The organism is Paracraurococcus ruber (genome assembly GCF_004353985.1).
GTDB lineage: Bacteria > Pseudomonadota > Alphaproteobacteria > Acetobacterales > Acetobacteraceae > Paracraurococcus > Paracraurococcus ruber.
In genome coordinates, this window is record NZ_SMOA01000008.1 from 1 (window position 1) to 56,232 (window position 56,232).

General features: G+C 71.6%; 50 protein-coding genes. 26 read left to right on the forward strand and 24 right to left on the reverse strand.

The window, feature by feature from the left end; all coding sequences use genetic code 11:
- Nucleotides 1-1,453: flavin monoamine oxidase family protein (locus tag E2C05_RS03505; RefSeq protein WP_158291922.1), on the forward strand; the 1,453-nt coding region annotated here is incomplete at its 5' end.
- A gap of 52 nt (nt 1,454-1,505) precedes the next feature.
- Here the strand turns inward: E2C05_RS03505 and E2C05_RS03510 are convergent.
- The 4 genes from E2C05_RS03510 to E2C05_RS03525 all read right to left on the reverse strand — a co-directional run bounded on the left by E2C05_RS03510 (nt 1,506) and on the right by E2C05_RS03525 (nt 7,501).
- Nucleotides 1,506-4,577 (reverse strand): efflux RND transporter permease subunit, encoded by a 3,072-nt coding sequence (locus tag E2C05_RS03510; protein WP_158291923.1) that lies wholly within the window; start codon nt 4,575-4,577, stop codon nt 1,506-1,508.
- 89 nt (nt 4,578-4,666) lie between these two features.
- Entirely contained in the window at nt 4,667-5,767 is a 1,101-nt protein-coding gene (locus E2C05_RS03515) for an efflux RND transporter periplasmic adaptor subunit (protein WP_133218219.1), read from the reverse strand.
- 73 nt (nt 5,768-5,840) lie between these two features.
- Nucleotides 5,841-6,470, reverse strand: coding sequence for a TetR/AcrR family transcriptional regulator (locus E2C05_RS03520; RefSeq protein WP_133218220.1), 630 nt, complete (start codon nt 6,468-6,470; stop codon nt 5,841-5,843).
- 68 nt (nt 6,471-6,538) lie between these two features.
- Nucleotides 6,539-7,501 carry a tripartite tricarboxylate transporter substrate-binding protein gene (locus E2C05_RS03525; protein WP_133218221.1) on the reverse strand — a complete coding sequence of 321 codons (963 nt, stop codon included), beginning with the start codon at nt 7,499-7,501 and terminating at the stop codon, nt 6,539-6,541.
- A gap of 121 nt (nt 7,502-7,622) precedes the next feature.
- Between E2C05_RS03525 and E2C05_RS03530 the strand changes: the two genes are divergently transcribed.
- Both E2C05_RS03530 and E2C05_RS03535 read left to right on the forward strand, forming a co-directional pair.
- Nucleotides 7,623-8,507: a TauD/TfdA dioxygenase family protein gene (locus E2C05_RS03530; protein WP_133218222.1), complete on the forward strand. Its 885-nt coding sequence runs from the start codon at nt 7,623-7,625 to the stop codon at nt 8,505-8,507.
- A gap of 51 nt (nt 8,508-8,558) precedes the next feature.
- The gene (locus E2C05_RS03535; RefSeq protein WP_133218223.1) at nt 8,559-9,188 is read left to right on the forward strand and encodes a hypothetical protein; all 630 of its coding nucleotides are present in this window, start codon (nt 8,559-8,561) and stop codon (nt 9,186-9,188) included.
- Nucleotides 9,189-9,337: 149 nt separating this feature from the next.
- Here E2C05_RS03535 and E2C05_RS03540 read toward each other — a convergent pair whose 3' ends face one another.
- A complete protein-coding gene (locus E2C05_RS03540) occupies nt 9,338-10,303 on the reverse strand; it encodes a tripartite tricarboxylate transporter substrate binding protein (protein ID WP_133218224.1) in 966 nt (321 codons plus the stop codon).
- A gap of 118 nt (nt 10,304-10,421) precedes the next feature.
- Here E2C05_RS03540 and E2C05_RS03545 point away from each other — a divergent pair, with 118 nt between their 5' ends.
- Entirely contained in the window at nt 10,422-11,189 is a 768-nt protein-coding gene (locus tag E2C05_RS03545) for an enoyl-CoA hydratase (RefSeq protein WP_133218225.1), read from the forward strand.
- Between the two features lie 63 nt (nt 11,190-11,252).
- Nucleotides 11,253-12,266, forward strand: a complete 1,014-nt coding sequence (locus tag E2C05_RS03550) for an NAD(P)H-dependent flavin oxidoreductase (RefSeq protein ID WP_133218226.1) — start codon at nt 11,253-11,255, stop codon at nt 12,264-12,266.
- 387 nt (nt 12,267-12,653) lie between these two features.
- Here the strand turns inward: E2C05_RS03550 and E2C05_RS03555 are convergent, their stop codons facing one another.
- From E2C05_RS03555 to E2C05_RS03565, 3 genes are all read right to left on the reverse strand, one after another.
- Complete coding sequence (locus tag E2C05_RS03555) at nt 12,654-14,003, reverse strand: cytochrome P450 (RefSeq protein ID WP_133218227.1); 1,350 nt, start codon at nt 14,001-14,003, stop codon at nt 12,654-12,656.
- Nucleotides 14,004-14,103: 100 nt separating this feature from the next.
- Nucleotides 14,104-14,910, reverse strand: coding sequence for a DUF6065 family protein (locus E2C05_RS03560; protein ID WP_133218228.1), 807 nt, complete (start codon nt 14,908-14,910; stop codon nt 14,104-14,106).
- A gap of 84 nt (nt 14,911-14,994) precedes the next feature.
- Nucleotides 14,995-15,174, reverse strand: a complete 180-nt coding sequence (locus E2C05_RS03565) for a hypothetical protein (protein ID WP_133218229.1) — start codon at nt 15,172-15,174, stop codon at nt 14,995-14,997.
- A 309-nt stretch (nt 15,175-15,483) separates the two neighbouring features.
- On the opposite strand from E2C05_RS03565, the gene E2C05_RS03570 reads away from it, so the two are divergent.
- Nucleotides 15,484-15,783 (forward strand): hypothetical protein, encoded by a 300-nt coding sequence (locus E2C05_RS03570; protein ID WP_133218230.1) that lies wholly within the window; start codon nt 15,484-15,486, stop codon nt 15,781-15,783.
- A 272-nt stretch (nt 15,784-16,055) separates the two neighbouring features.
- On the forward strand, nt 16,056-18,056 hold the full coding sequence (locus E2C05_RS03575) for a BTAD domain-containing putative transcriptional regulator (protein ID WP_133218231.1): 2,001 nt from the start codon (nt 16,056-16,058) through the stop codon (nt 18,054-18,056).
- 714 nt (nt 18,057-18,770) lie between these two features.
- Here the strand turns inward: E2C05_RS03575 and E2C05_RS03580 are convergent.
- The 4 genes from E2C05_RS03580 to E2C05_RS03595 all read right to left on the reverse strand — a co-directional run bounded on the left by E2C05_RS03580 (nt 18,771) and on the right by E2C05_RS03595 (nt 22,290).
- On the reverse strand, nt 18,771-19,055 hold the full coding sequence (locus tag E2C05_RS03580) for a hypothetical protein (protein ID WP_192912411.1): 285 nt from the start codon (nt 19,053-19,055) through the stop codon (nt 18,771-18,773).
- Between the two features lie 64 nt (nt 19,056-19,119).
- Complete coding sequence (locus E2C05_RS03585; RefSeq protein ID WP_133218232.1) at nt 19,120-20,001, reverse strand: polyphosphate kinase 2 family protein; 882 nt, start codon at nt 19,999-20,001, stop codon at nt 19,120-19,122.
- 58 nt (nt 20,002-20,059) lie between these two features.
- Complete coding sequence (locus E2C05_RS03590) at nt 20,060-21,304, reverse strand: MFS transporter (RefSeq protein ID WP_133218233.1); 1,245 nt, start codon at nt 21,302-21,304, stop codon at nt 20,060-20,062.
- A 101-nt stretch (nt 21,305-21,405) separates the two neighbouring features.
- Nucleotides 21,406-22,290 (reverse strand): endonuclease/exonuclease/phosphatase family protein, encoded by an 885-nt coding sequence (locus E2C05_RS03595; protein ID WP_133218234.1) that lies wholly within the window; start codon nt 22,288-22,290, stop codon nt 21,406-21,408.
- 453 nt (nt 22,291-22,743) lie between these two features.
- Between E2C05_RS03595 and E2C05_RS35090 the strand changes: the two genes are divergently transcribed.
- Nucleotides 22,744-23,370 (forward strand): hypothetical protein, encoded by a 627-nt coding sequence (locus E2C05_RS35090; protein WP_133218235.1) that lies wholly within the window; start codon nt 22,744-22,746, stop codon nt 23,368-23,370.
- A gap of 24 nt (nt 23,371-23,394) precedes the next feature.
- On the opposite strand, the gene E2C05_RS03605 is transcribed toward E2C05_RS35090, so the two are convergent.
- Both E2C05_RS03605 and E2C05_RS03610 read right to left on the reverse strand, forming a co-directional pair.
- Nucleotides 23,395-24,630: a cytochrome P450 gene (locus E2C05_RS03605; protein ID WP_133218236.1), complete on the reverse strand. Its 1,236-nt coding sequence runs from the start codon at nt 24,628-24,630 to the stop codon at nt 23,395-23,397.
- A 168-nt stretch (nt 24,631-24,798) separates the two neighbouring features.
- Entirely contained in the window at nt 24,799-25,689 is an 891-nt protein-coding gene (locus E2C05_RS03610) for an alpha/beta fold hydrolase (protein WP_133218237.1), read from the reverse strand.
- 171 nt (nt 25,690-25,860) lie between these two features.
- Between E2C05_RS03610 and E2C05_RS03615 the strand changes: the two genes are divergently transcribed.
- The 11 genes from E2C05_RS03615 (at nt 25,861) to E2C05_RS03665 (ending at nt 35,831) form a co-directional block, all read left to right on the forward strand.
- Complete coding sequence (locus tag E2C05_RS03615; RefSeq protein ID WP_133218238.1) at nt 25,861-26,331, forward strand: SUF system Fe-S cluster assembly regulator; 471 nt, start codon at nt 25,861-25,863, stop codon at nt 26,329-26,331.
- Nucleotides 26,332-26,340: 9 nt separating this feature from the next.
- Nucleotides 26,341-27,840 carry a Fe-S cluster assembly protein SufB gene (sufB, locus tag E2C05_RS03620; RefSeq protein ID WP_133218239.1) on the forward strand — a complete coding sequence of 500 codons (1,500 nt, stop codon included), beginning with the start codon at nt 26,341-26,343 and terminating at the stop codon, nt 27,838-27,840.
- 118 nt (nt 27,841-27,958) lie between these two features.
- Nucleotides 27,959-28,705, forward strand: a complete 747-nt coding sequence (sufC, locus tag E2C05_RS03625; RefSeq protein WP_133218240.1) for a Fe-S cluster assembly ATPase SufC — start codon at nt 27,959-27,961, stop codon at nt 28,703-28,705.
- Nucleotides 28,702-29,988, forward strand: a complete 1,287-nt coding sequence (gene sufD, locus E2C05_RS03630; RefSeq protein WP_133218241.1) for a Fe-S cluster assembly protein SufD — start codon at nt 28,702-28,704, stop codon at nt 29,986-29,988. Before sufC ends, sufD begins: the two co-directional genes overlap by 4 nt.
- On the forward strand, nt 29,985-31,214 hold the full coding sequence (locus tag E2C05_RS03635) for an aminotransferase class V-fold PLP-dependent enzyme (RefSeq protein WP_133218242.1): 1,230 nt from the start codon (nt 29,985-29,987) through the stop codon (nt 31,212-31,214). Before sufD ends, E2C05_RS03635 begins: the two co-directional genes overlap by 4 nt.
- Before the next feature lie 90 nt (nt 31,215-31,304).
- Nucleotides 31,305-31,769, forward strand: a complete 465-nt coding sequence (gene sufU / locus E2C05_RS03640) for a Fe-S cluster assembly sulfur transfer protein SufU (protein ID WP_133218243.1) — start codon at nt 31,305-31,307, stop codon at nt 31,767-31,769.
- Entirely contained in the window at nt 31,762-32,142 is a 381-nt protein-coding gene (locus E2C05_RS03645) for an SUF system Fe-S cluster assembly protein (RefSeq protein ID WP_133218244.1), read from the forward strand. Before sufU ends, E2C05_RS03645 begins: the two co-directional genes overlap by 8 nt.
- 13 nt (nt 32,143-32,155) lie before the next feature.
- A complete protein-coding gene (locus tag E2C05_RS03650) occupies nt 32,156-32,527 on the forward strand; it encodes a HesB/IscA family protein (protein ID WP_133218245.1) in 372 nt (123 codons plus the stop codon).
- 101 nt (nt 32,528-32,628) lie between these two features.
- Nucleotides 32,629-33,234, forward strand: coding sequence for an acyloxyacyl hydrolase (locus E2C05_RS03655; RefSeq protein ID WP_158291924.1), 606 nt, complete (start codon nt 32,629-32,631; stop codon nt 33,232-33,234).
- A gap of 215 nt (nt 33,235-33,449) precedes the next feature.
- On the forward strand, nt 33,450-34,592 hold the full coding sequence (locus E2C05_RS03660; protein WP_158291925.1) for a polysaccharide pyruvyl transferase family protein: 1,143 nt from the start codon (nt 33,450-33,452) through the stop codon (nt 34,590-34,592).
- A 381-nt stretch (nt 34,593-34,973) separates the two neighbouring features.
- Entirely contained in the window at nt 34,974-35,831 is an 858-nt protein-coding gene (locus E2C05_RS03665) for a glycosyltransferase family 2 protein (protein WP_158291926.1), read from the forward strand.
- A gap of 147 nt (nt 35,832-35,978) precedes the next feature.
- Here the strand turns inward: E2C05_RS03665 and E2C05_RS03670 are convergent, their stop codons facing one another.
- From E2C05_RS03670 to E2C05_RS03705, 8 genes are all read right to left on the reverse strand, one after another.
- Entirely contained in the window at nt 35,979-36,989 is a 1,011-nt protein-coding gene (locus tag E2C05_RS03670) for a KpsF/GutQ family sugar-phosphate isomerase (protein ID WP_133218249.1), read from the reverse strand.
- Entirely contained in the window at nt 36,986-37,726 is a 741-nt protein-coding gene (locus E2C05_RS03675; RefSeq protein ID WP_133218250.1) for a 3-deoxy-manno-octulosonate cytidylyltransferase, read from the reverse strand. Before E2C05_RS03675 ends, E2C05_RS03670 begins: the two co-directional genes overlap by 4 nt.
- Entirely contained in the window at nt 37,723-38,583 is an 861-nt protein-coding gene (gene kdsA, locus E2C05_RS03680) for a 3-deoxy-8-phosphooctulonate synthase (protein ID WP_133218251.1), read from the reverse strand. The genes E2C05_RS03675 and kdsA overlap by 4 nt, the downstream gene beginning before the upstream one ends.
- A 156-nt stretch (nt 38,584-38,739) precedes the next feature.
- Entirely contained in the window at nt 38,740-39,192 is a 453-nt protein-coding gene (locus E2C05_RS03685; RefSeq protein ID WP_133218252.1) for a DoxX family protein, read from the reverse strand.
- A gap of 275 nt (nt 39,193-39,467) precedes the next feature.
- Complete coding sequence (locus E2C05_RS03690; protein WP_133218253.1) at nt 39,468-41,006, reverse strand: SpoVR family protein; 1,539 nt, start codon at nt 41,004-41,006, stop codon at nt 39,468-39,470.
- Between the two features lie 43 nt (nt 41,007-41,049).
- Nucleotides 41,050-42,357, reverse strand: coding sequence for a YeaH/YhbH family protein (locus E2C05_RS03695; protein ID WP_133218254.1), 1,308 nt, complete (start codon nt 42,355-42,357; stop codon nt 41,050-41,052).
- 128 nt (nt 42,358-42,485) lie between these two features.
- Complete coding sequence (locus E2C05_RS03700) at nt 42,486-44,465, reverse strand: PrkA family serine protein kinase (RefSeq protein ID WP_456306471.1); 1,980 nt, start codon at nt 44,463-44,465, stop codon at nt 42,486-42,488.
- Between the two features lie 727 nt (nt 44,466-45,192).
- Nucleotides 45,193-45,984, reverse strand: coding sequence for an SDR family NAD(P)-dependent oxidoreductase (locus E2C05_RS03705; RefSeq protein WP_133218256.1), 792 nt, complete (start codon nt 45,982-45,984; stop codon nt 45,193-45,195).
- 121 nt (nt 45,985-46,105) lie between these two features.
- On the opposite strand from E2C05_RS03705, the gene E2C05_RS03710 reads away from it, so the two are divergent.
- Complete coding sequence (locus E2C05_RS03710) at nt 46,106-46,873, forward strand: tyrosine-protein phosphatase (protein ID WP_158291927.1); 768 nt, start codon at nt 46,106-46,108, stop codon at nt 46,871-46,873.
- A gap of 60 nt (nt 46,874-46,933) precedes the next feature.
- On the opposite strand, the gene E2C05_RS03715 is transcribed toward E2C05_RS03710, so the two are convergent.
- On the reverse strand, nt 46,934-47,677 hold the full coding sequence (locus tag E2C05_RS03715) for an SDR family NAD(P)-dependent oxidoreductase (RefSeq protein ID WP_200305282.1): 744 nt from the start codon (nt 47,675-47,677) through the stop codon (nt 46,934-46,936).
- A gap of 128 nt (nt 47,678-47,805) precedes the next feature.
- Between E2C05_RS03715 and E2C05_RS03720 the strand changes: the two genes are divergently transcribed.
- The 6 genes from E2C05_RS03720 to E2C05_RS03745 all read left to right on the forward strand — a co-directional run bounded on the left by E2C05_RS03720 (nt 47,806) and on the right by E2C05_RS03745 (nt 54,469).
- The gene (locus E2C05_RS03720; RefSeq protein ID WP_133218259.1) at nt 47,806-48,573 is read left to right on the forward strand and encodes an SDR family NAD(P)-dependent oxidoreductase; all 768 of its coding nucleotides are present in this window, start codon (nt 47,806-47,808) and stop codon (nt 48,571-48,573) included.
- A gap of 139 nt (nt 48,574-48,712) precedes the next feature.
- On the forward strand, nt 48,713-50,026 hold the full coding sequence (gene hisD, locus E2C05_RS03725) for a histidinol dehydrogenase (RefSeq protein ID WP_133218260.1): 1,314 nt from the start codon (nt 48,713-48,715) through the stop codon (nt 50,024-50,026).
- Nucleotides 50,026-51,255, forward strand: a complete 1,230-nt coding sequence (locus tag E2C05_RS03730) for an amidohydrolase family protein (protein ID WP_133218261.1) — start codon at nt 50,026-50,028, stop codon at nt 51,253-51,255. Before hisD ends, E2C05_RS03730 begins: the two co-directional genes overlap by 1 nt.
- Before the next feature lie 71 nt (nt 51,256-51,326).
- A complete protein-coding gene (locus E2C05_RS03735; protein ID WP_133218262.1) occupies nt 51,327-52,478 on the forward strand; it encodes a Gfo/Idh/MocA family protein in 1,152 nt (383 codons plus the stop codon).
- Nucleotides 52,475-53,347: an isocitrate lyase/PEP mutase family protein gene (locus tag E2C05_RS03740; RefSeq protein WP_133218263.1), complete on the forward strand. Its 873-nt coding sequence runs from the start codon at nt 52,475-52,477 to the stop codon at nt 53,345-53,347. Before E2C05_RS03735 ends, E2C05_RS03740 begins: the two co-directional genes overlap by 4 nt.
- 21 nt (nt 53,348-53,368) lie before the next feature.
- Nucleotides 53,369-54,469, forward strand: coding sequence for an alpha-hydroxy acid oxidase (locus E2C05_RS03745; RefSeq protein WP_133218264.1), 1,101 nt, complete (start codon nt 53,369-53,371; stop codon nt 54,467-54,469).
- A 57-nt stretch (nt 54,470-54,526) separates the two neighbouring features.
- Here the strand turns inward: E2C05_RS03745 and E2C05_RS03750 are convergent, their stop codons facing one another.
- A complete protein-coding gene (locus E2C05_RS03750; RefSeq protein WP_200305741.1) occupies nt 54,527-56,158 on the reverse strand; it encodes a gamma-glutamyltransferase family protein in 1,632 nt (543 codons plus the stop codon).
- Between the last annotated feature and the right edge of the window lie 74 nt (nt 56,159-56,232).

Sequence of the window (56,232 nt, forward strand, 5' to 3'; positions counted from 1 at the left end):
GCTGGGCGGGCTGCCGGCAACCCCCGCCGCGGCCGCCCCGCCCGCCCTGCCGCGCGACGGACGCCGGGTCCTGGTCCTGGGCGGCGGCATCGCCGGGCTGGTCGCCGCCTGGGAGATGCGGCGGGCGGGCTGGCAGGTGCGGGTGCTGGAAGCCGCCCCGCAGGCCGGCGGCCGCTGCCTGACGCTGCGCGCCGGCGACACCGTGCGGGAGGCCGGCGGGCCGGCGCAGCCGGTGCCCTGGCCGGTGGCGCCGCATCTGTATCTCAACCCGGGCCCGGCCCGCATCCCGCACCATCACCGCGGCATCCTCGGCTACTGCAAGGCGCTGGGCGTGCCGCTGGAGGTGCTGGTGAACGAGAACCGCGCCGCGCTGGTGGCGGCGCCGGGCGGGGCGGTGCCGCTGCGCCGGCTGCAGGCCGACCTGCGCGGGCTGGTGACGGAATGGGCGGTGAAGGGGCTGGGCGCCGGCGGGCTGGCCATGCCGGTGTCGGAGGAGGATCTGGTCCGGCTGAAGGGCGCGCTGCGCTACTGGGGCGGGCTGGATGCGGACCTGCGCTACCGCGGCAACAGCCGGGCCGGCTGGGCGGAGCCGCCGGGCGCTGGACTGGCGCCGCCCGTGCCGAACCTGCCGCTGGACCCGCGGGCGCTGATGCGGCCTGAGGTCTGGATGGCCGCCAGCTTCGCCGAGGGCATCGACTACCAGGCGACCATGCTGCAGCCGGTGGGCGGCATGGACCGCATCGCCATGGCCTTCGCGCGGGTCCTGGGCGATGCGCTGGTGACGGGCGCCGAGGTGCTGTCGCTGCGGCGGGTGGAGGGCGGCGCGCGCGTCGCCTGGCGCGGCGCGGACGGCGCGGTGCGGGAGGAGGTGGCGCCGCGCGTGCTGGTGACCTTGCCGGCCCCGGTGCTCGCCCGGCTGGACACGGATTTCCCGGCCGACCGGAAGGCAGCGCTGGCGTCGCTGCGCTATGCCCATGCCTGCAAGCTGGGCTTCTACGCGGCGCGGCGCTTCTGGGAGGAGGATGCAGCGATCTATGGCGGCATCTCCTGGACGTCGGGGGATGCGACGCAGGTCTGGTATCCCTCGCACGGCCTGCATGGCGAAGGCGGGGTGCTGGTCGGCGCCTATATCTTCGACGGGCCGGCGGCGGAGCGGTTCGAGGCGGCGGCGCCGGAGGCCCGTGCCGCGGCCATGGCGGCGGATGGCGAGGCGTTGCATCCGGGCTATGCGCAGGCGGTCTCGGCGCCGGTATCGGTCGCCTGGGGGCGGATGCCGCGCGCCCTGGGCGCCTGGGCGGAGTGGACCCGTGCGCAGCGCGGCCTGGAGTATCCGCTGCTGCGCGCGCCCGAAGGCCCCTATGTCTTCGCCGGCGAGCACCTCTCCTGGCTGACAGGCTGGCAGGAAGGCGCGGTGCTATCGGCATGGTCGGCGCTGGCTGACTTGCAGGCATAGATGAGGGGGGGCAAGGGGGGGGATACTTTCTTCCCCCCCCCCACCTGCTGCCTCACTCGGCCGGCATCGGCAATGCGTTCGGCACGGCGTGCTTCTTCGGGTGCCTCAGCGCCAGCGCGTACAGCGCCGGCACCACCAGCAGGGTCGCCAGCGTCCCCAGCGTCAGCCCGCCGATCATCGCCACCGCCATGGGCCCCCAGAACACCGAGAGCGTCAGCGGCACGAAGGCCAGCACCGCGGCGAGGGCGGTCAGCACCACCGGCCGGGCGCGGCGCACGGTGCTCTCGATGATGGCGCGGCGCAGCGTCTCGCCCTGGTCCAGATCCTGCCGCACCTGGTCCACCAGGATGACGGTGTTGCGCATGATCATCCCGGCCAGGGCGATGACGCCGAGCAGGGCGACGAAGCCGAAGGGGCTGTCGGTGAGGAGGAGCGCCGCGGCGGCGCCGGGGATGCCCAGCGGCGCGGTGGCCAGCACCAGGCCGACGCGGCCGAAATGGCGCAGCTGCCACATCAGCAGCAGCAGCATGACGCCCACCATCAGCGGGAACAGGCCATAGAGCGCCTTGTTCGCCTTGGCGCTTTCCTCGGTGGCGCCGCCGGTGACGATGCGGATCTCGGGCGGCAGGGTGGCGCGGATGGCGTCGATGCGCGGCAGCGCGGCCATCGTGACATCGGGGCCCTGCAGCCCGTCCAGCACATCGGCGCGGACGGTCAGGAACAGCTCCCGGTTGCGGCGCCAGAGGATGGGTTCCTCCATCACCGGCTCCAGCCGCGCCAGCTGGGTCAGCGGCACCGCGCCGGCCGGCGTGCTGATGGACAGGTCGCCAAGGCTGGCGAGGGAGAGGCGCTCGGCGGCCGGGGTGCGCAGCACCACGTCCACCATGCGGTTGCCCTCGCGCAGCTGGGTCGCGGTGCTGCCGGAAAGCAGGCCCTGCAGCGACTGCGCGACGGAAGCGGGCGAAAGCCCGAGCTGCGCCAGGCGGTCCTGGTCGAGGGCGATGCGGATGCCCGGCGCCCGTTCCCCCCAGGCCAGCTGCACGTCGCGCGTGCCGGGCGTGGCGCGGAGCGCGGCCGTCACGTCCTCGGCGACGCGGCGCAGCGCGTCGGGGTCCTGGCCATGGATGCGGAACTGGACGGGGAAGCCGACCGGCGGGCCAAATTCCAGGCGGGAGACGCGGATGCGCGCTTCCGGCACCGACCCGTCCGCGGCCAGGCGGCGCAGCTTGGCCAGCAGCCTCTCCCGCGCCGCCAGGTCGGTGGTCTGGATGACCAGCTTGGCGAAGGATTCGTTCGGCAGGTCGGGGTTGAGCGCCAGGAAGAAGCGCGGGGCGCCGGCGCCGAGATAGGTGGTGAAGGTGCCGGCATCGGGGTCGCCGGCCAGCGCGGCCTCGACTCGCTCGGCGGCGGCGCGGGTCGCCGGCAGGCCGGCGCCCTGGCGCAGGGTGATGTCCACCAGCAATTCGAGGCGGGCGGAGGTCGGGAAGAACTGCTTGCGGGTGGCCGCCATGCCGGCGAAGCCGGCGACCAGCACGGCCAGCGCGCCGAGCAGGACGACGGCGCGGTGGTCCACCGCCCAGCCGACGACGCGGCGCAGGGCGCGGTAGGCGCGGCTGTCATAGCTGTCGTGCTGCGCCGCGCCGGGCTTCGGCGCCGGCAGCAGCCTGACGCCGAGATAGGGCGTGAACAGCACGGCGACGAGCCAGGAGGCGATGAGCGCCACGCCCACCACCCAGAAGATGCCGCCGGCATATTCGCCGGCGGTGGAGGCGGCGAAGCCCACGGGCAGGAATCCCGCCACCGTCACCAGCGTGCCGAACAGCATGGGGAAGGCGGTGGAGGACCAGGCGAAGGTCGCGGCCCGCACCCGGTCCCAGCCCTGGTCGAGCTTCACCGCCATGGCCTCGATCGCGATGATGGCGTCGTCCACCAGCAGGCCGAGCGAGAGGATCAGCGCGCCGAGGGTGATCCGTTCCAGCTCCATCCCGAGCGAGAGCATCACCAGGAAGACGATGGCGAGGGTCAGCGGGACCGACAGCGCGACGATGATGCCGGCGCGGAACCCCAGCGAGAGGAAGGAGACCAGCATCACCACGCCGAGCGCGGCGGCGAATTTCACCAGGAATTCGCCGACGCTTTCCTCCACCACCGCGGGCTGGTCGGCGATCTTTTCCAGGCGCAGCCCGACGGGCAGCTCGCGGCCCAATTGCGCGACGGCCACATCCACGTCGTGGCCGAGCGCGAGGACATCCGTGCCGGCACGCTTGGCGACCGCCACCAGCACGGCGGGCCTGCCCTCGTGCCGGATCTGGCTGCTGGGCGGGTCGGCCAGGCCGCGGCTGATCTGCGCGATGTCGCCCAGGCGCAGCGTGCGGCCGTTGCTCTCGATGGGCACGGCGCGGATGGCGGCCAGGCCATCGAAGCCGGTCTCCGTGCGGAGATAGACGCGGGACGATCCGGTCTCCGCGACGCCGGCCGGGGTCACGGCGTTCTGCCGCGCCAGCGCATCAAGGATGGCGGCGGGCTGCACGCCCAGCGTCGCCAGCCGGCTGTGCGAGACATCGACGAAGACGCGCTGCGCCTCCTCCCCGAAGATCGCCACCTTGCCGGCGGCGGGCAGGCCCAGCAGGCGCAGGCGGATGCGCTCGGCCTGGCGGACCAGCTCGGCATTGTCGGCGCCGGTCAGCGCCAGGACGATGGCATAGACATCGGAGTATTCGTCGTCGAAGAAGGGGCCCTGCACGCCGGCCGGCAGCAGCTGGCGGATGTCGCCGACCTTCTTGCGCACCTGGTACCACTGTTCCGGCACCGCCTTCGGCGGCGTGGTGTCGCGCAGCGTGACCGTCATGGCGACGGAGCCCGGGCGGCTGAAGGTCTGGACGTAGTCGAGCCAGGGCAGGTCCTGCAGCCTGCTCTCGATGCGGTCGGCGACCTGGGTCTGCATCTCCTCGGCGGTCGCGCCCGGCCAGGCGGCGGAGACCGTCATGACCTTGATGGTGAAGCCCGGATCCTCCGCGCGGCCGAGCCGGAGATAGGCGGCGGCGCCCGCGGCACCCAGCAGCAGGATCAGGAAGAGCGTGAGGGCACCGTTGCGGACGCCCCAGTCGGACAGGTTGAACGACATCGCGTGTCTCCTTGCTGGCGGCGCCGATCCGGATCGCCACGCCTCGCCCGGCCGGGCCGGCGCGGCGGTCATCGGGACCGCGCGACCGGTCAGCGCAGCGTGGCGGCGGCGCGGGTGCCGGCGATGCGGACGCGGCTGGCGGGGTCGAGCAGCTGCGGGCCGAGGGCGACGACCTGGTCGCCTTCGGCCAGGGCGCCGCGCAGCGTCGCCGTGACCTCGCCCAGGGAGACCACCTCCACCGGCACGGCCGTCACGCGGTCGCGCTGCAGCTTCCAGACCATCGGCCCCTGGCCGCGGTCATGCAGGGCGGAGAGGGGGAGGGTGGCGAGGATGGCGGCGGTCGCCTCGGCGCGGATGGTGCCGGTCATGCCCATGGCGACCCAGTCGGGCGCGCCGGGCAGGGAGAAGCGGGCGGTGTAGGTGCGCAGCGCGCCATCGGCCTGCGGCGCCAGCTCGCGCAGCCGCGCCGGCAGGGTCTCGCCCGGGCGGGCCCAGAAGCCGGCCAGCACCCGCGCCTCCGCCAGTTGCGCGACGGCGGCTTCCGGCACCTGCACGACCAGCTCCCGCTCCTCCGGATTGGCGATGCGCAGCACCGGCGCGCCTTCCGCCACCACCTGCCCGGCCTCGGCCAGCAGGGCGGTCACGACGCCGTCGCCGGGCGCGGCCAGCTGGGCATAGCCCAGGCGGCGGCGGGCCAGGTCCAGGCTGGCGCGGGCGCTGGCGACCTTCTCGGCGGCGCTGCGGGCGGCGGCCACGCGCTGGTCGTCATAGGCGACGGAGACATGGCCGGCGGCCAGCAGGGTGCGGGACCGCGCCGCATCGGCGCCGGCCTGGCGGGATTGCGCCTCGGCGGCGGAGAGGTCGGCCTCGGCGGCGCGGACCGCGAGCGCTAGGTCGCTGTCGTCCAGCCGGGCCAGGGGCTCGCCGGCGGTGACCTTCTGCCCGACCTCGACCAGCCGGGCGGTGATGCGGCCGCCGGTCCGGAAGGCGATGTCGGCTTCCCGCCGCGCCTTCACTACGCCGGTGAAGGCGCGCGCCTCGGTGGTCGGGGCCAGCCGGACCTCGGCGACCTGGACGGGCTTCGGCGCTTCGGCCTGCGGCGGGGCCGCGCTCTCGGCCTTGCAGCCGGCCAGGGCGAGGGTGGCTGCGAGGGCGGGGGCGAGACGGACGAAAACGGGGAGGGCACGCATGGCGGTCTCCGGGTGGCCGGAGATCAGTATGAGTGCGATCTGACGAAAGTCAATAATCGTCAGAGCGCACCCTTCACGGCCGGAGGGCGCGCAGCACGAACTCGGTCATGTCCGCGACCTGGGCGCGGAGTTCCTCGACGGTCTGCCCCTTCCGGGCGATGCAGCTGGCGATCAGCGCCGGGTGGTTCCAAGGCACCATCGTATGCAATAGGATTTCCGCTTTCTTGCTGGCATCGCCCGCGGCGAACTCCCCGGCCGCGATGCCGTCCCGGACCACGCGTTCCAGCGCCGCCCGCACGCCGAGGATATGGCGATCGATGACGTCCCAATGCTCGTCCATGGCGGCGCCGACCATGTCGTGCATCCGGCGCTCGTGGAAGAACACCTCGATCTTCAATTCGAACATGCGGCTGAAGATGCGGCGAAGCCGGGCTTCCGCCGTGCCCGGGCCGCCGGCCAGCGACTCGATCTCGGCCAGCATGGCGCCCAGGGTGCGCTGGGCAATGGCCTCGTTGATTGCGCTCTTGGACGGGAAGAAGCGGTAGATATTGGCCGGGGACATGCCCAGGTCGCGGGCGATGTCGGCCACCGCCGTCTTCTGGTAGCCCAAGCTGCGGAACAGCCGTTCGGCCGCTTCCTCGATGCGGGCGCGGGTGACCTCGGCGCGGGCGGTCTGCGTCTCGGCGGCGGCCTGGCCTGACATGGCGTGACGGAATCCTTCAATCGTCAGACATCATCTAGGGTCGCGGCGGAGGCAAGGGAACCGCAATCCTACTCGGCCGAGATGCCGGCGGCGCGGATCACCCCCGCCCAGCGCGCCAAGTCGGCGGCGATCACCGCGGCGAAATCCGCCGCCGGGCCCCCCACGGGCTGCAGGCCCTGGGCCCGCAACTGGTCCTGCGTGCCGGGCTGGGCCAGCCAGGCGCCCAGCAGGGCGTTCAGCCGCAGGACCAGCGCCGGCGGCAGCCCGGCCGGGCCGAGCAGCCCGTACCAGAGATCCACCGCCACCCGCGGGAACCCGGCCTCGGCCATGCTCGGCACCGCCGGCGCTGCGGCGGCCCGCGCCGCGCCGCCCACGGCCAGCAGCCGGACCTGCCCGGCTTCGGCCAGCGGCAGGGCGGTGTGGACCGGCAGCATCATCGCCGCCACGCGCCGGCCCAGCAGGTCCTGGATGGCGGGCGCGCTGCCGCGATAGGGCACATGGTTCAGGTCGATCCCGGCCTCGAGCGCGAAGAGCGCCATGCCGAGATGCTGCGGCGTCCCGACCCCCGGGCTGGCATAGTCCAGCGCCCGCCGCCGGGCGAGGGCGGCGAAGCCCGCCGCGCCATCGGCGGCGATGTCGGGATGGACCGCCAGCACGAGGTCGCTGCGGGCCAGGCGGATGACCGGCGCGAAGCTGCCGACGGGGTCGTAGGGCACCTGGCGGAACAGGGGCGGGGTCATCACCAGGGTGTTCGCCTGCAGCAGCAGGGTGCGGCCATCCGGTGCCGCCCGCGCCACCGCCGCCGTGCCGATATTGCCGGACGCACCGGCACGGTTCTCCACCACCACCGGCTGGCCGAGCGCCGCCTGGAGCGCCGGCGCGATCAGCCGGGCCAGAAGGTCCTGCCCGGTCCCCGGTGTGAAGGGAACCAGCAGCGTGACCGGCCCGTCCTGCGCCGCCGCCTGCCGCGCCGCGACCGGTGCGGCCAGCGCCGCGGCACCCGCCAGCATCGCCCGTCTGCTCCAGCGCATCCGCCACCTCCTCCCCCCTCCTCCAGGGTGGGCCGTTGCATCCCCGGGTCAAGCCGCGGCTTTTCCCGCCCGCCGCCCCGGTGGTACCGTCCCGCGCCACGGCAACGAACAGGAAAACGCCATGGCAAGCGCCGCAATGCTCGACCGCACGGACCCCGAACTCGTCCCGACCGGCGCCGCGTTGGGGGCGGAGCTGCGGGGCGTCGACCTCCGCAGGCTGGACGCTGCCGCCTTCGCCGCCTTGCTCGACGCCTGGCACCGGCACAGCGTCCTGCTGGTCCGCGGCCAGAGCCTCTCGCCGGACGACCTCATCGCCTTCAGCCGCCGCTTCGGCGCGCTCGACCACGCCCCCATCCAGGAGAATGGCCGCCGCTTCGTCGAGGGCCGGCCGGAGCTCTACGTGGTCTCGAACGTGCTCGGGCCGGATGGCCAGCCGATCGGCAGCCTCGGCGCCGGGGAGGCGGTCTGGCACACCGACATGTCCTACCTGCCGCGGCCGCCCAAGGCCTCCATGCTCTATGCGCTGGAGATCCCGCCGAGCGGCGGCGACACGCATTTCGCCTGCATGGCCGCGGCCTATGAGGGCCTGCCGCCCGACCTGAAGGCGCGGGTGCAGGGGCTGAAGGTGAAGCATGACGGCACCTACAACAGCGGCGGCTTCCTGCGCGCCGGCGTGACGCCGACCGACGACCCGCGCGCGGCGCCCGGCCACCTGCATCCGCTGGTCTGCCGGCACCCGGAGACGGGGCGGTGCATGCTCTATCTCGGGCGCCGGCGCATGGCCTATGTGGACGGGCTGGACCTGGCCGAGAGCGAGGCGCTGCTCGACGTGCTGTGGCAGCACGCGACGCGGCCGGCGATCTGCTGGCGGCACCAGTGGCGGGTGAGCGACCTTGTGCTGTGGGACAACCGCAGCACCATGCACCGCCGGGACCCCTTCGATGCCGCGGCGCGGCGGATCATGCACCGGACCCAGGTGAAGGGCGAGGCGCCGCCGATGGCGTGAGGCGAGGCCGGGCCCGGCGACCGGCCCGGCCCGGAGGATGCGGAGTGCGGCATGTCGGATGAGGCGTCCGCCGCGGCGAAGGCGGCGACGGAGGAGCGTTACGAGCTCGAGAAGCTGCTGGTGTCGTCGGGCGGTCTGCTGGTCACCGCCATCGGCGGTGGCATCGCGCTGGTCAGCTTCCTGCGGGCCAATCGCTGGAAGCGGGCCGAGCTCGCCAACGGCTACCTCGCGGACCTGACCTCGAACGCCGAACTGGTCTTCGCCTGCCGCGCGCTGGACTGGGAGGCCGGGCGGCTCGTCGTGCCGGAGACGCTGCGGCCCATCCTGTCGCGCGACGGGGCCGATCCGCCCGCCGCGATCCTGCACGACACGGCGCTGCGCGACCGGTGCATGGACCCCGACCTGCGAAGCGATGCGGTCATCGCCGAGCCCCTGCTGCAGGTGTACCGGACTGCCTTCGACAGCCTGCTGTCCTGGCTCGCCCTGGTCCGGCAGGCGCTGGACCGCCGGTTGTTCCGGCCGGGGGATGTCGAGGCGCTGCAATACTGGCTGAACCGCATCGCCGCAGCGACCTGGATGCACGGCTTCATCGGGACCTATGGCTACGGCACCGACATGCTCGCCCTGGCGAGGCACCTGGGAAACCGCAACCTGGAGGCAGCCTTCCGGGACCGCGAATGACGACAGCGCGTGGCCGTCCGCTGGGCGGCTGCGTCATGGTCGCCAGGGCCCAGCGGGTAGAACGCCATCAAACCCGTGAAAGACTGGCCGTTGACCATGCGGGACCTCTCGGTCCCGCCGCGCGGCGGTTGGTATGCCGGCGCAACCCCTCAGTCGATCTGCAGGTTCATCCGCTGCAGCACCGGCGCCCAGCGCGCCGCCTCCGCCCGCAGGAAGGCGCCGTACTCCTCCGGCCCGGTCCCGAGGGCGAACTGCCCTTCCGCCAGGAGCCGGTCGCGCAGCGCCGGTTCCTGCAGCGCCGCCGCGGCCGCCTGGGACAGCCGCTCCACCGCCGTGCGCGGCGTGCGCGCCGGCACCGCCAGGCCGAAATAGGTCTGCGCCACCGCGCCGGGCGCGACCTCGGCGAAGGTCGGGATGTCCGGCGTCGCCGGCAGGCGTCGGTCCCCGGTCCAGCCGATGATGCGGCCCTGGCCGTTGCGGTGCGGCGCGATGGCGCTGGCCCCGCCCACCACCAGCAGGTCCAGCGTGCCGGCGAGGAAGTCGTTGAGCTGCTGCGCATCGCCGCGATAGGTGACGTCCTGCATGCGGATGCCGAGCTGTTCGGCGACCAGCACGGCGGCGATGTTGTTGAAGCTGGACGGCCCGTTGGTGCCGTAGTTCAGCCGCCCCGGCCTTGCCTTCGCCAGGGCCACGAATTCCGGGATGGTCGCCGGCAGGCGGTTCTGCAGCAGGAAGGCGAAGGGCAGGGTGGAGAGCAGCGAGACCGGCGCGAAATCCTCCAGCCGGTAGGGCAGGCTGCGCATCAGCAGCGGGTTGAGCGTGAGGGTGGTGCCGCTGTTCACCAGCACCGTGAAGCCGTCCGGCGCCGCCCGCGCCACGTAATCCGCCCCGACCACGGTGGCGGAGCCGCCGCGATTCTCCACCACCACCGGCTGCCCGAGCGCCCCCTGCATGCGGTCCGCCAGCAGACGGCCCATCAGGTCGGTGGACCCGCCGGGCGGGAAGGGCACCACGAGGGTGATCGGCCGCCCGGTCACCTGCGCCAGGGCCGGCGCCGCCAGCGCCGCCAGGCCGCCCGTCAGCAGGGGGCGCCGCCCCCTCCATCGTCCCTGCATCCCGGTCCTCCCGCGCTTGTTGCGGGCAGGCTGCCATTCCCCGCCAGCGCCGGGAAGGGCCGCGCTTGACGGCGGCGGCGCGGCACGGCGCTATGCCGGGCGACAGGAGGAACCAGCGATGTCCGAGCACATCCGCGTCACCGTGGCGGACGGCGTCTGCACCGTCGCCATGCACCGGCCCGAGAAGAAGAACGCCCTGACGCGCGACATGTATGCCGGCCTGGCCGACGCGATCGAGCGCACCGCCGAGGACCCCGCCATCCGCTGCCTGCTGCTGGCCGGCACGGCGGGGGTCTTCTGCGCCGGCAACGACATCGCCGATTTCCGCAAGCCCCGGCCGGAGGACAACCCGGCCGAGCCCGGCCCGAGCCATCGCTTCTATTTCGGCTTGGCGCGGCTCGAGAAGCCGGTGGTGGCCGCCGTCCCCGGCCTGGCGATTGGCATCGGCTGCACCATGCTGCTGCACGCCGACATCGTCTATGCGGCGCCCGAGGCGCGCTTCCGCCTGCCCTTCGTCGATCTCGGCCTGGTGCCGGAGCTCGGCGCCTCCATGCTCGTCCCCTGGCTGGTGGGCAAGCACCGCGCCGCCGAACTGCTGCTGCTGGGCGACTTCTTCGATGCCGCGACCGCCGAGCGCATGGGCTTCGTGAACCGCATCATGGACCGCGCCGAGCTGCTGCCCAACGCCACCGCCACGGCGCGGGCCCTGGCGCAGAAGCCGCAGGAGGCGCTGCGGCTGACCAAGAGACTGCTGCGGCCCGCGGCCGAGCAGGCGCTGCTGGCCCGCATGGAGGAGGAGCGCGCGATCCTGGCCGAGCGGCTGCGCGCGCCGGAGACCCAGGCCATCATGGCCCATGTGCTGAAGCCGAAACCCGCCGCCCGCTGAGGCGCGGCGCAACACGTCACGGGCGCGCCGGCCAGCGGGCCGGCGCATGGAAGGAAATGTCGCATGTCGCTGCTGGACATGGTGAAGGGCCGGCTGTCGCTGCCCGTCATCGGCTCGCCGCTCTTCATCATCTCGGTGCCCGACCTCGTGGTGGCGCAATGCACCAGCGGCGTCATCGGCTCCATGCCCTCGCTGAATGCCCGCCCGGCGGAGCAGTTCGACGACTGGGTGGCCGAGATCAAGGAAAGGCTGGCGGCGCATGACGCCCGCCACCCGGACCGGCCGGCGGCGCCCTTCGCCATCAACCTGATCGTGCACAAGTCGAATGACCGGCTGGAGCGCGACCTGGAGATCGTGGTGAAGCACAAGGTGCCGCTGATCATCACCTCGCTCGGCGCGCGGCCCGAGGTGAACCAGGCCGTGCACTCCTATGGCGGCTACGTGCTGCACGACGTGATCAACCAACGCTTCGCCCACAGCGCGGTGGACAAGGGCGCGGACGGCCTGGTGCTGGTCGCGGCCGGCGCCGGCGGGCATGCCGGCGCGCTGTCGCCCTTCGGCTTCCTGCAGGAGACGCGGGCCTGGTTCGACGGGCCGATCGCCCTGTCCGGCGCCATCGCGCATGGCGCGTCCATCCTGGCGGCGGAGGCGCTGGGCGCCGACTTCGCCTATATCGGCAGCGCCTTCATCGCCACCGAGGAAGCCCGCAGCGTCCCCGAGCAGCGGCAGATGATCGTCGAGAGCGGCGCCGAGGACATCGTCTACACGAACCTCATCACCGGCGTGCATGGCAACTACCTGAAGCCGTCGCTGCGCAAGGCGGGGCTGGACCCGGACAACCTGCCGACCAGCGACCCGACCCAGATGAGCTTCGGCACCGACCGCAGCAAGCGCCGCTGGAAGGATATCTGGGGCAGCGGCCAGGGCATCGGCACGGTGAAGGCGGTGACGCCGGCGGCGGCGCTGGTGGAGCGGTTCCGCCGCGAATACGCCGTCGCGCGGACCCGGCTCGGCACGCGCAGCCCGCTGGTCAACCCGGCCTGGGAAGCGGTGCTGGACGCGGCCGCCGCGGAGTAGCCGCGAGCCTGCCGGTCGGGCTGCCCCGGGCGGCTTCTGGGCGCCCAACGGCGCAGGCAGGCACCGGCGACCACCTGATCGCGCGCGGGGAGTGACGCGGCGCGATCAGGGGCCACCCAGCGCGTTGAATAGTGCGCCGCGATCCGGTCCGGCGCTGCCGGCCGGACCGGCGCCCAGGCGCGTGCCGCCCGGTGCGGCATGCGCGGTCCCGTGCGGCCGCAGACCCGTCCGGCCCATTGGTCGCCGGGCCGCGCCGTGATCCGATCGGGCGCAAGCCGTGGCGGGCACGAGCGCCATCCGCCGCGGCGCGGCACACCCCGCGCCGGCGGCTTGCGTGCGCGGGGTGTACCGATCGGCGCAGGAAAGCGGGAAGGGCGCCGCGCCGCGTCAGGCGGCCGGCCACTCCACCACGAAGCGGACCGGGAAGGGCGTGCCGCCCTTGTCGAGCGGCCCGGTGGCCCGCAGCCCGTCCTTCGCCAGCAGCGGCTTCAGGATCTGCGGCAGCACCGCGCGGTTGATGTGCTGGCCGAAGCAGGTGTGCATGCCATGGCCCCAGAGGATGTACTGGTCCCAGGGGCGGTCGGTGCGGAATTCCTCCGGCGCGTCCCAGGCCAGCGGGTCGAACATCGCGGACAGGTTGGCGGCCAGCACCATGGTCCCGGCGGGGATCCGCTTCGCGCGGAGGGTGCCGCGGGCGATCACTGCATCGCGCGCCGCGCGCCGATAGATGATGGGATTAACCGGGTCGAAGCGCAGCGCCTCGAACACATGCGCCGCCAGCAGCGTGTCGTCATCCGCCTGCGCCGCGCGGCGGGCGCCGGCGAGCGCCGCCGGCCGTTCCAGCAACTGGTTCAGCGCCTGGGTGGCGGCCTTGGCCAGGGTCGGGACGAAGCCGATCAGCAGGCCAATCAGGTTGTTGCGGATGTCGAGGTCGCGCATGCCCGGCTGCCCCGCCGCCTGCAGCGCCAGGCAGCGGCCCAGGATGTCCCCGCCATGCTCCGGCTGCGCCTTGCGCAGGGCGATGGCGGCGTCGAGATAGTCGCGCAGGCTGGCCGCGGCCTGCATCGCCCGCGCCTCGACGGACGGGTTGGCCTCCAGATCGGCGAAGAGATACCAGAACAGGATGCTGGTCCATTCGGCCATCTCCGCCTCGGACGGGCCCGGCGTGCCGAAATAGCGGTCCAGCAGGTGCAGCGGGATGCGCCGGCCGAGTTCCACCGGGACGTCGATGCGGCCCGGCGCCGCCGCCATGATGTCCCGCGCCCGCTGCGCCGCCAGGGGCACGACCAGCGACGGCAGGTCGTCCCGCCGCACCGCCGCGCGCATGTTGGTCACGTCCCGCGTGTAGTCGGCGCCGTCCTGCATGCCGAGAAAGAAATTCTCCCCGGCCGTCAGCTTGCGCATCCGCGGTTCGTAGACCACCGCGAAGTCGGCCTCGCGCTCCAGCACCTCCACCACATCGGCATGCCGGGTGACGACCGCGGTGCCGCTGTTGTCATAGGCGCGGATGCCCTGGCCCGCGGTGACGAGGTTCGGCGTGAAGGCGCGTTGCAGGGCAAAGAGCCTGCGCTGCCCGACGGGCGCGCCGAGCGTGGCGCCGAGCGCGGCCTTGCCGGCGGCCCCGCCCACCGCGCCACGCAGGAACGGCCCGGCAAGCGCGGCGGCGGCGCCCAGCGCCATGCCGTAATGCGCGATGCGGATGCGTCCTGCTTCCGCCAGCGTCGAGAACAGAGTCATCGGACCCCCCGATCCATGCGACGGCAGCCTAGCAGGCCTGCAACGATGCGGCTGTGCGAAACGGCATGCCGCGGCGTCGCAAAGGATCGGCGGCGAAGGATCAGGCGCCGGCCGGCAGCATGGCACGGCCCAGCGCCATGGCGGCGGCGAAGGGGCAGCCGCCGGCCTTCCGGCGCTTGCGGCCTTCCACCGCGTAGCGGCCGGGCTGCGCCGCCGGATCCTGGCTCGGCGCGACGATCGCCGCGTGGTAGCCGGCCCAGTCCTCGGCCGAGAATTCCTCGAGGCCACCGACCATCCCGGCATTGTTCAGCAGCGCCTCGGCATAGGCGGCCTGCGGGATCGGCTGGACCTGCAGGAAGGGCTCCCCGGCGCGGAAGGAGATGGCGCTGTCGGTGCGGGTCAGCCGGAGGTTGGTGAAGAGCGGCCCGAACCAGCGATCCGTCTCGACCATGCCCTCATAGGCTTCGAAGCCGGGGGCGGCGGGCAGGTTCACCAGGTCGCGCAGCAGCAGGCTCCAGCCCGGGGCGGTGCGGGCGGCAAGGCCGGTCCAGACCTGGACCACGCCCGGTTCCTGGAGGGCGGTGAGGAAGGGCGGGGCATAGTCGCCCATGCCGGGCGGTGCCGAGTTCTTGAAATGTTCCGCGAAATGCGGAAACTGCGCGGCGCCCAGCGGCAGCCAGTCCGGCAGGCCGGCGGTGTGCCACCAGATCTGCCGCCCGTCCCAGAGCAGGTCGAAATCGACCGGCGGGGCGACATGCCAGCCGAAGCCGGCGGCGGTCGTGACCGCGTCGCAGTAGCGATAGGCGCGGGTGGGCAGGCTGCCGAGCCCGGAGCGGTCCGCCCGTTCCGGCAGGGAGGCATCGGGGATCATCCGGTAGAAGGTGACGAGAGCGGGTGTCGCGCTCATGGGCTTGTATTCCTTCCCAACCCGAAGCGGGCCCAACCCGAAGCAGGGGCGGCCGGGGCGGATGCCGCCAGCCGCCCGCCGGCTTCAGCCGCGGCGGATGCCGGCGCCGAGGCGCACCTTGCCGCTGTCGGCCACCGCCGCCGGGACGGCGACCGGGGCCGGGCGGGTGGCCGGCGCCGTCGGGCGCAGCCCGGGCTTGCGGATGCCGGCGCCGAGACGGACCAGGCCCTGATCGGCGACGGCGGCGAGCGTGATCTTGCGCATGGGGGATCTCCGTGATGCGAGCTCTGGTGCGGGGGAGGCTGGGTCGGGACGGGTCCCGGTCCGGCTCCGCGGGGCACCGGTCCCGCGGCAGAGGGAAACTGGCACAGAACAAGAACACGGAACAAGGAAAAAATATCGCTGTATTGACGATTTTATTCTTAAAGAATTAACCACTCGTCGAGTCGCCCTTCGGCCGCCCCGCCGCTGCCCGCATTTTTCACGCTAGGTTCACGCTTCGCCCCGTCTCGCCGGATGCCGCCCGGCGCCCGTTGCGGCATTCCTCGGGACAGACGGGACGGGGAATGAGCCATGCAGATCGACATCCTCGCGGTGGAGGCCGAGAGCGAGCCGGACCCGGCGCGGATCCAGCGCGTGCTGGACGCCGCCCGCCGCTATGTCGCCTATCGCGAACGCGCCGCCGCCATGGCCTCGGGACGGATCCCGGAGGCGCGGACCCTGGCCGATGCGATCGACCGCGACTTCCTCGCCTTCGACATCGCCAGGGCGGAGCGCGAGCTGCGCGCCGCGGTGATCGCGCTGGATCCGGATGCCGCGCCGTTCTGGTTGTCCGAGCCCGAGGCCCGCGCCCGCCACGCCGAGGAGGAGTGAACGGGCCGGTGCCCGGCACGGTGCCGCATGCGGCGCGCCCGACCGCGGCGTGCCGCCGCAGGACCGGGCCGGCGCATCCATCCGGCGCGAAGTCCCAGCCACGTCCATCAACCATCGGGGGCACCATGCCGCACTGAATCGCGCAGGGCGGGTAGCCAGCATTGCAGTGCAGCTTGTGGGCGGCATGATCCATGCCGCCGCGAAGGAGTTTTTTTCTTTTGCGCATCGAGGCAGGCTGCTAACGGCGGCCAGGGGCCTCTATCCTCGGCGGCATGGCCGAGAGCCTGACCATCGCCGAGCCTGCCATGCCGTCCGCGGGCATGGCCGACCGCGCGCCATCCCTTCGCCTCGTGCTCATCGGCCAGATGGAAGCCTGGAGCCTGGCCAGCGTGCCGGCGCTGCCGCGGTCGCGGAAGGCGCGCGGGCTGCTCGCCGTCCTGGGGCTGGCCGCGGGGGTGCCGGTGCAGCGCGCCAGGCTCGGCGCCCTGCTGTGGTCCGGCCGCGGCGACGACCAGCGCCGCACATCCCTGCGCCAGGCCCTGCATGAGCTGCAGGCGGCCCTTGCCGAGGCCGGCGGGCCGGCCATCGCCGCCACGCGCGACACGCTCGCCTTGCCGGCCGACCAGGTCTGGGTGGATGCGGTGGAAGTCGCCCGCGCCGGCGCGGCGCGGCCCGGCGCGCTGGAATTGCTGCGGGCCGAGTTGCTGGCCGACCTCGAGGGCCTGGATCCGGCCTTCGACGCCTGGCTGGCCACGGAACGGCTCCGGCTGCGCAGCCATGCGGCCAGCGAGGCGAGCGCGCTGCTGGCCGCGGCGACCGAGCCCGATGCCGTCGCCACCGCGGCGCGCCGGCTGCTGGCGATCGATACCGGCTCCGAAGGCGCCTGGCGCAGCCTGATCCGCGCGGAACTGGCGCGCGGCGATCGTGGCGCGGCCCTCGCCGCCTATGAATCCTGCCGCACCGCGCTGGCCAGCCGCCATCGCGCCTGTCCCTCCGCCGAGACCGAGGCCCTGGCCCGCGCCATCCGCGCCGGCGGCGCGATGGCCGAGGCGCCGGTGCCCGAGCCGCGCCGGGCGTCCGGCCGTGGCGCGCGCATCGGCGTGCTGCCGCTCGCCCTGCTGGGCCAGGAAGCGGCGCCGCATCTCTCGGCCGGGCTGGCGGAGGAGATCACCGCCGCGCTGGCGGCGCTGCGCTGGATCTTCGTCGTGGACTGCGCCTCCCTCGCCAGCGCGGCCAGCGGCGGCGATCCGGAAGCGGCGGCGCGGCAGCTCGGCCTCGACCTCGTGCTGTCGGGCGCGGTGCAGCGCGCCGGCACGCGCATCCGCGTCACCCTGCGGCTGACCGATCTGCGGGAGCCCGCCGGCGTCGTCTGGACGCAGCGCTTCGACCGCGAGGCGGACGACATGCTGGCGCTGCAGGACGAGATCGCGGCGGCGGTGGTCGCCCGCATCGACCCGGAGATCCTGCTGATCGAGGCGACGCGCGCCACCGCCCGCGGCCATGTCGGCGCCTCCGCCTACGATCTGCTGCTCCGCTCCATCCCGGCGATGCACCGCCTGGAGCCGGCCGGCTTCGCCGCCGCCGGGCACTGGCTGCGGGAGGCGATGGCGCTGGAGCCGGACTATGCGCCGGCGCATGCCTGGGCCGCCTATTGGCACCTGCTGGGGCTGGGCCAGGGCTGGCACCTCGGCGAAGCGGCCTCCGGCATGTCGGAGGCCGAGCGGCTGGCCAGCCGCGCCATCGCGCTGGACCCGCTCGACGCGCAGGCGCTGACCATCCTCGGCCATGTGCATGCCTTCCTGCACCATCGGGTGGAGGATGCGGCGGCGCTGCATCGCCGCGCCCTGGCGCTGAACCCGAACCTGGCGATGGCGTGGGTCTTCCTCGGCATGGCGGAGAGCTATCTGGGCGAGCATGCCGCGGCGCTGCGTCGGCACGACCGCTACCGCGAATTGGCGCCCTGCCACCCGCATGCCTTCTTCTTCGATGCGGCGCGGGCGATCCCGCTGCTGCTGCTCGGCCGGCATGCGGCGGCGGCGGAGGTCTGCAGCGCGGCAATCGCGCTGCAGCCGGGCTTCAGCTTCCCCTACAAGGTGCGGCTCGCCGCGCTCGGGCATCTGGGCCGGGCCGCGGAAGCGACGGCGGCACTGACCAGGCTGCTGGAGATCGAGCCGGACTTCACCGTGGCGCAGGCCCTGGCGCGCACGCCGCTGCGCCGCCTTGCCGACCGGCAGCACTACGCGAATGGGCTGAAGCTCGGCGGCCTGCGCTAGCGCGGTTTCCGGTCGCCATGGCTCACGGCGACCGCTCTCGTCTTTTGCTTCTGCGAGCATCGTCACCCGATCAGGTAATTCCACCTGATCGGGATCGGCTCTTGCGCGCCTCGCGGTGCGACGCGAAGGCCGCGCGGCGGGCATCCGCGCCGCGGCCGAAGGCCGACGGCGGTGCAGCGTCCGGCAGGTCGGATGCCCGGCCGCCCGGCCCTGCCCGGCGCCTGGGTCCGAAGGTGCCGCTCGGGCGGGCCGCCGCCGTCGATCCGCAGGGTCGTCTGGCTCGCGGCCCGGGCGCCGCGCAGGACCGGTGCGCGATGCCGCCCTCCGGTCGCCAGGAAGTCGGCGCGGTGGCATCACGCCGCGCAGCCCGTGACCTGGTGGGGAGCCGCGCGGGCCGTTGGCGCGGCCGGTCAGGTGGTCGGTTTCACGGTCTTTCGCGCGGTGAATTCACGCGGCGTGGCCCGGCGGGGCATCGGGTCGTGGGCTGACTGGCCGCCTTCCGCCGCCCAGGGCGCCGCGTCCCGCCGGCGAGGGGCGCAGGCGAGGCAAATCGCTGTGAACATATTCCTTGCGCGTGTCGCGGGTCGGGACGCCGCTTGCCCGGGCCCGGGCCGGCATGCCGCCACGGATCGGGACGGCGATGCCATCCCCAGGCCCAGGTTCGGGCCCAAGGCGCCGCGCCGGCACCGGCCCGGCCGGCGCGGGGCCGCAGGTTCAGATGAACTGGCCGCGCAGGAAACCCAGCGCCGGCAGCGGGGTCCATTTGCGGGGCAGTTCGTGCCGCTTGATCGGCGCCACGCTGTAATGCGGCACGGGCTGGGCGGATCGGCGGAGGAAATCCTCGTAGGCGCGTACCTGCTGCGCCCGCCAGTCCCGGTCGGCCAGGGCGGCGGCGCGGCTGCGGAAGACCTCCGCGACGCGGCTGGTGCGGCCCACGGTCGCGTATACCGCCCAGAGCATGTCGTCGTCGGCACGGCCGACGCTGACGAGATCCCTCACCCTGCCTGAATCGCAAGCGCCGGGGCTGGCGTCAAGCGGCGGGAGCCAGGGCGGAGGCGGATGGTCATTCCAATTCCCGGCGTGCCGCCAGCAGGCGTTCCCGCTCGGCCTCGCTCACCCTGGGGTAATGCAGGTCGAGGCCGTTCAACGTCGTGGCGATGCAGGCCGCCACCACCAGCCGGGTGAACCACTTGTTGTCCGCCGGCACGACGAACCAGGGCGCATGCGGCGCCGCCGTCGCGCGGATCGCCTTCTCGTAGGCATCCTGATAGGCATCCCAGTGGCGCCGCTCCGCCACGTCGTCGGCGCTGAATTTCCAGTTCTTCTCGGCTTCCTCGATGCGCGCCAGGAAGCGCCGGCGCTGCTCCTCGGGGCTCAGGTGCAGGAAGAATTTCAGGACGACGATCCCCTGCCGCGACAGGTAGCGCTCGACCGCGGCGATATCCTCCAGCCGCTCGTCCCAGATCCGCTTGCCGCGCAGCGCCGGGGGCAGGGTCTGCGCCGCCAGGATCTCCGGATGCACCCGGGCGACCAGCACCTCCTCGTACCAGCTGCGATTGTGGATGCCGATCTCGCCGCGCGGCGGCAGCGCCAGCATGTGCCGCCACAGGAAGTCGTGGTCGCGCTCCAGCGGGCCCGGCGCCTTGAAGCTGGTGACCCGCACCCCCTGCGGGTTCACGCCCGAGAAGACATGCTTGATGGCGCCGTCCTTGCCGGCGGCATCCATGGCCTGGAACAGGCAGAGCAGGGCCCAGCGGTCCTGGGCATAGAGCATGTCCTGCTGGTCCTTCAGCAGGGCGATGCCGTCCTGCAGCATCGCCTCCGCTTCCTTCTTGTCGATGCTCAGGCCACCGGTGTCGCCGGGGTCGCGGTCCTTCAGGCGGAAGCCCTTGCCGTGCTCCACCCGATAGCGCTCGACGAGCTTCCGCACCCGCTTCAGGTCCATGGCCGCCCCTCCCTGCCGGTCCGGCGCCGGGCGCGGGAGCGGCCGGGGCGGCCGCCGGTCAGCCGGTCGGCCGCATCCGCGGCGCCGGTCCCGCCACCAGCCAGGCCACGGTCAGGCCCTGCAGCAGCAGCGTCAAGGCCAGCGCCCAGCCATAGCCCGCCGGGTCCCAGCCGCCGGCAGCGGTGCGGGGCCAGAGGTCGAGGATGAGCCCGATCCCCGTCTGCAGCAGGAAGACCAGCACCAGCATGCTGAAATTGAGTGCCGTGGCGACGCGCCCGGTCAGCTCCGCCGGGAAGCGTTGCGCCAGGACGGCATAGGAGATCGGGCCGACCGACCCGACGCAGGCGAAGCCGAACCACACCAGCGAGAGGGTGGTGATGCCCTGCGGCCCGGCGATCAGCACCGCCTGCAGTGCCGCCATGGCGGCGATGCCCGCATAGGGCACGCGCATCGGGTCCACCCCGCGCCGCTGCAGGGCGGAGGCGAGCTGCCCGCCCAGGAGCTGCCCCGCCATGATGCCGAGCGCATAGCAGAGCAGCACGCCGGCCCGCGCCGCGTCCCCGAGGCCGCCGACATCCCGCAGCCAGGGACCCGCCCAGAGCCCCTGGTAGGTGAAGACCAGGCCGGAGAGCAGCGCGATCGCCGGCATGGTCCGCAGGAAGACCGGGTGGCCGAAGATGCGGCCGAACTCGGCGATCTCCGCCCGCAGCGGCCGGCGCGGCGGCGGCGCGGGGCCGGGCGCCTGCCTCGGCACGGACAGGGCGATCCAGGCGGATGCCAGCACCGCCAGCCCGGCCAGCACCAGGAAGACGCCGCGCCAGCCGAGCAGCGGCAGCGCCGCCTGGGCCGGCCAGGTCGCGGCCAGCCCGCCGGCGGCGCCGAGGAAGACGCCGGCGCCGGTCATCGCCGCCAGCCGCCAGGCGGGGAACCACTGCCGGTTGGCCTGCATCAGCCCGATCAGCGCGCCGGCGACGCCGAGGCCGGTGACGCAGCGGCCGATCGCCAGCCAGAGCGGGTCCGCCGCCAGGGCGCAGAGCAGGAAGCCGCCGGCGGCGACCAGCGCCAGCAGCATCTGCACGCGCCGCGCGCCGTGCAGGTCGATGGCGAGCCCGATCGGCAGCTGCGCCAGCGCATAGGCGGCGAAGAACACCGCCGCCAGCGCCCCCAGCCCGCTGGCCGAGAGGCCGAATTCCAGCGCCATCGCCGGCCCCACCGTCGCCACCACGATGCGCGAGGCCTGGTTGATGAAGCCGACCGCGGCGAAGGGCAGGCTGACGCGGAGGAAGATGCGCGACGGCGCCATGCCTCAGGCCCGCTGCCGGGACCGGCCGGGCCGGGACCGGCCGGCGGCAGCCACCCGCCGGTGGCGTCGGGTGCGGGCGGCGGGCATCCTGCCGCGGCCTCTCAGGCGGGCGGCCGCAGGCGGATGCTGATCGGGCAGTGGTCCGACAGGCGTTCCCGCCATTCCCGGTCCCGCTCGGCATAGACCATGACGCGGATGCTGTCGGGCAGCAGCCAGCGGCGCGCCTCGCCGCCCAGCAGGATGTGGTCGATGAAGCGGCGCGGGCCGCGGGCCCCGGCCCAGCAGGGGTCGGACAGCCCTTCCGTCACCCGCGCCAGCGGCCCGGCCGGGGCGAGCGCCTGGAGGAAATCGTCCTCCGGCCCGCCGATGGCGCGGTTGAAGTCGCCGAGGATGGCGAAGGCCACGCCCTCCCGACCTCGGGCGGCCGCCCAGCCGGCGAGGATGGCGGCCTGCCGCGCCAGCGACTCGCAATCCGGATTGGGCTGGGAGAAGCGGTCATCCCGGCAGCCGGCATCGAGATGCACCGACAGCAGGCGCAGCCGCTGCCCGCCGGCCTCCACCGTGATGTCGGTGCCGCGGCGGAGCGAGAAGCGCGCCTGCGGCCGCAGGTCGAGCGCGGCGAGGTCCGGGTTCTGGGTGACGCGCAGGGTCCGGCGCACGGCGAAGCCGGTGCGCTGGATGTCCCGCTCCTCCGGGAAGAAGAAGGCGTAGGCGGCGGGGTCGAAGATGCGCGCCGCGGCCTCCGGCCCGTCCACCTCCTGCAGGGCGACGATGTCGGCATCGAGGCGGCGCGCATAGCCGCCGAGAAGCTGGAGGTCGCCCGGACGCCGGGGCGTGAGGTTGCGCGGCAGGTCCGGGTCGCCCGCCTGGCGGAGCGTCAGCCAGGCGATGTTCCAGCTGGCGAGCTTGAGCTCCGCCGCCCGGGCGGGCAGGGCGAAGACAGGCAGGGCGAGGGCGAGCAGGGCGGGGAGAAGCAGGGCGCGCATCGGCCGAGAGTGCCGGCAGCGGCGGTTGCTGGCCAAGGGGGGATGCGCGCCGCCTGCCCGCCGCGCGGCCGCCCCGCCGAAGCGGGACGGTCGGAGCGCTGCGGGACCGGACAGGCTGCGGGGCTTCGACGGGCGGTCCTTCGCGGGTTTGACGCCGTCGCCCACACTGGCCCCCCGGCGAGGATCGGCGCTGCAGCAGATCCCGATCGGGTAAGATCACCTGGTGCGGTGAAGATGCTCGTAGGGTCACATGACCAGGCGGTTGCCGTGCGCCACGGCGAACGGAAACCGCCTTGGTGTACCGAATCCGAAGTGCGCCGCCACCGGCGGCGCCCTGCGGTTCGGACCACTCGCCTGTGTTTGCAGTGGCTTGGTGATCCGCTGCGTTGGCAGCCGACGGCTGCGAGCTTCGCGGGCAGGACATTAGGCTCCGGACGGGACGGGAGAGGCGCGATGCGGGTCTGGGCCTTGGGTCTGCTGCTGCTGGCAGGGCCGGCGGCGGGGCAGGGGGTGAAGGGGCCGGCCACCGCCGATGCGGTGGCGGGCGGATTGCCAGCCGACCTGGCCGGGTGGCGGCGCGGCGCGGTGACCGACTTCACCCAGCGCCCCGGCGGGGCCGGGCTGGGCGCCGCGGTGGAGTACCGGCCGGCCCCCGGCGGGCCGGGCATCGCCACCGTGTATCTCTACGACCGTGGCCGAACCGATCTGCGCGACGGCGCCGCATCGCCCGAGGTGGAGGCGGAATTGCGCGGCGCGGTGGGGGAGGTGGAGGCGGTCGCACCACTGCGCCGCTACCGGGTGGCGGAGCGCGGCACGCCGGTCGACCTGCGCGGCGCCGGCGGGCGGGAGGGGCTTCGCTGTCAGCCCCTGGTCCTGGCCTTCGAGGGCGGCACCCTGGCCGACAGCACGGTCTGCCTGGGCGTGGTGGCCGGGCGCTTCGTCAAGCTACGGATGACCCTGCCGGCGGCGGCGGAGGATTTTTCCGCCAAGGCGGTGGCGGCCTTCGGCCAGGCGGTGCTGGCGGAATTGCAGCCGCCGGCCCCGCCGCCTCCCGCCGCGCCGTCCCGCCGCCGCGGCTGACGGCGGCGCGCCACGGCGGCGCCGTCAGCCGGGAATGCGCACCGGCAGGCTGCGGATGCCGTGGATGAAGTTGGAGTAGATGCGCTTCGGCTCGCCCAGCACCTCGATCCGGTCGAAGCGGGCCAGCACTTCCTCCCACAGGATCCGCAGTTGCAGTTCGGCCAGGCGGTTGCCGACGCAGCGATGCACCCCGAAGCCGAAGGACAGGTGCTGCCGCGCCCGCGGCCGGTCGATGATGAACTCGTCCGGCCGCTCGATCGCCTCCGGGTCGCGGTTGCCCGAGACATACCACATGCAGACCTTGTCGCCCTCGCGGATGGTCCTGCCGCCGAATTCGAAGTCGCGGCTGGCGGTGCGGCGCATGTGGATCACGGGCGTCACCCAGCGGATGACTTCCGAGACCATGTTGGGAATGAGGCCCGGATCGGCCCGCAGCTTCGCCCATTCCGCCGGGTTCTGGTGCAGCGCCCAGAGGCCGCCGGACATGGAATTGCGCGTGGTGTCGTTGCCGCCGACGATCAGCAAAGCGAGGTTGCCCATGAACTCGCGCAGCGGCATCTCCCGCGTCGCCGCGCCATGCGCCAGCATGGACAGCAGGTCGAAGCCCGGCGCCTGCGCCTTCCGCGCCTCGAACAGCCGCCCCATGGTCTCCGCCATCACCTTCAGCTCGGCGAAGCGCGCCTCCTCCGAGTGCACCGGCGCCTCGGGGTCGGTGATGTCGGCGATCGCGACATCCGACCACCAGGTCAGCTTGCGCCGCTCCTCCACCGGGAAGTCGAATAGCGTCGCCAGCATCAGCGTGGTCAGCTCGATGGAGACGCGCTCGACCCAGTCGAATTCCTCGTTGCGCGGCAGCCCATCCAGCACCGCCTGGGTGCGCTGGCGGATCAGCGGCTCCATGTTCGCCAGGTTGCCCGGCGCGACGATGGGCTGCACCACCTTGCGCTGCTCGTCATGCTTCGGCGGGTCCATGCGGATGAAGCTGGGCCGCTGCATCTCCTTCGGCTGGTCCAGCACCTGGATGCCGCCGAGCTCGGAGGAGAAGACCTGGTGGTTCACCTCCGCCGCCATGATGTCCTTGTAGCGGGTGATCGACCAGTAGGGGCCGAAGCGGCTGTCGGCGCACCAGTGCACCGGAGCCTCCCGCCGCAGCCGGTCGAAATAGGCGAAATAGGTCTGGTCCTGGTAATGCGCCGGGTCGCTCATGTCGAAGCGGTCCAGCGGCAGTTGCAGGGCGCGCTTGTCGGGGATGGCGTTCATGGACGGTTTGGCTCCCTCGGGCGGCCGCGTCTGCGCGCGGCATGGGGGCAGCCTACCGGAAGGGCAGGCCCGATTGCGAGCGGCGCCTGACTCGGACCGGTCCAGGCCGGGTTCCGGCCTGGTGGGAGAGCTTGAGGGGGGGGCAAGGCCCCCCTCTATGGGACCGTGTCAGCCCTTCTGCTTGCCGGCGATGATGGCGCCGGAGAGCGTCTCCGGGTTGCGCTCCCACCAGCGTCCCGCATCCACCCAGGTGACGAAGTCGAGCACCGCGCGGTTGAAGGCGTCCGGGTCCTCGATGTTCATGGTGTGGCCGCAGCGCGGCATCACCAGCAGCGCGCTGGTGCCGATGGTACGCTTGAGGAACAGGCCAGGCTCCAGCGTCGGGTCGTCCTCGTCGCCGCAGATGACGAGGGTGGGCAGCTTCATCTGCCGGAACTCGGCCTCCAGCTCAAACAGGCTGGGCCGTTCCCGCTGCACGCCGCGCATGGTCAGCACCGCGCCGTCGGTGTCATGCTCGGCCAGCTGCGACATGAACTCGGCATAGCCGCGCGGATCCTTCTCCTCGAAGACCAGGCGGGTGGGGCCGCGGCCATAGGACCGCGCCATCTTCCACATGCCTTCCTCGGCGATCTTCGCGGCGGTGGCATCCACCTCGGCGCGGAACTGGTCGCGCTTGCCGGGGGCGGCGCCGTAGCCCACGCCGGCGGCGGTCAGGCTGCGCGCCAGATCCGGGTGCCGCAGGCCGAGATGCAGGGTGGCGAAGGCGCCCATCGACAGCCCGACCACATGCGCCGGCGCCAGCCCCAGCCCCTTGATGACGGCGGCGATGTCGTCCGTCGCCCGGTCCTGCGAATAGGCGGCGCCGTCATGCGGCACCGCGCTGGGCGGGTAGCCGCGGGCGTTGAAGGCGATGCAGCGGTAGCGCCGGGCGAAGAAGCGCATCTGCGGCTCCCAGCTTCGGCTGTCGCCGGCGAATTCATGCACGAAGACGATGGGCGTGCCACTGCCCGCCTCCTCGTAGTGCAGATCCACCCCGTCATCCGTCGTCACCACCGGCATGGCGTTGCCCTTCCCCGAAGCCTGCGGCGGGGAGGCTACTCGCCGCCCGCGGGCCCCGGAAGCCCGCCCCCCCGGGACATGCATGCCGGAAATGCATGGCTTCACGCCCGCGCCAACCCTTCAAAGAGGACAAGAAAGGTCCTATTTATCGGCGGCGGAAGGATGGATGCCGTGCTCAGGCTGTCGAAGCTGACCGATTATGCCGTCGTGGTCTTGGCCAGGCTGGCGCTGGATGGCGCCGGGCCGGTCGGGCCGGTGCAGACGGCCCCGGGCCTGGCCGCGGCCACCGGCATCGCCGAGCCGACGGTCGCCAAGGTGCTGAAGATCCTGGGCCAGGCGGGCCTCGTGGAGGGGGTGCGCGGGGCCCGTGGCGGCTACCGGCTGACCCGGCCCTTGCCGGCCGTGCCCCTGGCCGAGGTCATCACCGCGGTGGATGGCCCGATCGCCCTGACCGCCTGCGTCGATGGCGGCTCCGGGTCCTGCGAGGCGGAGGGCATCTGCGCCGTCCGCGGCCGCTGGGACCCGGTGAACGAGGCCATCCGCGCCGCGCTGTCCGGCATCACGGTCGCCGACCTGGCCGGCCCCGCCCATTGCCCGGCTGCCCGGGTCTCCGCCCGCTACGCCACCCTGCCTGCCGAATAGGGATACCCGATGCCCGCCGTCACCGAGACGATCGACACCGTCCAGTCCGTCACCGAGGGCACCTACAAATGGGGCTTCGAGACGGAGATCGAGATGGAGTTCGCCCCCAAGGGGCTGAACGAGGACATCGTCCGCTTCATCTCGAAGAAGAAGAACGAGCCGCAATGGCTGCTGGACTGGCGGCTGAAGGCCTTCGCCATCTGGCAGAAGATGGAGGAGCCGCGCTGGCCGGCGGTGACCTACCCGCCGATCGACTACCAGGATGCCTACTACTACGCCGCCCCGGCCAACAAGGTGAAGCCGAAGTCGCTGGATGAGGTGGACCCGGAACTGCTGCGCACCTACGCCAAGCTGGGCATCCCGCTGAAGGAGCAGGCAATTCTGGCCGGGGTCGAGGGCGCCGGCGACGTGCCGGCCGAGGGCGGCCGCATGCCGATCGCGGTGGATGCGGTGTTCGACAGCGTCTCCGTCGCCACCTCCTACAAGGAGCGGCTGGGCAAGGAAGGCATCATCTTCTGCGCGATCAGCGAGGCGGTGGAGAAATACCCCGACCTGGTCCGGCAGTACCTCGGCACTGTGGTGCCGCAGGGCGACAATTTCTACGCGGCGCTGAACAGCGCGGTCTTCACCGATGGCAGCTTCGTCTACATCCCGAAGGGGGTGCGCTGCCCGATGGAGCTGAGCACCTATTTCCGCATCAATGCGAAGAGCACGGGCCAGTTCGAGCGCACGCTGATCATCGCCGACGAGGGCAGCACCGTCTCCTACCTCGAGGGCTGCACCGCCCCGATGCGGGACGAGAACCAGCTGCATGCCGCGGTGGTGGAGCTGGTGGCGTTGGACGATGCCCGCATCAAGTACAGCACGGTGCAGAACTGGTATCCCGGCGATGCCGAGGGGAAGGGCGGTATCTACAACTTCGTCACCAAGCGCGCCCAGTGCCGCGGCAAGCGGTCCAAGGTGAGCTGGACGCAGGTGGAGACCGGGTCCGCCATCACCTGGAAATACCCGTCCTGCGTGCTGCTGGGTGATGATTCGGTGGGCGAGTTCTATAGCGTCGCCATCACCAACAACCGCCAGCAGGCCGATACCGGCACCAAGATGATCCATGTCGGCAAGCGGACGACCAGCACCATCGTCTCCAAGGGCATCTCCGCGGGGCGCGGGCAGAACACCTATCGCGGCTTGGTGCGGGTGGCGCCGACGGCAAGCAATGCGCGCAACTTCACCCAGTGCGACAGCCTGCTGATCGGCGACCAGTGCGGTGCCCATACCGTGCCCTATATCGAGAATCGCTGCATGACGGCGAAGACCGAGCATGAGGCGACGACCAGCCGCATCGCCGAGGACCAGCTCTTCTATTGCCGCCAGCGCGGCCTGTCCGAGGAGGACGCGGTCGGCCTGATTGTCAACGGCTTCTGCCGCGAGGTGCTGAAGGAACTGCCGATGGAATTCGCGGTGGAAGCCCAGAAGCTGCTGCAGATCAGCCTCGAAGGCTCGGTGGGCTAGGCCGCGCCGCCGGAACCTGCCAGCCGGACCGGCTGCGCCCGACAGACATGCGCCGGATGGCCGGAGCGGCGAGGGCCGCGGAGGCCGGGGCCGGCGACGCGAGACAAGGGATAGCGTCATGCTGAAGATCGAAGGACTGACCGCCGAGGTCGAGGGCAAGCAGATCCTCAAGGGGATCGACCTGGAAGTGCCCGTCGGCGAGGTGCACGCCATCATGGGGCCGAACGGCTCGGGCAAGAGCACGCTCTCCTACGTCCTCTCGGGCCGCGAGGGCTACGAGATCACCGGCGGCAGCGTGACCTTCGCCGGCCAGGACCTGCTGGCGCTGGAGCCGGAGGAGCGCGCGGCCTCCGGCCTTTTCCTCGCCTTCCAGTACCCCGTCGAACTGCCGGGCGTCGGCAATGCGCTGTTCCTGCGCACCGCGCTGAACGCTGTGCGCAAGGCGCGCGGCGAGCCGGAGCTGGACGCCATGCAGTTCCTGAAGGTGGCACGGGAACGGCTGAAGGCGCTGCAGATCGGCGAGGACATGCTGAAGCGCGGCGTGAATGTCGGCTTCTCCGGCGGCGAGAAGAAGCGCAACGAGGTGCTGCAGATGGCGCTGCTGCAGCCCAAGCTCGCCATCCTGGACGAGACCGACAGCGGCCTCGACATCGATGCGCTGAAGATCGTCTCGGACGGCGTGAATGCGCTGCGCGGCCCGGGCTTCTCGGCGCTGGTCATCACCCACTACCAGCGGCTGCTGGACTACATCGTGCCGGACCGCGTGCATGTGCTGATGGGCGGCCGCATCGTGCAGTCCGGCGGGCCGGAGCTGGCCAAGCAGCTGGAGGCCGAGGGCTATGCCTCGGTCCAGGCCGCGGCATGAGCGCCCATCCCACCGGCGCGGCGGGGTTCCTGCACCGCTACGAAGGCCTGCGGATGCGGCTGCCCGGGGCGCGCCTGCCCTTCGTCGCGGCGTTGCGCGACCAGGCGGCCGAGGCCTTCAGGACCCAGGGTTTCCCGACGCGGCGCGTCGAGGCCTGGAAATACACCGATCTGCGCCCGGTCGCCGATGCCGGCTTCGACGAGGCGCTGACCGCGGTGGACAGCGCGCCGGACCTGCCGCCGGCGCATGGCACGGCGCGCGCGGTCTTCGTCGATGGCCGCTTCCGGCCGGACCTCTCGGCGCTCGACGGCCTGCCCTATGCGGTCGAGAGCCTGGCCATGGCGCTGCCCGGCCTCGACGGGCGGCTCGGGGCGCTGGCGCGGGTCGAGGCGCAGCCCATGGCCGCGCTGAACACCATGCTGTTCGAGGACGGCCTGGTCGTCACCGTGCCGGCGGGCGCCGCCGGCGGCGTGCTGGACCTGGTCTCGATCGGTACCGCGTCCGAGCGGCCGGAGGCCTTCCACCCGCGTCACCTGATCCGGCTTGGGGCGGGCGCCAGCCTGACCATCATCGAGACCGCGACCGGGCCTGAGGGCGCGCGTTACCTGCACAATCCGGTCTATGAGGTCGAGGTGGCGGCGGGCGCGACGCTGACCCATGCGCGGCTGCAGCAGGAAGCGCCGCGCGCCTTCCAGCTTGCCACGGCCTATGCTCGGGTGGCCGAAGGCGGCACCTACGACAATTTCACGCTCAATGCCGGCGGCAGGCTGGTGCGGAACGAGATCCACACCGTCCTCGCCGGGCCCAATGCTGCCTGCCACATGAACGGCGCCCAGTTGCTGCGGGATGGCCAGCATGCCGACACCACGACGGTGCTGGACCATGCCGCGCCCGACTGCGCCAGCCGGCAGACCTACAAGACCGTGCTGATGGGCCGGTCGCGCGGCGTCTTTCAGGGCAAGATCCATGTCCACCAGGTCGCGCAGCGGACCGATGGCTACCAGATGAACCAGGCGCTGCTGCTGTCGCCCGAGGCCGAGATCGACAGCAAGCCGCAGCTGGAGATCTATGCCGACGACGTGAAGTGCAGCCATGGCGCGACGGTCGGCGAGATCGATGCCGAGCAGCTTTTCTACCTGCGGGCCCGCGGCATCCCGGAACCGCGCGCCCGCGCCATGCTGGTGGAGGCCTTCCTGAAGGAGGCAGTGGAGGGCGTGCAGGACGAGGCGGCGCGCGCGGCGCTGGACGCCGCCATCACCGGCTGGTGGGAGAAGGCGGCGTGAGCTTCGACGTCGAGCGGGCCCGGCGCGACTTCCCGATCCTGTCCCAGACGGTGCGCGGCAAGCCGCTGGTCTTCCTGGACAGCGGCGCCTCCGCCCAGAAGCCGCGCGCGGTGATCGACGCCATGGTCCGCTGCATGGAGGAGCGCTACGCGAACGTCCATCGCGGCGCCTACTTCCTGAGCGAAGCGGCGACCGAGGCCTATGAGGCGGCGCGCGGCGCGGTGGCGCGCTTCATTAACGCGGCCGATCCGCGCGAGGTGATCTTCACCAGCAACAGCACCATGGCGATCAACCTGGTCGCGCATAGCTGGGGCCGCGGCGTCCTGAAGCCGGGCCAGGCGGTGCTGATCAGCGAGATGGAGCACCACGCCAACCTCGTTCCCTGGCAGATGCTGCGGGACGAGGGGCGGGGGATCGAGTTGCGCATCGCCCGCGTGACCGATGCCGGCGAGCTCGACATGGACGACGTCGCCGCCAAGCTGGCGGACGGCAAGGTCGGGCTGGTGGCGATCACCCACATGTCCAACGTGCTCGGCACGGTCACGCCGGCCGAGCGCTTGGTGCGCATGGCGCATGAGGCCGGCGCGAAGATTCTGTTCGACGGGTCGCAGGCCGCGGTGCACCGGCGCGTGGACATGCAGGCGCTGGGCGCGGATTTCTACGTCTTCACCGGCCACAAGCTCTACGGCCCGACCGGCATCGGCGTGCTCTGGGCGCGGCTGGAGCACCAGGAGCGGATGCCGCCCTTCCTGGGGGGCGGCGACATGATCTCCATGGTCACGCTGGACCGGGTGGAATTCGCCCCGCCGCCGGCGAAATTCGAGGCCGGGACGCCGCCGATCGTCGAGGCGGTTGGGCTGCATGCCGCCGTCGCCTATGTCTCGGCCATCGGCATGGCGGCGGTCGAGGCGCATGAGCGGGCGCTGGTGGACCATGCCATGCGGCGGCTGTCGGACATCGAGGGGCTGGGACTGCTCGGCCGGGCGCAGGACCGCGGCGGGGTCTTCGCCTTCTCGCTCGACAACGCCCATCCGCATGACCTGGCGACCCTGCTGGACCGCGCCGGCATCGCGGTCCGCGCCGGCCGCCACTGCGCGGAGCCGCTGCATGCGCGCTTCGGCGTGGAGGGTGGCACCGTGCGCGCCAGCTTCGGCCTCTACACGACCGAGGGCGAGATCGACTACCTCGCCGAGGCCCTGACCAAGGCCCGGGAGTTCTTCGCATGACGTCCGATCGGCGGCGGGCCGGATCGCCGGGGGCCGCGGACTGGACGTCCTGGACATGACGGCGGGTGACTGGCCGCCGGAGGAGTGCTGATGTTCGACGACCTGCGCGACCTCTACCAGGAAGTGATCCTGGACCATGGCCGCAAGCCGCGGAATTTCCGCCGGCTGGAGGATGCCGACCGCACCGCGCGCGGCGACAACCCGATGTGCGGCGACCGGCTGGAGCTGTTCGTGAAGCTGGGGCCGGATGGCGCCATCGCCGATGCCGCCTTCCAGGGCCGCGGCTGCGCCATCTCCACCGCCAGCGCGTCCCTGCTGACGGAAACGGTGAAGGGCAAGACGCTGGAGCAGGCGCATGCGCTCTCCGACCAGTTCCGCGCGCTGGCTATGACCGGCACCTGCCCCGATTGCGGGGAGGCGCTGTCGGAGGAGATGGAGCGGCTGCAGCCGCTGTCGGGCGTGCATGAATTCCCCAGCCGGGTGAAATGCGCGACGCTCGCCTGGCACACCTTGAACGCCGCCCTCGACGGGGCGAAGGAGGCGAGCAGTGAGTGAGGACGCCACCACGACGCCCCAGACCCATGGTGCCTGGACGCCGGAGGGCGAGGTGCCGCCGCCCGCCGCGAAAGTGGACGAGGATACCGTCATCACCATGCTGAAGACGGTGTTCGACCCGGAGATCCCGGTCGACATCTACGAGCTCGGCCTGATCTACGCCATCGAGCTGGACGACGCCGGCAAGGTGAAGGTCGAGATGACGCTCACCACGCCCTCCTGCCCCTCGGCCCAGGAGCTGCCGAGCCAGGTGGAGGAGGCGGTGCGCATGGTCCCGGGCGTGACCGATGTGGAGGTCGAGGTGGTCTGGGACCCGCCCTGGGACCAGGGGCGGATGAGCGAGGATGCCCGCCTCGCGCTCAACATGTACTGACGGGGGCCGAGACATGAGCACGACCACGACGCCGACCGCCCGGCCGAAACGGGCCCTGCCGCCGCTGATGGCGCTGACCGATGCTGCGGCCGAGCGCCTGCGCGGCCTCTATGCCGCAGGGGAAGCCGGCCGGCTGCTGCGCATTGCGGTGAAGACCAAGGGCTGCTCCGGCCTGTCCTACGACCTGTCCTGGGTGGACGGGCCGCAGAAGGGCGACGAGCAGGTGACCGACAAGGGCGTGACCGTGCTGGTGGACAGCAAGGCCAGCCTCTTCCTGATCGGCACGGTCATGGACTACGAGGTCAAGGCGATGTCCGCCGGCTTCACCTTCGTCAACCCCAACGAGAAGGGGCGGTGCGGCTGCGGCGAAAGCTTCCACGTCTGACCGCAACGCGCCGCAAGCCCCTGCGCCGGTGCGTTCTGGCAATGCAGCCGGACTCGGGCTAGCGTGCCGCGGACAGCGTCGGGGCCAAAGGGGGGGTGCGCGTGCGGGCAGTTGGATGGACCATTCTGGCGGCGGGGCTGCTGCCTGGGCTGGCCGCGGCGCAGACGACCGGGCCACGGATCTATGCCGGGCAGGGGCTCGCCGGCGTCTTCAGCGAAATCCGCGGCGGCGCCATCTGGCATGATCCGGGTGCGAAGGAAGACAGCTTCGCGGTGAATGGCGAAGTGCTGTTCGCCACCCCGGTGCCGGAGCGCCTGACCGCCGGCCTGCCGCCGCTGTACCGCTGGGTGTTCGAGCCGCGGCCGCATCTTGGCTTCCATGCGAACACCGACGGTAAGACCAGCAAGGGCTATGCCGGCCTCACCTGGACCACCTTCCTCGCCCGCGACGTGCTCCGCCGCGGCGACGGCATCCGCTTCGACTTCCTGTTCGGCGGGTCGCTCAACGACGGCAAGCACAATGCCCGCCTGGCGGACCGCAAGGACCTGGGCGGCAACCTGCTGTTCCATGTCGGCGCGGAGATCGGCTACCAGGTGGACCGGAACTGGTCCGTCTCCTTCTTCGTCGACCATGACTCGAATGGCGGCACGGCGCGCCGCAACCAGGGCCTGAACAGCCTCGGCCTGCGGCTCGGCTACGCGCTGTAGCGCCGGGAAACCCCGCGCCGGGCACGCGGCGCGGGTTCAGAAACCGGCAAGTGCCGGTTGGCATCGTCGCCCTGGATGCTGGTTCGACCAGGGCGAAGCCGATGCTGCAGGCACGGGACGATGCGGTCCCGTCGGCCTTGCCGGCCCTCTCCTGGCCACAGCGAGCACCACCCCGCGCAGGATGGCGGGGGACAGCCCGTTCCGGGAGAATGCCTTTGTCCAGCACCTTCATTCTCGGCATCCAGGATTCCGTTGATGGCGTCTGCCATCTCGGCACCAAGGCGGCCTATGACGCGGTCGGCCACAATGTCGGCAACCTGGCCTTCCACTATGCGATGACGAAGATCCTGGGCGGCCCCCAGGACTCGCTGGAATGGCATGTGGATCCCGAGAGGATGAATGCCATGGCGCGGCTGGGCGTGATGCCCTGCGCCAACCAGATCGGCCCGCATGCCGATTACGGCCGGCTGGCGGACCGCTTCGCCACGCTGCGCATCCCGCTGGTCGCGGTCGGCATGGGCGCCCAGGGCGGCGCCGACTACGCCCTGCCGGAGGTGCCGGAGGGTACCCGCCGCTGGATCGAGGAGATCGCCAAGCGGTCGCCGCGCGGCGCGCCGAATATCGGCCTGCGGGGCCCCTTCACGCTGAAGGTGCTGGAGCAATGCGGCCTGGGCGACCGCGCCGTGGTCACCGGCTGCCCGACGCTCTTCCTCAACCCGGATCCCATGCTCGGCCGGCGCATCGCGGCGAAGGCGGCGAAGCCCTTCGCGCATGTGGCGATGGCCGCCGGGCACCAGAAGTGGCGGCAGCTTTCCGCGCTGGAAGCCTCGCTGACGCGGATCCTGGACGAGTCCGGCGGATCCTACATCGTGCAGAGCCCGATCGAGATGGTGGCTCTGGCGCGCGGCGAGGCGGACAGCCTGCCCGAGGAGGATCTGGTCGAGCTGCGCGACTATGCGCGGCCGGGGACGACGCTGGACGAGTTCAAGCGCTGGTCGCGCCGGCATGCCCGCGCCTTCTTCAACATCTCCGAGTGGATGGAGCATCTGCGCGGCGTGGATTTCGTCGCCGGCACGCGCATCCATGGCATCGTGCTCGCCCTGCAGGCCGGCACGCCCGGCCTGTGCATCGCGCATGACAGCCGCACGCGCGAGCTGTGCGAGACGATGGGCGTGCCCTTCATCATGGCCGGGGAGGTCATCAGGGGCACCACGCTGGAGGAGCTGAGGTCGCGCTTCGTCTTCGACGGCGAGGCTTTCGACGCGCATCGCCGGGCGATGGCGCGCACCATGGACGGGTTCCTGCAGTCCAACGCGCTGGCGCCTTCCGCCTGGCTGGGCCGCATCATCGGCAGCTAGGGCAGATCCCGATCAGGTGGAATCACCTGGTCGGGTGACGATGCTCGTAGATTCAAAAGACGAGAGCGGGTGCCGTGAGCCATGGCGCACGGAAACCGCTCCAGAGCGGATCGCGGGAGGGCGTGAACGCCCGGACGCGAGACCCCGCTCTGCAATCAATAGGATGGAGCGGCTTGCACGTTCAGAAGAACGCGCCAGCCGCTCTAGGGCGGATCGCGGCGCGGCCGGACCGCCGCGCCACCTGCCGCCGCGACACGATCAATGAGCAGGGGCGGCCCGCGTGTTCCGGTGAATGCGCAAGGCAGTCCCGGCGGCCGGGATGTTCCCCCCGGCCGCGCCTTTCCCGCCGGGCGCGCGCCCGCATTCTTCCCAGGAGCCGCCATGGCCGCCCCGCCGCGCATCTGCGTCCTCACCAATGTCTTCAACGAGGCCTTCAACCTGCCGATCTGGGAGAGGCACTATGCCCGGCAGCTGCCCGGCGCGACGCGGCTGGTGCTGGACGACGGCAGCACCGACGGGTCGATCGCGGCGCTGCGCCCGGACACCTCGGTGCTGCGCCTGCCGCGGTCCCGCTTCGACGACTGGAAGCGGGCCAACTTCGTCGCCGACATGACCCAGGCGCTGCTGCGCAATTTCGACGCGGTGATCTGCACCGATGCGGACGAGTTGCTGCTGGCCGACCCGCGGCGGCATGCCAGCCTGGCGGAATTCCTGGCAGAGGACCGGCGGGATGCGGTGACGGCGCTCGGGCTCAACCTGGTGCAGAAGCTGGGCGCCGAGGATCCCTTCGACGCGACGCAGCCCATCCTGCGGCAGCGCCGGCACGTTCAGTTCGTCTCCCCCATGTGCAAGACGCTGGTGACCCGCCGGCCCATCCGCTGGACCGGCGGCTTCCATGGCAGCACCGCGGCGCCGGATTTCGGCGGCCTCTACCTGCTGCATCTCCGTTGGATCGACCTCGGCGAATGCCTGCAGCGGCTGCGGACGACGCGGGCCGTCGAATGGCTGGACCCGAATGCGCGGAGCCACCACAAGGCGGATTATGCGCAGTTCCTGAAGAACTACCTGGAGTTCGATCGCTGGCCGGTGGAAGCCGGCGCCGACTTCGCCTTCGAAGGCGAGGTGGCGGCGATGCGGCAGCGCGGCTGGATCGAACAGGGGATGCATCGCCTGCCGCAGGATGTGCGCCCGCAGGTGCTGCTCACCCTGCCGGACTGGTTCGCCCCGGACCTGATCTGACCACGCCCGCCCCGGGGGCTGGCGGGCAGGCCGGCCTTCGGCGCCCGAGCAGATCCCGCTCAGGCGGCATCACCTGCGCGGGTGACGATGCGCGTCCACTCAAGTGACCAGGGCGGTTGCCGTGCGCCGTGGCGAACCGAAGCCGTCCTAGGCGACGCCGGCGGCCAGCAGGGCGTGCATGTGCAGCGCGCCGACCGGCCGGTCGTCCTCCACCGCGATCAGCACGGAGATCTTGCGCTCGTTCATCAGCGCCAGCGCGGCGCTGGCCAGCATCGCCGGCGCCACGCTGCGCGGCGCGCGGGTCATGATGTCGGCGGCATGGCGGGCCATGATGTCCGGGCCCATATGCCGCCGCAGGTCGCCATCGGTGATGATGCCGGCCAGCGCGCCGGAGTCGTCGACGACGATGGCGCAGCCCAGGTTGTGACCGGTCATCGCCACGATGACCGCGCCCATGGCGTCCCCCGGCCGCACCAGCGGCAGGTCCGGCGCGTGCTTCATCAGGTCGCCCACCGTCAGCAGCTGCGCGCCCAGCTTGCCGCCGGGATGGAACTGGTGGAACAGCGCCGGGGTGAAGCCGCGCTTTTCCAGCAGCGCCACGGCGATGGCGTCGCCCAACGCGAGCTGCAGCGTGGTGGAGCTGGTCGGCGCCAGCCCGTGCGGGCAGGCTTCCTCGACCTTGGGCAGGATCAGCGCGACATCGGCGGCGCGGCCCAGGGCGCTGGCCGCGCCGCTGGTCATGGCGATCAGCGGCACCTGGTGGCGGCGCGAGTAGTGGATGATGTCGCGCAGCTCCGCCGTCTCGCCGGACCAGGACAGCGCCAGGATGACATCGCCGGAGGTGACCATGCCAAGGTCGCCATGGCTGGCCTCGGCCGGGTGCAGGAAGAAGCAGGGCGTGCCGGTGCTGGCCAGCGTCGCGGTGATCTTGCCGCCCACATGGCCGCTCTTGCCCATGCCGGTCACCACCAGGCGGCCGCGGGCGGCGTGGATGGTCTCGACGGCGCGGATGAAGGCCTCGCCCAGCGCGCCCTCCAGCGCCGCCTGCAGGGCGCCGAGGCCGGCGGCCTCGATGGCGATGGTCCGCAGCCCGGCGGCGCGGATCGCCGCCGCATCGGCCGGCGCCTGGCGCAGCGCCGCCGCGGAGGCCGGGCTCATGCCGCCGCGCCCGGCGCCAGCATGCGCCGCGCCTTCTCCAGGTCGGCGGGCGTGTCCACGCCCAGCGGCACCTCCGCCACCTCCATCGCGTCGATCCGCATGCCGGCCTCCAGCGCCCGCAGCTGCTCCAATTTCTCCCGTTGCTCGAGCGGGGAGGGGGGCAGGGCGACGAAGCGGTCCAGCGCCGTGCGGCGCCAGGCATAGAGGCCGATATGGTGCCACAGCACGCCATCGCCCCAGGGCGCGGTGGCGCGGGTGAAGTACAGTGCGCGGTGCCGGCCGCCGCCCAGCGCGGTGCCGATGAACTTCACCACATGCGAGGCGGTCCGGTCGGCCTCTTCGCGGATCCCGGCGATCAGCGTCGCCAGCGAGACCTCGACATCCGCCATCGGCTGCAGGGATGCGCGGACGGCGCCCGGCGAGATGGTCGGCAGGTCGCCCTGGACATTGACCAGCACGTCGTGCCGGCCATCGGGGTCGAGCCTGCCCAGCGCCTCATGGATGCGGTCGGAGCCGGAGGCGTGATGCGTGCCCGTCATCACCGCCAGCCCGCCATGGTCGCGGACGGCGTCGGCGATCGCCGGCGTGTCGGTGGCGACCGCGACCGGCCCCACATCCGCTTCCTGCGCCCGCTTCAGGACATGCACGATCATCGGCAGGCCATGGATGTCCAGCAGCGGCTTGTCCGGCAGCCGCGTGGCGGCCAGCCGGGCCGGAATCAGCACCAGCGGGTTCATGCGGGCAGCACGATCCGGCGCGCCTTCGCCACCGCGTCGAAGGCCATCAGGTCCTCGATCAGCGCCGGGAAGTCGCGCAGCGGCACCATGTTCGGCCCGTCGGACGGGGCGCGCTCCGGCGCCTCATGCGTTTCGATGAACAGGCCGGCGACGCCGACCGCGACGGCGGCGCGCGCCAGCACCGGCACGAATTCCCGCTGCCCGCCGGAGGCGCCGCCAAGGCCGCCCGGCTGCTGCACCGAATGCGTGGCGTCGAACACCACCGGCGTGCCCATCGCCGCCATCTGCGGCAGGCCGCGCATGTCGGTCACCAGGGTGTTGTAGCCGAAGCTCGTGCCGCGCTCGGTCGTCAGGACGTTGGGATTGCCGGATCCGGTGACCTTGGCGATCACGTTCTTCATGTCCCAGGGCGCCAGGAACTGGCCCTTCTTGATGTTCACCACCCGGCCGGTGACGGCGGCGGCGACCAGCAGGTCCGTCTGGCGGCAGAGGAAGGCGGGGATCTGCAGCACATCCGCCACCTCGGCGACCGGGGCGCATTGCCCGGTCTCGTGGACATCGGTCAGCACCGGCAGGCCGAAGCGGTCCTTCACCTCGGCGAAGACCTCCAGCGCCTTGGCCATGCCGATCCCGCGGGCGCCGGCCAGGCTGGTGCGGTTCGCCTTGTCGTAGGACGCCTTGAACACCAGGCCGATGCCGAGCCGGGTGGCGATGCCGCGCAGCGCCTCCGCCATCTCCAGCGCATGCGCGCGGCTTTCCATCTGGCAGGGTCCGGCGATCAGCGCCAGGGGCGCGTCATTGGCGAAGCGCACCTGGCCGAGCGTGACGACGGGCGAGGGGGACTCGATGTTCGACATGTGCTGCCGGCGCCGGGCCCCGCGCGGAGCCCGCCACCGCCTTCCGGTTGCCGGCCCGGGTCGGGCGCTGGCCCGCCGAGCCCTGGGCGCTGCATGTAGGGTATGGCGGCGGCCGGCGAAAGCCCGCGCGCCCGGGCCGGCAAGGCCGCGGCAGCGTCAGCCGTGCCGCCGGGCGTCCAGGGAGAAGCGGCCTGGCCCGACCAGGCCGAGCACCAGGAAGCCGCCAGCGATGCCCAGGTTCTTCAGGAACTGCGTCATCTGACCGTTGAACTGCTGTGCCTGGGTGGCCGCGTCGAACTCCCAGAAGCGGTGCCCGGACAACGCCGTCAGCACCGTGAAGCCGGCCAGCGCGAGGGCCACCCAGCGGGCGCGGACGCCGAGGAGCAGGAGCAGCGGCAGCAGCAGCTCCGTGGCGATCACCAGCCAGACCAGGATGCCGGGCATCGGCAGGCCGAGGCTGCCGAGGTAGCCCGCCGTGCGGCCCGGATTCGACAGCTTCATCCAGCCGGAGACCAGGAACAGCGCGACGAGCATCACCCGCGCGAGCAGCAGGCCGAGGTCCTGCGTGGCGGGCGCGGCGGCGGGGCGGGCGGCGAGGTCGGACGGCATGCGGCACTCCGGTCTGGATGGGCTGCCGCAGCCTAGAGCGGATCGCGCAGCGACGGGACTCCACCGGATATCCGCCCGTCGAGGCGGTGCGGCCCGCCGCCTCGAAGCCTGGCCGAAGCGTACCGGACCGTCCCGCCGTGCATCCGGCCTGCCTGGGGCAAGGGAATGTCAGCGGCGGGCGAACCCCCGCCGCGACTCGCCGCCCGATACCCGCCGCCCGGATCCCGCCCCGGGGGCCACGCGGGCCACCGCGGCCGGCCATGCCGGCTCGCCGTTCAGCGCGGCGGGCTCACCGCATGCTCGCGCAGGCTGGCGCCGGAGACCGGGTCCACCTCCCGCAACAGCACGTCGTAGCTCCAGAGGCTGGCGAGGTGGCGCAGCACCTGCCGCGCTTCCTGCTCCTCCAGCAGGCGGCCGCTGGCCACCCGGTGCTCGAGGATCAGCTTGCGGTCGCCGCCGAGGTCCACATCCACCACCTGGATGTCGGGATCCTGCCAGGCGGGATCGTACTGCTTCGCCAGCGACCGGCGCAGGCGGCGATAGCCGCGCTCGTCATGCATGGCGTCCACCCGCAGCACCGGCTGGCCGGCATCGTCGACGATGTGGAACAGCTTCAGCTTGCGCATTAGTGCCGGGCTGAGGAATTGCAGGATGAAGCTCTCGTCGCGGAACTCGGCCCAGCCATGGCGCAGGATGGGCATCGGGTCGCCGCAGCCGGCGAAGTCGGGGAACCACTGCCGGTCCTCCGTCGTCGGCTCCCGGCAGATGCGCTCGATATCCTCCATCATGGCGAAGCCCAGCGCATAGGGGTTCATGCCCGAATAGCGCTGGTCGTCGAAATCCGGCTGCATGACGACGGAGGAATGGCTGTGCAGCCATTCCAGCATGTTGCCGTCGCTAATCCGCCCCTGCTCGTGCAGGCGGGTGAGGATGCGGTGATGCGTGTAGGTCGCGCAGCCCTCGTTCATCATCTTGGTCTGGCGCTGCGGGTGGAAATACTGCGCCACGTTGCGGACGATGCGGAGGATCTCGCGCTGCCAGGGGGCCAGGCGCGGCGCCGACTTCTCGAGGAAGTAGAGGATGTTCTCCTGCGGCAGCTGCAGCAGGGCACGACGCCGCTCCTCGTCGCCGCGGGCGGCGGGCTGACTCGCCTTCTCCGGCAGGGTGGACCAGAGGACGTTATACATCTTCTCGTCGTGCTCGCGCCGCTCGCGCTCGCGCTTCTGCTCGCTCAGCAGGTCGGGGGCGCGGCGGCGGTGGCGGTGCACGCCGTAATTCATCAGCGCATGCGCCGAGTCGAGCACCCTCTCGACCGCCAGCTCGCCATGCTGCTCCTCGCAGGACTGGACGTAGCCCTTGGCGAATTCCAAGTAGTCCAAGATGCCCTTGGCATCCGTCCATTGCCGGAACAGCTCGTTGTTCTTGAAGAAGTGGTTGTGGCCGAAGGCGGCGTGGGCGATCACCAGCGCCTGCATCGTCGCCGTGTTCTCCTCCATGACGTAGGAGACGCAGGGGTCGGAGTTGATGACGATCTCATAGGCCAGGCCGCGCAGGCCCTTGCGGTACAGCGCCTCGTGCTGCGCGAAATGCTTGCCGAAGGACCAGTGCCGGTAGAAGAGCGGCAGGCCGGTGCTGGCATAGGCGTCCAGCATCTGCTCGGCGCTGATCACCTCGATCCGGTTTGGATACCAGTCGAGGCCGAGCTCCTCCCCGGCGATCTCGGCGCAGGCATCGTGCACCCGCATCAGGGTGTTGAAGTCCCACTCGGCGCCCTCGTAGAGCAGGCGGCTCTCGGGCTTGACGACGATGTTCATGCCGGGCTCTCGATGCTGGAGGGACGGGGGAAGGCCGGCGCGGTCACGCCGTCGCCCCCTCCACGACGCCGCGCTTGGCGAAGAGCTCGCGGAACACCTGGAAGATCTCCCGCCGGTGGCGCACCTTCTTCATGGCCAGCGGCGCCCCGGCATTCACCAGCGCCTCGTAGGTCCGCCAGAGATCGGTCGGGCCGCGCGGGAAGCCGGGGATGCCATGTTCGCCCTCCCGCCCCACCTCGATATAGGCATAGTACTGGCAGGCCGGCAGGATGGTATCCACCAGCAGTCGGGCGGTCTTCTGGCTGTCCCCGGCCGCGTTGTCGCCGTCCGAGGCCTGGGCGGCGTAGATGTTCCACTCGTTCGGCGGGTAGCGGTCGGCGACCACCTTGCGCATCTCTTCGAGGGCGGTCGAGACCAGGGTGCCGCCGGTTTCCCGGCTGTGGAAGAAGGTCTCCTCGTCCACCTCGCTCGCTTCATGCGTGTGGCGGATGAAGACGAGCTCCACATGCTTGTACCGCCGCTGCAGGAATATATACAGCAGCGTGTAGAAGCGCTTGGCGAGGTCCTTCATGTCCTCGGTCATCGAGCCGGAGACATCCATCAGGCAGAACATCACGGCCTGGGCGACCGGCCGCGGCACCGGCTCGAAGCGCCGGTAGCGAACATCGATTGGGTCGATATAGGGGATGCGGCGGGTGCGGAGCAGCTGCTTCTCGAGTTCAGCCCGCAGCGCCAGCACCCGCTCGGCATGGTCCGGCTGGCCTTCCAGCGCGGCGATCTCGGCTTCCAGCGCCTCCACCTCCTCCGGCTTCGGGCGCCGCAGCGCGATCCGGCGGGAGAGGCTGTTGCGCATGGTGCGCGCGAGGGAGAGATTGGCCGGCGTGCCGGAGACGGAATAGCCCGCCCGCTGCCAGGCCGGGTCGGCCCCGTCCACCAGCCGGCGCTTGGCCATGTCCGGCAGTTCGAGGTCGTCGAGGAAGAGGGAGAGGAATTCCTCCCGGCTCAGGACGAAGCGGAAGGCATCCTCCCCGCTGCCGTCGGGCGAGCCTTCCGAACCGCCGCCACCGCCGCCGCCGCCGGGCGGCCGCGGGATCTCGTCGCCTTCCTTGTATTCCTTGTTCCCGGGCAGGACATGGTCCCGGATGCCGCCCTGGCCGAGGTGGAAGGAGGGCTCCCGAATGCCATGCAGGGGGATGCTGACCTCCCCCCCCTCATCGGCCGAGCGGATATCCCGCTTGGCCGAGGCGTCGCGCACGGCTTCCTGCACCAAACTCTTGGCCCGGCGCAGGAAGCGTTGCCGGTTCGGGAGGCTGCGGCCGCTGGGATTGAGACGGCGGTCCAGAATCTGCATGCGGCGGCGTGCCTTCCGGGGTCTGCTGCTGGAGCGGCCGGCATCCTTGGGCCTGGCCAGCCGCCCCATCTTGTTGTTTGCAGAGCGGATTCACGCTCCCGGCCCTGTCGAGCCCTGCGCGATCCGCCCTAGCCGGCCTGTTTCACACGCATGTACCACTCCACCAGCCGGCGAACCTGGCGCTCAGTATAGCCGCGCGCGGCCATGCGGGCCACGAATTCGCTGTGCTTCTTTTCCGTGTCGCTGTCCTTCTTCGACCCGAAGGAGATCACCGGCAGCAGGTCCTCGACCTGGCTGAACATCCGCCGCTCGATCACCTCCCGGATCTTCTCGTAGGAGGTCCAGGACGGGTTCCTGCCGCCCCGATTCGCCCGGGCCCGCAGGGCGAACTTCACAACCTCGTTCCGGAAGTCCTTCGGGTTGGCGATGCCGGCCGGCTTCTCGATCTTGGTCAGCTCCTGGTTCAGCAGCTCCCGGTTCATCATCTGGCCGGTATCGGGGTCCTTGAAGTCCATGTCCTCGACCCAGGCGTCGGCATAGGCGACGTAGCGGTCGAACAGGTTCTGCCCGTAGTCGTTGTAGGATTCGAGATAGGCTTTCTGGATCTCGTTCCCGATGAACTCGGCATAGCGCGGCGCCAGTTCACCCTTGATGAACTCGAGATACCGCTTCTCGACCTCGTCCGGCATCTGCTCCCGCCGGATCGCCTGTTCCAGGACATACATCAGGTGGACGGGGTCGGCGGCGATCTCGGTCGTGTCGTAGTTGAAGGTGGCGGCCAGCACCTTGAAGGCGAAGCGGGTCGAGGCGCCGTCCATCCCCTCATCCGGGCCGGCGGCATCCCGGTATTCCTGCATGTTCTTCGCCCGCGGGTCGGTCTCCTTCAGGCTCTCGCCGTCATAGACCCGCATCTTGGCGTAGATGTTGGAGTTCTCGTGCTTGCGCAGGCGGCTGAGCACGCTGAACCGGGCCAGCATCTCGAGCGTCGCCGGCGCGCAGGGGGACGCTGCCAGTTCCGAGGTCCGCACCAGCTTCTCGTAGATCCGCTGCTCCTCGGTCACCCGCAGGCAGTAGGGCACCTTGATGACGTAGATGCGGTCGATGAAGGCTTCGTTGTTCTTGTTGTTGCGGAAGCTCTGCCATTCCGCCTCGTTGCTGTGGGCCATGATGATCCCCTGGAAGGGGATCGCCCCGATATTCTCGGTGCCGATGTAATTGCCCTCCTGCGTCGCGGTCAGCAGGGGGTGCAGCATCTTGATCGGCGCCTTGAACATCTCGACGAATTCGAGGACGCCCTGGTTGGCGCGGTTCAGCCCGCCGGAGAAGCTGTAGGCATCCGGGTCGTTCTGGCCGTACATCTCGAGCTTTCGGATATCGACCTTGCCGACCAGGGACGAGATGTCCTGGTTGTTCTCGTCGCCCGGCTCGGTCTTGGCGACGGAGATCTGCCGCAACCGGCTGGGCCGCACCTTCACCACCCGGAACTTGGTGATGTCGCCGCCGAACTCGTCGAGGCGCTTCAGCGCCCAGGGGCTCATCAGCCCGTTCAGGCGGCGGCGGGGAACGTTGTACTTCTGCTCGAGCATCTGCCCCATGCGCTCGGGGTCGAAGAGGCCGAGCGGGCTTTCGAAGACCGGCGACATCTGGTCGCCGGCCTTGAGCACATAGACCGGCTCCTGCTCCATCAGCGCCTTCAGGCGCTCGGCCAGCGAGGACTTGCCGCCGCCGACGGGGCCGAGGAGGTAGAGGATCTGCTTCCGCTCCTCCAGCCCCTGCGCGGCATGACGGAAGAAGCCCACGATCCGCTCGATCGTGTCCTCCATGCCGAAGAACTCGGAGAAAGCCGGGTAGATGCGGATCGTCCGGTTCAGGAAGATTCGGCCGAGGCGCGCATCCTTCGCGGTGTCCACCACCTCCGGCTCCCCGATCGCCTTCAGGATGCGTTCGGGGGCGGAGGCGTAGCAGCCCGGATCGGATTTGCAGGCCTCGAGGAATTCGGCGATCGACATGTCCGATTCCCGCCGGGCCTCATAGGCCCGGGCGTAATCGGCGAAGATGTCCTGCATGGTGTCCATCGGCGGCCCCTGGTAGCGCTGCCCATTGCGCAACGCCTCTAGAATGGGCTTCGCCGAGGCCGATGGCGGTAAACTTTTATTGCTGCGGCGCACCGCCCCCCTGTACATTGCAAATCACGGCCGGGGGAGCGGACCCCGGCGGTGCCGTACGGGTGCTGCGAATCCGTCGGTCGCCAAATCACGACCGCATGGCCATCACGGCCCTGGCAGTCCGGCAGACGGGCCGCTTGTCTGCCACTTCATGGGAACGGCCAACCACGACTTGGCCATGTTTCAGGCAAGGGTTGCCTGTCGCTGTGGCGTCTCCGGCAGCAGTGACAGTTCCTAACACTGTGGTTGCGGCCCCGGCGCGAGGCAGGCTGTCCAGGCGCGCGTCCTGCGCTACAAAAGCCGGTTCGGCGCCCGGCCTGCCGGTGGCCCGGCCTGCGCACCGGCCTTGCAAACCCTGCCGGGAAGGACCTCGCCGGAAGATTGACGCCCGACGAGGTCCACGCCGGCGGCGCCCATGCCCATGAGATAGGCAGGACCGGGCGGGGCGCCAGGGTGGATGCTCGCACCCGGTTGCCGGGACGGACCGGGGCGCGCCATCGGGCGACCCGCGCCGGCCGGGGGGCGGCGAAGGCCCGGCAAGCGAGCGGCCGGGAATCGGGTGGATGGCCGGCGCGTCCCGAAGGGGGCGCGCCAGGCGCTTCGCCATGGCAAGGGCTGCCACCGCCCGGAAGGGCAGGGGCCGGCCTGCCCGGCCGGCGGGCGGCCGCCGTCAATCCTCGGCGGCGGGGGGGCTCCCGGCGAGGACCCCGCCATCGATCACGATGCTCTGCCCGGTCATGAAGCTGCCCGCGGGGCTGGCGAGGAACACCGCGGCGCCGGCGATCTCGTCCGGCTCGCCGATCCGCTTCAGCGGCGTGTCCCGGGTCCGCTTCTTGTAGTTCGCCGGATCCTCCCACAGTGCCCGGGCGAAATCGGTGCGGATCAGGCCGGGGGCGATGCAGTTCACCCTGATGTTCTTCGGCCCCCATTCGCAGGCCAGGTTGCGCGCCAGCTGCAGGTCGGCCGCCTTGGTGATGGCATAGGCGCCCAGGTTGGTGCTGCCGCGATAGCCGCCGATCGAGGAGACGATGACGATGGCGCCGCCGCCCCGCGCCTCCATGCTGGGGATGCACATATGGCTCAGCCACATGTTCGACTTCACGTTGGTGGCCATCATCTTGTCGAACACCTCGTCCGGGATGCCCATGGCCGGTCCGAAATGCGGGTTGATGGCGGCGTTGCAGACCAGGATGTCCACGCCGCCCCAGCGCGCCGTGGTTTCGTCCGCCAGGGCCTGCAGCTCGGGCTTGCGGCCGATATTGCAGGCCATGGCCAGCGCTTGCCCGCCCTTGGCCGCGATGCCGTCCACCACCGCCTGGCAGGCATCGAGCTTGCGGGAGGAGACGACCACCTTCGCGCCATGCTCCGCGAGACGTTCGCAGATGGCGCGGCCGATGCCGCGGCTGCCGCCGGTGACGATGGCGACCTTGCCGGAAAGGTCGAACAGGGACGCGCCGGGCATGGATGTTTCCTCCTGTGGGATTGCCGCGGATGGTCCGCCCGGCGCTCGCATGGCGTCAACCCGCCCCGCGCGCCGCGCTGCCGCCTGCGCTACAAGCAGCGCATGCCTGCGGAGAGATGCCGTGTCTTCAGCCGACCACGACCGTCCTGATCCCCTTCCCTGGGCCGTGCCGCTCGAGGGCGCGTCGAATCTGCGCGACCTCGGCGGCTGGCCGGTGGCGGATGGGCGGCGGGTGCGGCGCGGGCTGGTCTATCGCTCGGCCACGCTGGATGGCCTGACCGTGGCCGACCAGGCGCAGGTCGCGGCGCTCGGCATCCGCACGGTCTGCGACCTGCGGGGGGAGCGGGAGGCGGCGGCGCGCCCGTCCCGCCTGCCGCCTTCGGCCGAGCGGGTGGCGTTGCCGATCGAGCCGGCGGTCGGCGCATCCCTGCGCGACCTGGCGCAGCGGGAGGAATCGACCGGCGAGGATGTGGTGGCGCTGCTGCGGCAGGCCTATCTGGACTACGCCAGCCGCTTCCTGCCGGTGTACCGCCGCATGTTCACGCTGCTGCTGGAACCCGGCCGGACGGCGCTGATGTTCCACTGCTCGGCCGGCAAGGACCGCACCGGCCTCGGCGCCGCGCTGCTGCTGACGGCGCTCGGCGCGACGCGCCAGGTGGTGATGGACGACTACCTGGCGACCGACCGGCTGTGGCGGCGCGACCACCCGCTGCCGCCCGGCACGCCGAAGCCGCTGGGGGATGCGCTGCTGGCCACCCATCCCGCCCTGCTGGAGGAAGCGCTGGACACGGCCGTCGCCGCGCATGGCGGCGTGCCGCTGCTGCTGGAATGCGGCCTCGGCCTGGATGCCGCGCGGCTGGCGGCGCTGCGCGACACCTTCCTGGAATAGCGTGGCCCTGGAATAGCCCGGCCCTGGAATAGGGTGGCCTGCCGCGGCGCCGGCCGGCGGTCAGGCCATGTAGCCGCCGCCATTGATGTGCCAGACCTGCCCGGTCACCCAGGCGGCCTGGTCGGAGGCGAGCCAGACCGCGAGGTCGGCGATCTCCTCCGGCTTGCCCATCCGTCCCAGCGGCAGGGTGCGCGCCATGGCCTGCAGCTCGTCCTCGGTGTTGCCGTAGCGCGGCTGGGCCGTATCGGTGGTGCCGGGCGCGATGGCATTCACCCGGATGCCGTGCGGCGCCAGGGCCAGCGCCATGGACCGCGTGATGCCGACCACGCCGTTCTTGGTGGCGCTGTAGTGCACGCCGACCGGCGTGCCGCGGATGGCGGAGGAGGAGAGGTTCACGATGGCCCCGCCATGCCCGTCCGCCACCATGGCGCGCGCCGCAGCCTGGGCGGCGAAGGCGCTGCCCTTCAGGTTCACGCCCAGCACGCGGTCCCACTCCTCCTCGGTCATGTCCAGGAAGGGCACGCGCGGGAAGATGCCGGCATTGTTCACCAGCACGTCGATGCGGCCGAGCGCGTCGCGGGCACCCTGCACGATGGCCTGGCAGCCCTGGACGCTGCCGACATCGCCCTGGATGAGGGCGGCGCGACGGCCCACGGCGCGCACGGCGGCCGCCACCGCTTCGGCATCCGCCTGGTTGTCCAGCCAGTTCACCGCGACATCATGGCCCGCCGCCGCGAAGGCCCGGGCGCAGGCGGCGCCGATGCCCTGCTGCGCCCCGGTGACCAGCACCACCTTGTTCGCCATCCCCGCCCCCATCCGGTTGCTGCGGCGCAGTATGGGGCGGGCCGGGGCCTTGCGTAAGCAGCCCGTGCCCGGCGCAGGGCGGGGCACCGGCCCTGGACCGCGCGGCCGGTCCGTGTAGCCTGCCGGCCATGATCGCGCTGCCCGAGACCCCGAGCTTCCGCCTTGATGGCCGCCGCGCCCTGGTGACCGGGGCGGGTCGGGGCATCGGGCTGGCCGCCGCGGCGGCGCTGGCCGGCGCCGGCGCCGCGGTGACACTGGCCGCCCGGAGCAGGGACGAGATCGAGGCCGCCGCGGCGGCGATCCGCGCGGCCGGCGGGCAGGCCGAGGCGCTGGTGCTGGACGTGGCGGATGTGCCGGCGCTGCAGGCGGCCATCGCCGCCCGCCCGGCCTTCCATGCCTTCGTCAACAATGCCGGGACCAACCGCCCCGCCCGCTTCGACCAGGTGACGGTGGCGGACTTCGACGCCGTGATGGCGCTGAACCTGCGGGGCTGCTTCTTCGTGGCGCAGGCGGTGGCGCAGCGGATGATGGCGGACGGGGTGCGCGGGTCCATCATCAACATCTCTTCCCAGATGGGGCATGTCGGCGGGCCGAACCGCGGCGTCTATTGCGCGTCGAAATGGGCGATGGAGGGCTGGACCAAGGCGATGGCGGTCGACCTGGCCCCGTTCGGGATCCGGGCGAACACGATCGGCCCGACCTTCATCGAGACGCCGCTCACGAAGCCCTTTTTCGAGAATGCAGCCTTCAAGGACTGGGTCCTGTCCAAGATCAAGCTCGGACGGCTGGGGCAGGTGACGGACCTGATGGGAGCGGTGGTGTTCCTCGCCTCCGACGCCTCGGCGCTGATGACCGGGTCCGCGCTGGTGGTGGATGGCGGGTGGACCGCCGAGTGAGCCGGCCCGATCGGCGGAGGGCGCCTGGCGCCCGGAGCCGCAAATCGGCCCGGCCGACACAGGAATCCCGGCCCGATCGGCGGAGGGCGCAGTCCGCCCGGAGCCATGCATCGGCCCGGCGGAACGAGGGGAACGCGCGATGGCACGCTGGTTGAAGACGGGCATCTCCGCCGAGGACAAGGCCGAGGCGGACGCCAAGGTCCGGGCGACGGTCGAAGGCCTGCTGGCCGATATCGCCGCGCGCGGCGACGCCGCGGTGCGCGAGTTGTCGGTGAAATTCGACCGCTGGGACCGCACCGATTACCGGCTGACCGATGCCGAGATCCGCGAATGCCTGAGCCAGCTCCGTGGCCAGGACCTGGACGACATCCGCTTCGCGCAGGAGCAGGTGCGGAATTTCGCGCAGCACCAGAAGGATGCGCTGCGCGACATCGAGGTCGAGACGCTGCCCGGCGTCGTGCTCGGGCACAAGAACATCCCGGTGAACTCGGTGGGCTGCTACGTGCCGGGGGGCAAGTATCCGCTGCTGGCCTCGGCGCATATGTCGGTGGTGACGGCGAAGGTCGCGGGCGTGCCGCGCATCGTCACCTGCGCGCCGCCCTTCGAAGGCAGGCCGGCGCCGGCCATCGTCGCGGCGCAGCATCTGGCCGGCGCCGACGTGATCTACTGCCTGGGCGGCGTGCAGGCGGTGGGCGCCATGGCGCTGGGCACGGAGAGCATCGCCGCGGTGGACATGCTGGTCGGCCCCGGCAATGCCTTCGTCGCCGAGGCCAAGCGGCAGCTCTATGGCCGCGTCGGCATCGACCTCTTCGCCGGGCCGACCGAAACGCTGGTCATCGCCGACGAGACGGTGGATGCGGAGATGTGCGCGACGGACCTGCTGGGCCAGGCGGAGCACGGCCCGACCAGCCCCGCCATCCTGCTGACGGATTCCGAGAAGCTGGCGCGCGAGACCATGGCCGAGGTCGAACGCCTGCTCGGCATCCTACCGACCGCCGGCATCGCCCGGCAGTCCTGGCGCGACCATGGCGAGGTGATCCTCTGCGACAACCTGGAGGAGATGGTGCGGGAGGCCGACCGCATCGCCTCCGAGCATGTGCAGGTGATGACCCGTGACGACGATTTCTTCCTGAAGCACATGACGAATTACGGCGCGCTGTTCCTGGGGCCGCGCACCAATGTCTCCTACGGCGACAAGGTCATCGGCACCAACCACACGCTGCCGACGCAGAAGGCGGCGCGCTACACGGGCGGCCTCTGGGTGGGCAAGTTCCTGAAGACCGTGACCTACCAGCGCGTGCTGACCGACGAGGCGAGCGCCCGCATCGGCGAAGTCTGCTCCCGGTTGTGCATGCTGGAAGGCTTCGCCGGCCATGCCGAGCAGGCGAATGTCCGGGTGCGACGCTATGGCGGGCGCAACATTCCCTATGCCACGGCGGCGGAGAAGCTCTGATGGGCTTCGACCTGCTGCTGCGCGATGCGCGGCTGCTGGATGGCAGCGTCGTGGACATCGGCGTCGCCGAAGGCCGCATCGCCGCCATCGGCCCGGGACTGGCCGCCGAGGCCGATGAGGTGGTGGATTGCGGCGGCCGCCTCGTCTCGCCCGGCTTCGTCGAGACCCACATCCATCTCGACAAGACCTGCACCATCGACCGCTGCGCCTGCGAGACCCAGCGCTTCCCGCATGGCGCCATGGAACGCACCAGCGCCATCAAGCCCACATTCACCGTGGAGGACGTGACCAGCCGCGCCCGGCGCACCCTGGAGAAATGCATCAGCCACGGCACCACGCTGATGCGCACCCATGCCGAGGTGGACCCGAAGGTCGGGCTGCGCGGCTTCGAGGGCGTGAAGGCGCTGGTCGATCAGTACCGCTGGGCGATCGACATCGAGATCTGCGTCATGCCGCAGGAAGGGCTGCTCAACAACCCCGGCACCGATGCGCTGATGGTGGCGGCGCTGAAGAACGGCGCCCGAGTGGTCGGCGCCGCGCCCTCCTACGACAGCGATCCAGCCGGGCAAATTCGGAGAGTCTTCGAGCTGGCGCGGGAGTTCGACGCCGATATCGACATGCATGTCGACAGCGGCTCCTCCGCCGCGCATCTCGACACGCGCCTGGTCTGCGAGCTAACGGAGCAGTATGGCTGGGGCGGCCGAGTCGCCTGCGGCCATCTGACGAAGCTTTCCGTCATGCCGCTGCCCGAGCTGGACGAGATGGCGAAGCGCATGGCGGATGCCGGCGTGGCGCTGACCGTGCTGCCCTCCACCGACCTGTATCTGGGGGGGCGGGACAAGGACCACCGGATCGAGCGCAGCGTGGCCGACGCCAACCGGCTGCACCGGCTGGGCGTCACCTGCTCCCTCTCCTCGAACAACATCCTGAATGCCTTCACCCCGTTGGGGGACGGGCAGCTGATCCGGCAGGCCAACCTCTACGCCAACGTCACCCAGCACGCCATGCCGGCCGACCTGCGGGAGACCTGGGCCTTCTTCACCACGCAGTCGGCCAGGCTGATGCGGCGGACCGACTATGGCATCGCGGTCGGCAACCCGGCCGACCTGGTGCTGGTGGATGCGCCGGATCCGGTTGCGGCGATCCGGGAAGTGGCGCCGGTGCTGGCCGGCTGGAAGCGTGGGCGCCGCAGCTTCACGCGCCAGCCGGTGGTGCTACACAGGCCGTAACGGAGAGGCTCGGCGGGCCGAGCGGCTTGAAGAGAGCAAGCTCCGAGGCGTTTGCTTGAGGGGAAGGGTCCATGGCCACTCGCCGCATCGGCATCATCATGCATGGCGCCACCAGCCGCATCGGCACCACGCAGCACCTGCTGAACAGCCTGGTGCCGATCCGGCAGGAGGGCGGGCTGCCGCTGGCCAATGGCGACCGGCTGCTGCCCGACCCGATCCTGGTCGGCCGCACGCCGGAGAAGCTGCAGGCGCTAGCCGAACGCTTCGGCCTCGCTCGCTGGACCACGGATCTCGACGCCGCGCTGGCCGACCCGCAGGACGAGCTGTTCTTCGAATGCGCCTATGGCGGCGGCCGGGCGCAGCTCGCGCATCGCGCACTGCGAGCCGGCAAGCACATCTACCTGGAGAAGCCGGTGGCCGATACGCTGGTCGAGGTGGAGGAATTGCGCGCCGCCGCCGAAGCCGCCGGCCGCAAGCACGCCGTCATGCAGGACAAGATCCACCTGCCCGGCCTGGTGAAGCTGAAGACCGTCCTCGATCTCGGCACGCTCGGCAGGCTGCTGTCGATGAAGCTGGAATTCGGCTGGTGGGTCTTCGACGGGGAGGTGATCCTGGCGCAGCGCACCAGCTGGAACTACCGGAAGGCCACGGGCGGCGGCCTGGTGCTGGATATGTTCCCCCACTGGCGCTACGTCATCGACCATCTCTTCGGCGCCCCGACGGCGCTGACCTGCCACATGCGCACCGCGCAGCCGAAGCGCTGGGATGAGCGGCGCCTTCCCTACGACGTGGATGTGGAGGACGAGGCCCGCGCCATCCTGGAGTTTCCCGGTGGCCTGGTGGGAGAGGTCTTCTCCAGCTGGGCCACGCGCATCCGGCGCGACGACATGCTGGTGATCACCGCGGAGGGCACGCAGGGCAGCGCCGCCTGCACGCTGCACCAGTGCTGGGTGCAGACCCTGGCGAATACGCCGAAGCCGGTCTTCCCGGTGCAGGCGCCGCAGGCGATGGATTTCCGCAGCCAGTGGGCGGAGGTGCCGGAGATGCAGCCCTTCAAGAACAGCTACCGCCAGGCCTGGGAAGCCTTCCTGCGCCATGTCGCGGAGGATGCGCCGAACACCGCCAGCCTGCTGCAGGCCGTGCGCGGCCTGCAGCTGATCGAGGCCTGCCACCGCAGCCATGAAGAGCGCCGCTGGGTGGACCTGCCGGAGCTGCGCGCATGAGTTCGGTGACCGACCGCCGCGCCGCCTTCCGCGCCATCCTGTCCGGCCCCGCCTGCGTCCACCCAGCCTCGGTCTACGACCCGATGTCGGCCCGGATCGCCGAGGATCTCGGCTTCGAGCTCGGCATGTTCGCCGGCTCCACCGCCTCGCTCACCATCCTCGGCGCGCCCGATGTCATCGCCATCACGCTGACCGAGTTCGCCGAGCAATGCCGCCGCATCTGCCGCGCGGTGAAGCGCCTGCCGGTTCTGGTGGATGCCGACCACGGCTATGGCAATGCGCTGAACGCCATGCGCACGGTGCAGGAGGTGGAGACGGCCGGCATCGCCGGCATGACGCTGGAGGACACGGTCCTGCCGCGGCCGCATGGCGACGGCAGGGTGACGTTGGTCAGCCTGGAGGAGGGCCTCGGCAAGCTGCGCGCGGCGCTGGCGGGGCGCGACGATCCCGCGTTCAGCATCATCGCGCGCACCGGCGCCGTCTCCGTCACAGGCCTGGCGGATGCGGCGGAGCGAACCCGCGCCTATACAGCGACCGAGGCTGATGCGCTGTTCTACACCGGCATCACCACGGCCGCCGAACTGGATGCGATCGCCGCGGTGGCGACAAAGCCGATCATCCTCGGCGGCGCCGAGGGGCCGGACCTGACCAACCGCGACTACCTGGCCGCCCGCGGCGTGCGCATCGCCCTGCAGGGCCACCAGCCGATCCAGGCGGCACAGCGCGCGGTCCACGAGACCATGAAGGCCCTGCGGGAGGGCACGCCGCCGAAGCAACTGGCCGGCATGCCGCAGGGCGACCTGATGGCGCGCGCGACGCGCGACGCGGACTACAAGCGCTGGACGAAGGAATTCCTGGGCGGCGCCTAGGTCAACGGGGAAAGAAGTACGATGGTGAGCCAGACCGAGGGCGCCTTCCTGACGCTGCATGAATTCGTGAAGGAGGCGAAGGGCCGCCTCAGCCCGGGCAATTGGGACTACCTGGTCGGCGCGACCGAGACCGAGACGACCATGATGCGGAACCGCGCCGCGCTGGACGCGCTGGCCTTCCGCCCGCGCGTGCTGCGCGACGTCTCCAAGATCGACCTCTCCGGCACGATGCTCGGGCGGAAGGTCAACCTGCCGGTGATGCTGGCGCCGGTCGGCGGGCTCGAGAATTTCGACCCGGAGGGCGGCGCGCCGGCCGGGCGGGCGGCGGCGGCGGCGAACATCCCCGTCATGGTCTCCTCCGTCTCCATGCCCGGGCTCGAGCCGATGGCGGCGGCAGCCGGCAGCGGGCCGAAGGTCTTCCAGCTCTATGTCCGCGGCGATTCCGCCTGGATCGACGAGGTGGCGAAGCGCGCGGTCGATGCCGGCTACGACGCCTTCTGCTTCACCGTGGACACCGCCATCTACAGCCGCCGCGAACGGGACATCGCCAAGCGCTTCGTCAAGCCCTGGCGGCAGCGCGCCACCGGCCAGCATTTCCAGGCCGCGCTGAACTGGGACGACATCAAGCGCTTCAAGGACCGCTTCCCGACCATGCCGGTGGTCCTGAAGGGCATCGCCACGGCGGAGGATGCTGAGATCGCCGTGCAGCACGGGGTCGAGGTCGTCTATGTCTCCAACCATGGCGGGCGGCAGCTCGACCATGGCCGCGGCGCCACCGCCGTGCTGCCGGAAGTGGTGAAGGCAGTCGGCGGCAAGGCGCGCGTCTGGGTGGATGGCGGCTTCAGCCGCGGCAGCGACATCGTCAAGGCGATGATCCTGGGCGCCGAACTGGTCGGCATCGGCCGGCTCTACTGCTACGCCCTCGCCGCGGCGGGGGAGGCCGGCGTGGCCCGCATGCTGGAGATCCTGGCCGAGGAGGTCCATGAGGTGCTCGGCCTGCTCGGCGTCACCGGCTTCGGGCAGCTGGATGCCAGCTACCTGCACCCGGTCGAGCCGCTGGTGACGCCGCATGTCCACAGCGCCTTCCCGCTGACCAATTTGAGCGATCCCGGGTATCGGTAGAGCAGATCGCCGGAGGGCGGCAGCGCCCGAAGGCGTGAATCTGCTCTCCAAAATTATTCAGACGCCTGCGGCGTAGCCGTCCCGCTGCGGGTCGGCGCCACCCTCGCAGGTCTCCTCCCACCGGGTGATGCCGTGGACGCCGGCGAAGGCGTAGCTCTGGTAGCTGCGCCGCGTCGCATAGCCATCCGCCTCCAGCGCCTTCTGCACCGCGCGCGGGATGCGGTTTGACAGGTCGATGACGTCGCTGGTCGCGGAAAAGCGCGGCGCCATCACCGCCTCCTGCATGCTCATCCCCCAGTCGAGCAGGTTCAGCAGCACCTGCGCGACCGCCACGGTAATCCAGGCGCCGCCCGGCGCGCCCAGCGTCGCCACGGGCCGCGCGCCGTCCAGCAGGATGGCGGGCGACATGGAGGAATAGCGCCGCTTGCCCGGCGCGATGGATCCGGGGCGGCCCGGCCGCGGGTCCATCCAGTTCATCGCGCCGTTCAGCATGAACCCGGTGCCGGGCGGGATCAGGCCGCTCGGCGTCGCCAGGGTATGGGTCATGGAAACGACCATGCCATCCGCATCCATGCAGGAGACATGCGTGGTGTTGCGCGCATCGCTGCTGCCGCGGGACAGGCTGGCGCGCTCGCCCGAACGGATGCGGGCGGCGCAGGCCTCCGCGTAGTCGTCGGACAGCAGCCGCGCCAGCGGCACGTCCTGGAAGGCGGGGTCGCCGACATGCGCTTCCTTGTCGCGGCCAGCGATCTTCATCGCCTCGGCGACCAGCCTGATATAGGCAGGCGAGTTGTGCCCCAGCGCGGCCAGGTCGAAGCGTTCCAGGATGCGCAGCATCTCGCCAACCACCACGCCGCCCGCCGGCGGCTCCGGCAGGCAGACGGTGGCGCCGCGATAGGGCACGCGCAGCGGGTCGGATTGCGCGGTGCGGAAGCCGGCCAGGTCGGCGGCCGAGAGCAGCCCGCCGCCGCGCGCCGCCGCCGCCGCGATCGCGCGGGCGATGCCGCCCTGGTAGAATTCCTCCGCGCCCTCGGCGGCGATGCGCCGCAGGGTCGCGCCCAGGTCCGGGTTGCGGACCGCATCGCCCAGCCGCTTCGGCGACCCGTCCGGCCGGCAGTAAAGCTGTGCGCCGTCCTCGGTGAAGCGGAGCTTCTCCGCGAAGGACAGGCGGCCATAGGCGCTCTCGTCCAGGGTGAACATGGCATAGACATGCGGGCGGATGAGCCAGCCTTCCTCGGCGAAGCCGATGGCGCCGTCGAACAGGCTGGCCCAGGGCCTGCGGCCCAGCAGCGCATGCGCATCGGCGAAGACGCGCAGCGCGCCCGGCGTGGTGATGGATTGCGCACCAAGCTCGTTCACCTGGCCGCGCACGCGGTAGCCGAAGCCGTCGGGGCATTCGCCCTCGTAGATCGCGTGCCACATCTCCGACGTCGCGGCGCCGGGGCAGGTGCCCAACCCGTTCCAGACCCGGTGCGTGCCGGTCCGCGGGTCGTGGACCTGCAGCGTGGCGATGCCGCCGATGCCGCACATCAGCGGGTCCACCACGCCCTGGGTCAGGGCACAGGCCAGCGCGGCATCCAGCGCATTGCCGCCGGCGGCCAGCATGGCGGCGCCGGCCTCCACCGCTTCCGGCTGCGGGGCGACGATCATGGCGCGGGGGCTGGGCAGGCGGCGGGACGGGCGGGGCATCGGGACCTCCCTGGCTCTGCCGGCGAGCATCGCGCCGGCACCATGCCGGACGCAACCCAAGCGAACCTCCCGGG

What these genes read in the sequence shown, in the direction of transcription:
- E2C05_RS03510 (WP_158291923.1), bottom strand. Translation starts at nt 4,577, where the DNA reads ATGTCGTTCAACCTGTCCGACTGGGGCGTCCGCAACGGTGCCCTCACG.
- E2C05_RS03515 (WP_133218219.1), bottom strand. Translation starts at nt 5,767, where the DNA reads ATGCGTGCCCTCCCCGTTTTCGTCCGTCTCGCCCCCGCCCTCGCAGCC.
- E2C05_RS03520 (WP_133218220.1), bottom strand. Translation starts at nt 6,470, where the DNA reads ATGTCAGGCCAGGCCGCCGCCGAGACGCAGACCGCCCGCGCCGAGGTC.
- E2C05_RS03525 (WP_133218221.1), bottom strand. Translation starts at nt 7,501, where the DNA reads ATGCGCTGGAGCAGACGGGCGATGCTGGCGGGTGCCGCGGCGCTGGCC.
- E2C05_RS03530 (WP_133218222.1), top strand. Translation starts at nt 7,623, where the DNA reads ATGGCAAGCGCCGCAATGCTCGACCGCACGGACCCCGAACTCGTCCCG.
- E2C05_RS03535 (WP_133218223.1), top strand. Translation starts at nt 8,559, where the DNA reads ATGTCGGATGAGGCGTCCGCCGCGGCGAAGGCGGCGACGGAGGAGCGT.
- E2C05_RS03540 (WP_133218224.1), bottom strand. Translation starts at nt 10,303, where the DNA reads ATGCAGGGACGATGGAGGGGGCGGCGCCCCCTGCTGACGGGCGGCCTG.
- E2C05_RS03545 (WP_133218225.1), top strand. Translation starts at nt 10,422, where the DNA reads ATGTCCGAGCACATCCGCGTCACCGTGGCGGACGGCGTCTGCACCGTC.
- E2C05_RS03550 (WP_133218226.1), top strand. Translation starts at nt 11,253, where the DNA reads ATGTCGCTGCTGGACATGGTGAAGGGCCGGCTGTCGCTGCCCGTCATC.
- E2C05_RS03555 (WP_133218227.1), bottom strand. Translation starts at nt 14,003, where the DNA reads ATGACTCTGTTCTCGACGCTGGCGGAAGCAGGACGCATCCGCATCGCG.
- E2C05_RS03560 (WP_133218228.1), bottom strand. Translation starts at nt 14,910, where the DNA reads ATGAGCGCGACACCCGCTCTCGTCACCTTCTACCGGATGATCCCCGAT.
- E2C05_RS03565 (WP_133218229.1), bottom strand. Translation starts at nt 15,174, where the DNA reads ATGCGCAAGATCACGCTCGCCGCCGTCGCCGATCAGGGCCTGGTCCGT.
- E2C05_RS03570 (WP_133218230.1), top strand. Translation starts at nt 15,484, where the DNA reads ATGCAGATCGACATCCTCGCGGTGGAGGCCGAGAGCGAGCCGGACCCG.
- E2C05_RS03575 (WP_133218231.1), top strand. Translation starts at nt 16,056, where the DNA reads ATGGCCGAGAGCCTGACCATCGCCGAGCCTGCCATGCCGTCCGCGGGC.
- E2C05_RS03585 (WP_133218232.1), bottom strand. Translation starts at nt 20,001, where the DNA reads ATGGACCTGAAGCGGGTGCGGAAGCTCGTCGAGCGCTATCGGGTGGAG.
- E2C05_RS03590 (WP_133218233.1), bottom strand. Translation starts at nt 21,304, where the DNA reads ATGGCGCCGTCGCGCATCTTCCTCCGCGTCAGCCTGCCCTTCGCCGCG.
- E2C05_RS03595 (WP_133218234.1), bottom strand. Translation starts at nt 22,290, where the DNA reads ATGCGCGCCCTGCTTCTCCCCGCCCTGCTCGCCCTCGCCCTGCCTGTC.
- E2C05_RS35090 (WP_133218235.1), top strand. Translation starts at nt 22,744, where the DNA reads ATGCGGGTCTGGGCCTTGGGTCTGCTGCTGCTGGCAGGGCCGGCGGCG.
- E2C05_RS03605 (WP_133218236.1), bottom strand. Translation starts at nt 24,630, where the DNA reads ATGAACGCCATCCCCGACAAGCGCGCCCTGCAACTGCCGCTGGACCGC.
- E2C05_RS03610 (WP_133218237.1), bottom strand. Translation starts at nt 25,689, where the DNA reads ATGCCGGTGGTGACGACGGATGACGGGGTGGATCTGCACTACGAGGAG.
- sufB (WP_133218239.1), top strand. Translation starts at nt 26,341, where the DNA reads ATGCCCGCCGTCACCGAGACGATCGACACCGTCCAGTCCGTCACCGAG.
- sufC (WP_133218240.1), top strand. Translation starts at nt 27,959, where the DNA reads ATGCTGAAGATCGAAGGACTGACCGCCGAGGTCGAGGGCAAGCAGATC.
- sufD (WP_133218241.1), top strand. Translation starts at nt 28,702, where the DNA reads ATGAGCGCCCATCCCACCGGCGCGGCGGGGTTCCTGCACCGCTACGAA.
- sufU (WP_133218243.1), top strand. Translation starts at nt 31,305, where the DNA reads ATGTTCGACGACCTGCGCGACCTCTACCAGGAAGTGATCCTGGACCAT.
- E2C05_RS03650 (WP_133218245.1), top strand. Translation starts at nt 32,156, where the DNA reads ATGAGCACGACCACGACGCCGACCGCCCGGCCGAAACGGGCCCTGCCG.
- E2C05_RS03665 (WP_158291926.1), top strand. Translation starts at nt 34,974, where the DNA reads ATGGCCGCCCCGCCGCGCATCTGCGTCCTCACCAATGTCTTCAACGAG.
- E2C05_RS03670 (WP_133218249.1), bottom strand. Translation starts at nt 36,989, where the DNA reads ATGAGCCCGGCCTCCGCGGCGGCGCTGCGCCAGGCGCCGGCCGATGCG.
- E2C05_RS03675 (WP_133218250.1), bottom strand. Translation starts at nt 37,726, where the DNA reads ATGAACCCGCTGGTGCTGATTCCGGCCCGGCTGGCCGCCACGCGGCTG.
- kdsA (WP_133218251.1), bottom strand. Translation starts at nt 38,583, where the DNA reads ATGTCGAACATCGAGTCCCCCTCGCCCGTCGTCACGCTCGGCCAGGTG.
- E2C05_RS03685 (WP_133218252.1), bottom strand. Translation starts at nt 39,192, where the DNA reads ATGCCGTCCGACCTCGCCGCCCGCCCCGCCGCCGCGCCCGCCACGCAG.
- E2C05_RS03690 (WP_133218253.1), bottom strand. Translation starts at nt 41,006, where the DNA reads ATGAACATCGTCGTCAAGCCCGAGAGCCGCCTGCTCTACGAGGGCGCC.
- E2C05_RS03695 (WP_133218254.1), bottom strand. Translation starts at nt 42,357, where the DNA reads ATGCAGATTCTGGACCGCCGTCTCAATCCCAGCGGCCGCAGCCTCCCG.
- E2C05_RS03705 (WP_133218256.1), bottom strand. Translation starts at nt 45,984, where the DNA reads ATGCCCGGCGCGTCCCTGTTCGACCTTTCCGGCAAGGTCGCCATCGTC.
- E2C05_RS03715 (WP_200305282.1), bottom strand. Translation starts at nt 47,677, where the DNA reads ATGGCGAACAAGGTGGTGCTGGTCACCGGGGCGCAGCAGGGCATCGGC.
- E2C05_RS03720 (WP_133218259.1), top strand. Translation starts at nt 47,806, where the DNA reads ATGATCGCGCTGCCCGAGACCCCGAGCTTCCGCCTTGATGGCCGCCGC.
- hisD (WP_133218260.1), top strand. Translation starts at nt 48,713, where the DNA reads ATGGCACGCTGGTTGAAGACGGGCATCTCCGCCGAGGACAAGGCCGAG.
- E2C05_RS03730 (WP_133218261.1), top strand. Translation starts at nt 50,026, where the DNA reads ATGGGCTTCGACCTGCTGCTGCGCGATGCGCGGCTGCTGGATGGCAGC.
- E2C05_RS03735 (WP_133218262.1), top strand. Translation starts at nt 51,327, where the DNA reads ATGGCCACTCGCCGCATCGGCATCATCATGCATGGCGCCACCAGCCGC.
- E2C05_RS03740 (WP_133218263.1), top strand. Translation starts at nt 52,475, where the DNA reads ATGAGTTCGGTGACCGACCGCCGCGCCGCCTTCCGCGCCATCCTGTCC.
- E2C05_RS03745 (WP_133218264.1), top strand. Translation starts at nt 53,369, where the DNA reads ATGGTGAGCCAGACCGAGGGCGCCTTCCTGACGCTGCATGAATTCGTG.
- E2C05_RS03750 (WP_200305741.1), bottom strand. Translation starts at nt 56,158, where the DNA reads ATGCCCCGCCCGTCCCGCCGCCTGCCCAGCCCCCGCGCCATGATCGTC.